Annotated in this window: 41 protein-coding genes and 1 tRNA gene; 15 read left to right on the forward strand and 27 right to left on the reverse strand. The window is 43.1% G+C overall.

What is annotated here, in order from left to right:
- Positions 1-131: 131 nt before the first annotated feature.
- Positions 132-395: a hypothetical protein gene (locus IM485_RS05965; protein WP_133164147.1), complete on the reverse strand. Its 264-nt coding sequence runs from the start codon at positions 393-395 to the stop codon at positions 132-134.
- A 32-nt stretch (positions 396-427) separates the two neighbouring features.
- On the opposite strand from IM485_RS05965, the gene IM485_RS05970 reads away from it, so the two are divergent.
- On the forward strand, positions 428-925 hold the full coding sequence (locus tag IM485_RS05970; protein ID WP_002785544.1) for an HNH endonuclease: 498 nt from the start codon (positions 428-430) through the stop codon (positions 923-925).
- Here the strand turns inward: IM485_RS05970 and IM485_RS05975 are convergent.
- From IM485_RS05975 to IM485_RS05985, 3 genes are all read right to left on the reverse strand, one after another.
- Positions 922-1,275 (reverse strand): hypothetical protein, encoded by a 354-nt coding sequence (locus IM485_RS05975; protein WP_104396929.1) that lies wholly within the window; start codon positions 1,273-1,275, stop codon positions 922-924. The genes IM485_RS05970 and IM485_RS05975 overlap by 4 nt on opposite strands.
- Positions 1,276-1,363: 88 nt before the next feature.
- Positions 1,364-2,476 carry a hydrogenase formation protein HypD gene (gene hypD / locus IM485_RS05980; protein ID WP_104396806.1) on the reverse strand — a complete coding sequence of 371 codons (1,113 nt, stop codon included), beginning with the start codon at positions 2,474-2,476 and terminating at the stop codon, positions 1,364-1,366.
- 230 nt (positions 2,477-2,706) lie between these two features.
- On the reverse strand, positions 2,707-2,970 hold the full coding sequence (locus IM485_RS05985) for a HypC/HybG/HupF family hydrogenase formation chaperone (RefSeq protein ID WP_104396807.1): 264 nt from the start codon (positions 2,968-2,970) through the stop codon (positions 2,707-2,709).
- Between the two features lie 369 nt (positions 2,971-3,339).
- On the opposite strand from IM485_RS05985, the gene IM485_RS05990 reads away from it, so the two are divergent.
- Together IM485_RS05990 and clpB are read left to right on the forward strand one after the other, a co-directional pair.
- Positions 3,340-5,241 (forward strand): thiamine pyrophosphate-binding protein, encoded by a 1,902-nt coding sequence (locus IM485_RS05990; RefSeq protein WP_104396808.1) that lies wholly within the window; start codon positions 3,340-3,342, stop codon positions 5,239-5,241.
- Positions 5,242-5,549: 308 nt separating this feature from the next.
- Entirely contained in the window at positions 5,550-8,168 is a 2,619-nt protein-coding gene (gene clpB, locus IM485_RS05995; RefSeq protein WP_104396809.1) for an ATP-dependent chaperone ClpB, read from the forward strand.
- A gap of 193 nt (positions 8,169-8,361) precedes the next feature.
- Here the strand turns inward: clpB and IM485_RS06000 are convergent, their stop codons facing one another.
- Together IM485_RS06000 and IM485_RS06005 are read right to left on the reverse strand one after the other, a co-directional pair.
- Entirely contained in the window at positions 8,362-8,838 is a 477-nt protein-coding gene (locus IM485_RS06000; RefSeq protein WP_238142009.1) for a response regulator transcription factor, read from the reverse strand.
- 307 nt (positions 8,839-9,145) lie between these two features.
- Positions 9,146-10,147: a DUF4438 domain-containing protein gene (locus tag IM485_RS06005; RefSeq protein WP_287741914.1), complete on the reverse strand. Its 1,002-nt coding sequence runs from the start codon at positions 10,145-10,147 to the stop codon at positions 9,146-9,148.
- A gap of 52 nt (positions 10,148-10,199) precedes the next feature.
- On the opposite strand from IM485_RS06005, the gene IM485_RS06010 reads away from it, so the two are divergent.
- Positions 10,200-10,832, forward strand: a complete 633-nt coding sequence (locus tag IM485_RS06010; RefSeq protein ID WP_104396930.1) for a Uma2 family endonuclease — start codon at positions 10,200-10,202, stop codon at positions 10,830-10,832.
- Between the two features lie 18 nt (positions 10,833-10,850).
- On the opposite strand, the gene IM485_RS06015 is transcribed toward IM485_RS06010, so the two are convergent.
- From IM485_RS06015 to IM485_RS06050, 8 genes are all read right to left on the reverse strand, one after another.
- Positions 10,851-11,714 (reverse strand): hypothetical protein, encoded by an 864-nt coding sequence (locus IM485_RS06015; RefSeq protein ID WP_104396811.1) that lies wholly within the window; start codon positions 11,712-11,714, stop codon positions 10,851-10,853.
- 24 nt (positions 11,715-11,738) lie between these two features.
- Complete coding sequence (locus IM485_RS06020; RefSeq protein ID WP_287741919.1) at positions 11,739-12,830, reverse strand: hypothetical protein; 1,092 nt, start codon at positions 12,828-12,830, stop codon at positions 11,739-11,741.
- A 42-nt stretch (positions 12,831-12,872) separates the two neighbouring features.
- The gene (locus IM485_RS06025) at positions 12,873-13,319 is read right to left on the reverse strand and encodes a hypothetical protein (protein WP_287741922.1); all 447 of its coding nucleotides are present in this window, start codon (positions 13,317-13,319) and stop codon (positions 12,873-12,875) included.
- Positions 13,320-13,367: 48 nt separating this feature from the next.
- The gene (locus tag IM485_RS06030) at positions 13,368-15,284 is read right to left on the reverse strand and encodes a hypothetical protein (protein ID WP_287741932.1); all 1,917 of its coding nucleotides are present in this window, start codon (positions 15,282-15,284) and stop codon (positions 13,368-13,370) included.
- Positions 15,285-15,363: 79 nt separating this feature from the next.
- Positions 15,364-16,647, reverse strand: coding sequence for a hypothetical protein (locus tag IM485_RS06035; protein ID WP_104396815.1), 1,284 nt, complete (start codon positions 16,645-16,647; stop codon positions 15,364-15,366).
- A gap of 24 nt (positions 16,648-16,671) precedes the next feature.
- Entirely contained in the window at positions 16,672-17,634 is a 963-nt protein-coding gene (locus IM485_RS06040; protein ID WP_104396816.1) for a hypothetical protein, read from the reverse strand.
- Between the two features lie 34 nt (positions 17,635-17,668).
- Complete coding sequence (locus IM485_RS06045; RefSeq protein WP_104396817.1) at positions 17,669-18,700, reverse strand: hypothetical protein; 1,032 nt, start codon at positions 18,698-18,700, stop codon at positions 17,669-17,671.
- An 807-nt stretch (positions 18,701-19,507) separates the two neighbouring features.
- Positions 19,508-19,590, reverse strand: a tRNA-Leu gene (locus tag IM485_RS06050).
- A gap of 73 nt (positions 19,591-19,663) precedes the next feature.
- Between IM485_RS06050 and lgt the strand changes: the two genes are divergently transcribed.
- Positions 19,664-20,515, forward strand: coding sequence for a prolipoprotein diacylglyceryl transferase (gene lgt, locus IM485_RS06055; protein WP_104396818.1), 852 nt, complete (start codon positions 19,664-19,666; stop codon positions 20,513-20,515).
- Between the two features lie 12 nt (positions 20,516-20,527).
- Positions 20,528-21,478, forward strand: coding sequence for a branched-chain amino acid ABC transporter permease (locus IM485_RS06060; protein ID WP_002757675.1), 951 nt, complete (start codon positions 20,528-20,530; stop codon positions 21,476-21,478).
- Positions 21,479-21,484: 6 nt separating this feature from the next.
- Here IM485_RS06060 and IM485_RS06065 read toward each other — a convergent pair whose 3' ends face one another.
- The 3 genes from IM485_RS06065 to IM485_RS06075 form a co-directional block, all read right to left on the reverse strand.
- Positions 21,485-22,483 (reverse strand): Gfo/Idh/MocA family protein, encoded by a 999-nt coding sequence (locus IM485_RS06065; protein ID WP_104396819.1) that lies wholly within the window; start codon positions 22,481-22,483, stop codon positions 21,485-21,487.
- Between the two features lie 263 nt (positions 22,484-22,746).
- A complete protein-coding gene (locus IM485_RS06070) occupies positions 22,747-23,022 on the reverse strand; it encodes a hypothetical protein (RefSeq protein ID WP_052276295.1) in 276 nt (91 codons plus the stop codon).
- Positions 23,023-23,401: 379 nt separating this feature from the next.
- Positions 23,402-23,959 (reverse strand): DciA family protein, encoded by a 558-nt coding sequence (locus IM485_RS06075; protein ID WP_104396820.1) that lies wholly within the window; start codon positions 23,957-23,959, stop codon positions 23,402-23,404.
- A gap of 78 nt (positions 23,960-24,037) precedes the next feature.
- Between IM485_RS06075 and IM485_RS06080 the strand changes: the two genes are divergently transcribed.
- The 8 genes from IM485_RS06080 (at position 24,038) to IM485_RS06115 (ending at position 30,666) form a co-directional block, all read left to right on the forward strand.
- Positions 24,038-24,928: a hypothetical protein gene (locus IM485_RS06080; RefSeq protein ID WP_287741938.1), complete on the forward strand. Its 891-nt coding sequence runs from the start codon at positions 24,038-24,040 to the stop codon at positions 24,926-24,928.
- Positions 24,929-24,950: 22 nt separating this feature from the next.
- Positions 24,951-25,607: a PspA/IM30 family protein gene (locus IM485_RS06085; RefSeq protein ID WP_287741940.1), complete on the forward strand. Its 657-nt coding sequence runs from the start codon at positions 24,951-24,953 to the stop codon at positions 25,605-25,607.
- A 270-nt stretch (positions 25,608-25,877) separates the two neighbouring features.
- Complete coding sequence (locus IM485_RS06090; RefSeq protein WP_287741943.1) at positions 25,878-26,654, forward strand: PspA/IM30 family protein; 777 nt, start codon at positions 25,878-25,880, stop codon at positions 26,652-26,654.
- A gap of 106 nt (positions 26,655-26,760) precedes the next feature.
- Positions 26,761-27,312 (forward strand): PspA/IM30 family protein, encoded by a 552-nt coding sequence (locus IM485_RS06095; protein ID WP_287741946.1) that lies wholly within the window; start codon positions 26,761-26,763, stop codon positions 27,310-27,312.
- 355 nt (positions 27,313-27,667) lie between these two features.
- A complete protein-coding gene (locus IM485_RS06100; RefSeq protein ID WP_287741948.1) occupies positions 27,668-28,816 on the forward strand; it encodes a Re/Si-specific NAD(P)(+) transhydrogenase subunit alpha in 1,149 nt (382 codons plus the stop codon).
- Entirely contained in the window at positions 28,794-28,967 is a 174-nt protein-coding gene (locus tag IM485_RS06105) for a hypothetical protein (protein ID WP_287741951.1), read from the forward strand. Before IM485_RS06100 ends, IM485_RS06105 begins: the two co-directional genes overlap by 23 nt.
- Positions 28,964-29,260, forward strand: coding sequence for an NAD(P) transhydrogenase subunit alpha part 2 (locus tag IM485_RS06110; protein ID WP_002733247.1), 297 nt, complete (start codon positions 28,964-28,966; stop codon positions 29,258-29,260). The genes IM485_RS06105 and IM485_RS06110 overlap by 4 nt, the downstream gene beginning before the upstream one ends.
- Positions 29,257-30,666, forward strand: a complete 1,410-nt coding sequence (locus tag IM485_RS06115) for an NAD(P)(+) transhydrogenase (Re/Si-specific) subunit beta (protein ID WP_002757688.1) — start codon at positions 29,257-29,259, stop codon at positions 30,664-30,666. Before IM485_RS06110 ends, IM485_RS06115 begins: the two co-directional genes overlap by 4 nt.
- A gap of 59 nt (positions 30,667-30,725) precedes the next feature.
- Here IM485_RS06115 and IM485_RS06120 read toward each other — a convergent pair whose 3' ends face one another.
- The 3 genes from IM485_RS06120 to IM485_RS06130 form a co-directional block, all read right to left on the reverse strand.
- Positions 30,726-30,965 carry a hypothetical protein gene (locus IM485_RS06120; RefSeq protein WP_046661150.1) on the reverse strand — a complete coding sequence of 80 codons (240 nt, stop codon included), beginning with the start codon at positions 30,963-30,965 and terminating at the stop codon, positions 30,726-30,728.
- A 361-nt stretch (positions 30,966-31,326) separates the two neighbouring features.
- The gene (locus tag IM485_RS06125; RefSeq protein ID WP_287741954.1) at positions 31,327-31,611 is read right to left on the reverse strand and encodes a hypothetical protein; all 285 of its coding nucleotides are present in this window, start codon (positions 31,609-31,611) and stop codon (positions 31,327-31,329) included.
- A 249-nt stretch (positions 31,612-31,860) separates the two neighbouring features.
- On the reverse strand, positions 31,861-32,361 hold the full coding sequence (locus tag IM485_RS06130; protein WP_002736902.1) for a bifunctional nuclease family protein: 501 nt from the start codon (positions 32,359-32,361) through the stop codon (positions 31,861-31,863).
- A gap of 392 nt (positions 32,362-32,753) precedes the next feature.
- Here IM485_RS06130 and rpsD point away from each other — a divergent pair, with 392 nt between their 5' ends.
- Complete coding sequence (rpsD, locus tag IM485_RS06135; RefSeq protein ID WP_002737433.1) at positions 32,754-33,362, forward strand: 30S ribosomal protein S4; 609 nt, start codon at positions 32,754-32,756, stop codon at positions 33,360-33,362.
- Positions 33,363-33,910: 548 nt separating this feature from the next.
- Here the strand turns inward: rpsD and IM485_RS06140 are convergent.
- The 7 genes from IM485_RS06140 to IM485_RS06170 all read right to left on the reverse strand — a co-directional run bounded on the left by IM485_RS06140 (position 33,911) and on the right by IM485_RS06170 (position 50,204).
- A complete protein-coding gene (locus tag IM485_RS06140) occupies positions 33,911-35,803 on the reverse strand; it encodes a hypothetical protein (protein WP_287741956.1) in 1,893 nt (630 codons plus the stop codon).
- 21 nt (positions 35,804-35,824) lie between these two features.
- Positions 35,825-40,306, reverse strand: a complete 4,482-nt coding sequence (locus tag IM485_RS06145; RefSeq protein ID WP_287741958.1) for a DUF6603 domain-containing protein — start codon at positions 40,304-40,306, stop codon at positions 35,825-35,827.
- Positions 40,307-40,359: 53 nt separating this feature from the next.
- Complete coding sequence (locus IM485_RS06150; protein ID WP_287741961.1) at positions 40,360-42,198, reverse strand: endonuclease/exonuclease/phosphatase family protein; 1,839 nt, start codon at positions 42,196-42,198, stop codon at positions 40,360-40,362.
- Positions 42,180-42,401 carry a hypothetical protein gene (locus IM485_RS06155; RefSeq protein WP_287741963.1) on the reverse strand — a complete coding sequence of 74 codons (222 nt, stop codon included), beginning with the start codon at positions 42,399-42,401 and terminating at the stop codon, positions 42,180-42,182. The genes IM485_RS06150 and IM485_RS06155 overlap by 19 nt, the downstream gene beginning before the upstream one ends.
- A 130-nt stretch (positions 42,402-42,531) precedes the next feature.
- A complete protein-coding gene (locus IM485_RS06160; RefSeq protein WP_287741966.1) occupies positions 42,532-43,179 on the reverse strand; it encodes a type I restriction endonuclease subunit R in 648 nt (215 codons plus the stop codon).
- A 91-nt stretch (positions 43,180-43,270) separates the two neighbouring features.
- Positions 43,271-46,138 carry a LamG-like jellyroll fold domain-containing protein gene (locus IM485_RS06165; RefSeq protein WP_287741968.1) on the reverse strand — a complete coding sequence of 956 codons (2,868 nt, stop codon included), beginning with the start codon at positions 46,136-46,138 and terminating at the stop codon, positions 43,271-43,273.
- A gap of 49 nt (positions 46,139-46,187) precedes the next feature.
- The gene (locus IM485_RS06170; protein WP_287741970.1) at positions 46,188-50,204 is read right to left on the reverse strand and encodes a hypothetical protein; all 4,017 of its coding nucleotides are present in this window, start codon (positions 50,202-50,204) and stop codon (positions 46,188-46,190) included.
- Positions 50,205-50,558 lie beyond the last annotated feature (354 nt).

Here is a 50,558-nt window from a genome sequence, read left to right on the forward strand (position 1 = left end):
TCCAGATCTCAACAAAATTGAAAAGTTCTGGGCTAGATTGAAAAACTATGTTAGTCAGATTATCAATGATAGTGAAAACCTTGTGGATGCTGTGAGTAAAGCCTTCAGGCATCTGTCCTAACTAACTCGTTCTATGCCATATATATATATAGCGGTTCTCGCATCTGTGCGGCACACTTAAACCTTTGCTGATTAAGCTGTTCAGGATCGGGAATGTACCTCGTGTGAATCAGAAACGCTATATATATATCATTAGTTTTGCTAATTATATTAAATCCGTTTTTAATAATATGATTAACTGCCAATCCTACCAGATCGGCGATCGCAATGAAAAAAGCTCCCCACTTCCCCAACAGTGAATAATAGGTTCCCATCTCAGGGATCTGTGTTACCATGCGGGGTAAATTCAAGCGATCTCCAGACACCTATGAGCAAGGTTCTCGTGTTGAATGCCTCCTACGAACCGCTAAATATCACCAGTTGGCGGCGCGCGATCGTTTTATTGTTGAAAGGAAAAGCTGAATCCCTAGAACATAACGGAAAAGTGGTTTGTCGTGACTTACCCCTACCCTCTGTTATCCGTCTTAGGCAATACGTCCGTGTTCCCTACAAGGAAATTCCTTTAACCCGTCGTAATATTCTCGAACGAGACCATCACACCTGTCAATACTGTCTCTACCGAGGTGAACAATTAACCATTGATCATGTGATTCCCCGTTCTCGCGGAGGGGGTGATACCTGGGAGAATTTAGTAGCGGCTTGTGTGCGTTGTAATGTGCATAAGGGCAATCGTACACCAAAAGAGGCCAATATGTCCCTACGCGCCCAGCCGCGTCGTCCCTACAGTAGTCTCCACTTTGAGCTATTAAAGCATACCAGGGGCAATCACAATCACGAATGGCGTAAATATGTCATCGGCATTTAGGGTGAGAAAGGCATGGTGAAACCAAGACCAAAATTGATTCCCATGCCATTATTATTAGTCTGGGTGCGAGGATTGGCAACTCCCGTGCCTAGATAAACCGAACAACCAGGACAGGGGGAATTGACTCGGTAGCGCACCGCCATGGGATCATTGGGATCGGTGATGGTTACTCCCTGATGGTTTAAATCTTTAATTAGATTGGTGACGGGTTTGAAAAAATCGGCGCTGGGGGGTTGACTTGGTTGCAGTTCTAGGGTTTGTTCTTGGGAAGCAAGAACGATTTCCGAAGCGATAATTAGCAGTAGAGAGGTGGTTAAGCCAAATAAACCCAGATTATTTTTGATCTTCATTTTTTTTATCACCGAGAAACTGTTAATTTTTTCTGGTAAGAATTCTAGCGTTTCCTCACTGGAAAAGAACCCAATCAGTAAAAAAAATTTACCGATTTCTACCATACTTATAATAAGCGGCACAAGCACCTTCACTAGAAACCATACAAGTACCGATGGGATGTTCGGGAGTACAAGCAGTCCCAAATACTTTACATTCCCAGGGTTTTAAGACACCTTTAAGAATTTGGCCACACTGACAAGCTTTGTGATCTTTAACACGCTGATTGGGTAGGGTAAATTTTTTCTCCGCATCAAAATTACTGTACTCATCCCGCAGTTTTAACCCTCCTTGGGCAATTTCTCCTAAACCTCGCCATTCAAACTGGTCTCGCAGTTCAAAAACTTGCTTGATTGCCGATAAAGCGACTCTATTTCCTTGATTTTGTACCACTCGATCATACTGATTTTCGATCTCACATCTCTGCTCATCTAATTGTTTTAATACCATCCAAATTGATTGGAGAATATCCAAGGGTTCAAACCCAGAAACTACCACAGGTTTATGATATTCTTGGGCAATAACTTGATAGGGTTCTGTGCCAATTACCATGCTAACATGACCGGGACCAACAAAACCGTCTAACTGTAAATCTGGGTTATCTAACAAAGCTTTCAGAGCGGGAATAATCACCACATGATTAGAAAATAAACTAAAATTAGTGATGCCATCTCTTTGCGCTTCTAAAACAGTTAAAGCGGTACTAGGAACGGTTGTTTCAAAACCTAAGGCTAAAAATATTACTTCTTTATCGAGATTTTCTCTGGCAATTTTTAAGGCATCGCGAGGAGAATAAACCATGCGAATATCATCACCTTTTGCTCGCGCTTGCAGCAGACTCAAATGGGAACCGGGGACACGCATAGTATCGCCAAAAGTTGTCAGAATTACGTTCGGTTGTTGTGCCAGAAAAATGGCATCATCTAAACGACCTCGCGGCATTACACAAACGGGACATCCGGGACCGTGAATTAATTCGATAGTTTCGGGAAGTATTGCCTCGATACCGTATTTAAAAATTGAGTGGGTATGACCCCCACAAACCTCCATAATTTTAGTGACTTTTTCCCGCTTTTCAGAGATTCTTATCGATAATTGTTCAATTTGTTGAATTAATCCTGCCGCTTTAACGGGATCACGAAATTCATCAACGTATTTCATTGTTTATCTCCTTTAATTATAATTTTTAGCTGTCGGTAGTCAGTAATAATTGCCGTGATTTATAGCATTTCCTAAGCTAGTGAGGTACACCTATTTTTCTTCCCTTTTGCCTTTTGCCTCTTGCCTTTTGCCTAAAACCCATAACTTTTGTACATCAGGAGACTACAAAACGCTATATATTTCCTAAGATAGACAACAAAATCAATTTATGTGTGAATACTGTAAGAACATTAATTATGATTAAATTCTGACTCTAATTCCAATAATTGTGTTAATAAATTTAAGGTTTCTTGCGCCTCATCTTCATCGATTCGATTCATGGCAAAACCCACATGAACTAATACCCAATCCCCTACACAAGTATTAGCGGGATGGTCTTCATCAACAATACAAGCGATATTTACTTCTCTTTTTACCCCCCCCACATCGACGAGAGCGAGATTATGATTTTCATCAATAATTGCCGTAATTTGTCCCGGTATGCCTAAACACATAGTTTTTACCTTAAAAAATCTAGTTTTTGCTAATTATGCGCTGATTTTTGGGCTAGAGGTTGCAGTAATATCAACCGAGAATCAGGTCATACTTCATCCCTCTGAGAAACGCTATACAGTCAAAGGTTATCCTTTTTACTTGGTCTTAGCTGCCATTCTGGACTATTGCCCTCAAGAACAGCTTTTTTTCTCCTATCTTTTTTAAGATTTCTCCCGTCCTGGACCGTGGACGCTATCCCAGCAGGGGTAAAACTTTTGTATTAGGGACTACACCAATGATAAGAAATTATTCAATCAATCGATCGGGTGACATTCTAGGCTATGATTTCCCTGACTATAGTTATTTCTCTACATTAAGGAAAATCTACGATGACAACCTTTCCCATCGATTTGAGCGCCTATAAACCCATCAGTCTCGACCCCAGTAACCCCACCCTCACCGACGACCAAAGAAGCGCCCTAAAAGCCAATATCCAACTCTGTCGCGATGCTATCATCTTTTTTACTGCCACGGGTGCGGCCCGGGGTGTGGGTGGACACACCGGCGGCCCCTACGATACCGTCCCAGAAGTGGTGATTCTCGATGCTCTTTTCCGCAGTCAACCTAGTCAATTTGTACCAATTTTCTTCGATGAAGCGGGACACCGCGTCGGTACTCAATATCTCATGTCTGCGTTAGAAGGTTCTTTACCCCCAGAACAATTAATGCACTACCGCGAGGCCAATTCTAAACTTCCCGGACACCCGGAATTAGGATTAACCCCCGGCGTCAAATTTAGTTCTGGCCGTTTAGGACATATGTGGCCCTACGTTAACGGTGTCGCTTTAGCTAACCCCGGAAAAACCGTTTTTTGTTTAGGTTCCGATGGTTCTCAACAGGAAGGCAATGACGCAGAAGCTGCCCGTTTAGCCGTAGCTCAACACATCAATGTTAAGCTAATTATTGATGATAATGATGTGACAATTGCTGGTAATCCTTCCAAATATTTACCCGGTTATGATGTGGCTAAAACTCTCGCCGGCCATGGCGTAAAAGTGTTAGTGGGAGATGGGGAAGATATCGATAGTTTGTATCGCAATATCTGTGAAGCAATTAATACTCCCGGCCCGATTGCGATTATTAATAAACGTCCCATGTGTCCCGGTATTGAAGGTTTAGAAGGTTCTAACCACGGTCATGATGTGATTTCTGTCCCCTTGGCTTTGAAATATTTAGAGGCAAAAGGACACAGTGCCGCCGTGGAATATCTCAACAGTATTAAGAAGCCTTCTAATGACTATAAATTCCTCGGTTCTGGGGATAAATGGGGTTCTAACCGCAACGTTTTCGGCGAAGCAGTAGTCAGTCTTTTAGGCAAAATGAGCGAAGAAGAACGCAAAGCTAATGTATTAGTAGTGGATAGCGATTTAGAAGGTTCCTGCGGTCTGAAAATTATCCACGATAAACATCCCGAAGTGTTTATTCCTTCCGGTATTATGGAACGGGGCAATCTTTCGGCAGCTGCTGGTTTTGGGATGGAAAAAGGTAAACAGGGAATTTTCGCCACCTTTGCCGCTTTTCTAGAAATGTGTATTTCTGAAATCACCATGGCGCGTTTGAATTATTCTAATCTTTTATGTCATTTTTCCCATTCTGGTATCGATGACATGGCGGATAATACCTGTCACTTTGGTTTGAATAATTTCTTTGCCGATAATGGACTGGATGACGGTTACGAAACCCGTCTTTATTTCCCAGCCGATGCGGCACAAATGACCGCTTGTGTCGAGGCAACTTTCCATCAACCCGGTTTACGTTTTATCTTCTCGACTCGTTCTAAAACTCCCAATATTCTTGATACTAACGGTAATAATTTCTTTGGCGATGGTTACACCTTTGTCCCCGGAAAAGATGAAGTAATTCGGGAAGGCACTGCTGGTTATATCATCAGCTTTGGAGATGGTTTATACCGCGCTTTAGATGCAGTGGAACGTCTAAAACAAGAAGGTATTGACGTGGGTTTAATTAATAAACCGACTCTCAATGTAGTGGATGAAGAAATTATCGCTAAAGTTGGTAATTCTCCCTTTGTTTTAGTGGTAGAAGCATTTAACCGTCGCACGGGTTTAGGTAGCCGTTATGGTTCTTGGTTACTCGAACGCGGTTTAACTCCTAAATACGCCTATATCGGTACTCACCATGAAGGTTGTGGCGGTTTATGGGAACAATTCCCCCACCAAGGTATTGACCCAGTTGGTATCATTAGTAAAGTTAAATCTTTAATCGCTTAGAGAGTATTTTAGGGGGGAATTAATCAGTCATCAGTTATCAGTAATCAGTTATCAGTGAGCAGTCATCAGTTATCAGTCATCAGTGAACATCTTTAATAATTAAGATTTTAGCTTGGTTGAGAATCCGAGCATTTGTACTAAAATTTCCCAGACGCAGTTTAAATCCCTGACAGCTTATAAACTTTAGCCGCTTAAATCGCACCATTGAGGGGAAATCCCCCTGAACTAGGTACGGTAAGCCCCTAGGAGCCGACAAACCGGTCAATCTAGAATAATCTCTAGGGTATAAAAGTAATCTCTTATAGAAAATGCAGCCAACCAATCCACAACAATTTACGGAAAAAGCTTGGGAGGCAATCGTCAAAACGCCGGACATTGCCAAACAGAACAGCCAGCAACAAATCGAAAGCGAACATCTAATGAAAGCCCTTCTTGAACAGGAGGGATTAGCGGGCAGTGTCTTTAGTAAAGCGAATATTAGTCTAGCCCGTTTGCGGGATCGAACCGATGACTTTATCCGTCGTCAACCGAAAATCTCTAACCCTGGCGACTCGATTTATTTAGGTCGTAGTTTAGATAGTTTACTCGATCGAGCGGAAAATTATCGTCGAGAATTTGGAGATGACTTTATCTCGATCGAGCATTTAATTTTAGGTTACGCTAAAGATGAGCGCTTCGGTAAAAATATTTTTCAAGAATTCGGACTTACCGAAAACAAACTCAAAGAAATTATTCAACAAGTCAGAGGTAGTCAAAAAGTGACCGATCAGAATCCAGAAGGCAAATACGAGGCCCTAGAAAAATACGGACGGGATCTCACCCAATTGGCACGGGAAGGTAAATTAGATCCCGTAATTGGACGGGATGACGAAATCCGTCGCACCATTCAGATTCTCTCTCGCAGAACTAAAAATAACCCAGTTTTAATCGGGGAACCGGGAGTAGGAAAAACTGCCATTGTCGAAGGATTAGCCCAGCGGATTATTAACCGTGATGTGCCAGAATCTCTGTTAGATCGGACTCTCATTTCTCTCGATTTGGGTGGCTTAATTGCGGGAGCAAAATATCGCGGAGAGTTTGAGGAAAGATTAAAAGCTGTCCTCAAAGAAGTCACCGATTCCCAAGGCAATATCATCATGTTTATTGATGAAATTCATACCGTTGTCGGTGCGGGAGCCACTCAAGGGGCAATGGATGCGGGCAATTTATTAAAACCAATGTTAGCCCGGGGTGAATTGCGTTGTATCGGAGCGACTACCCTCGATGAATACCGCAAATATATCGAAAAAGATGCGGCGTTAGAAAGACGCTTCCAAGAGGTTTTAGTGGATGAACCAAATGTGGTCGATACTATTTCGATTCTTCGCGGTCTTAAAGAACGTTATGAGGTGCATCATGGGGTGAAAATTGCCGATAATGCTTTAGTAGCGGCGGCACTGCTTTCTAATCGTTATATTAGCGATCGCTTTTTGCCCGATAAGGCCATTGATTTAGTTGATGAAGCGGCGGCCAAATTGAAGATGGAAATCACCTCTAAACCGGAAGAACTCGATGAAATTGATCGCAAAATTCTCCAGTTAGAAATGGAAAGACTTTCCCTACAACGGGAGTACGATCCAGCTTCGCGAGAACGGTTAGAAAAGTTAGAAAAAGAACTGGCTAACCTCAAGGAAGAACAATCGGGATTAAATGCCCAATGGCAAGGGGAAAAAGAGATTATCGATAAAGTTCGTGGGGTTAAAGAAGCGATCGAACAAGTTAATCTGGAAATTCAACAGGCCGAACGAGATTATGATTATAATCGCGCCGCCGAATTAAAGTTCGGAAAATTAACCGATCTGCAGCGGCAAATGTCCGCCCTAGAAACTCAATTGGCCGACAAACAAACCACCGGCAAAAGTTTATTAAGAGAAGAAGTTCTCGAATCGGATATCGCCGAAATTATCTCGAAATGGACGGGAATTCCTCTCAACAAATTAATCGAATCGGAAAAAGAAAAACTCCTCAATCTGGAAGACGAATTACACGAAAGTGTCATCGGTCAAGAGGAAGCGGTGACAGCCGTGGCCGAAGCGATTCAACGTTCCCGCGCCGGTTTATCGGATCCCAACCGTCCCACGGCCAGCTTTATTTTCCTCGGTCCGACGGGGGTTGGTAAGACAGAATTGGCGAAAGCTTTAGCACGCAATCTCTTTGACACGGAAGAGGCTCTAGTTCGCATCGATATGTCGGAATACATGGAAAAACACAGCGTTTCCCGTCTCATGGGTGCGCCTCCGGGATACGTCGGCTACGATGAAGGAGGACAATTAACCGAGGCAATCCGGCGTCGTCCCTACTCTGTCATCCTCTTTGATGAGATTGAAAAAGCCCATCCCGACGTTTTTAACGTTATGTTACAAATCCTTGACGATGGGCGCTTAACCGACTCTCAAGGTCATCTGGTTGATTTCAAAAATACCATCATTATTATGACCAGTAATATCGGTTCTCAATACATTTTAGACGTGGCTGGTGATGAGTCTCGTTACGAAGAAATGCAGGCACGAGTGATGGAAGCAATGCGGAATAGTTTCCGTCCCGAATTCCTCAATCGTATCGATGAAACGATTATTTTCCATAGTTTACAAAAAGCGCAACTGCGCTCGATTGTCAAACTACAGTTAGCCAATCTCAGCGACCGCTTGATCGAACAAAAATTAGCCCTGAAATTTGCCGATATTGCCCTCGATTATCTAGCAGAAATTGGTTATGATCCAGTGTACGGTGCGCGACCCCTAAAACGGGCAGTACAAAGATATGTGGAAACTCCGATCGCTAAGGCAATTCTGCGCGGTGAATTCAAAGGGGGAGACACGATTTTTGTCGATGTGGCCGATGAAAGATTGACCTTTAAACGGTTAGCTTCTCCGGTAGTAACTGCTTAATTAGCAAGGGTGGGCAATGCTCACCCTTTGATTATTTCGGGTTTACCGAAAAAGTTTTTCGTGCAGTCAGGAGTCGGTCGCCGGTCGTCAATACCACATTCGGTTATACTTCATCTTGATCGGAAAGGCTGTATCAGTTATCAGTTCACTGATCACTGAAAAAAAGCTTCCCACTCTCCTATAAACTAGCTAATCAAATAGTTGCTAATTCCTGAACATCGAAATCTGATTGCAACAGTTGAATGAGAGAGGCACAACGATAGACCATAGCGGCACGACTATCTACCCCTAATTTGGCAAAAATTCGCCGTAAATAGGTAGCAACAGTCCATTCACTAATATGTAAGCGATGGGCTATCTGTTTGTTAGCTTGTCCCAGGGCCACTAGGGTGGCGATTTGTAGTTCTCTTTCCGAGAGAAGTTGGGCGATTTCTTGGGCGGCAGATTTAATTTGACTGGATACATCGAGAATAATAAAACATTGACCGTTGACTTCAAATTGATCCACCTCAACAAAAGATTTTTTTAATTCTTTTAAATAATTTTTTTTCTGATCTTCCTTTAGATGGATGATACAGTAGTGATGATCGTGCTTATAAATTTCTGAAACTACTTGATAGGACACATCGGTGAACAAAGAGCCAAGGTTTTGCTGATGCTGGTTATTCATTGTTTTTTCTTTCCTAACTTGTTTTCTGGCTAAATAAAAGCTGAGTCCATCTGAAAAATAGGAAACAATCAATAAAAGTAGGAGCAAGATAGTCCTGTTAAGATTGATTACATTAATATATTCCTGCCAATAATTGGGCTAATCTTAACATTTAATTTGCGAATATAGATTAGGGAAAAAATCGAAGTTTTAATCAAGACAAAGCTTGATTTGCTATAACCGATTATTGTAAAAGTTTACAGAAAAAAATTGCCAATAAATTAGAAAAACTTAACAATAATTGAGTTTCTAGCTCAACCATAAAAAATTAAGTACGACCAACATAAACTTCCCTAGATCGAGGAGTAATTCCGGAAGGATTGACCAGAGGAGAATAGACTTGGGCGGGAGGTAGCGATCGCAAATTAAACAGAGCGGCAAAATTAGCCCCGCCATCGTAGAGAGGTTGTAAACGTTGGCAGGAACCCGTTAATAAAGGCGTAACCCCAGGGCCATGACCACTGACCGTACTATCGCCATGGACGATAATTCCGAAAGTAATCCGACCTTGACGGTAACTCGGACCGTGACGGGTATCCGCCGAGCCAATGGCTACCAAATCGCCAAATCGAAGAGTATCGAGACGATAGCGGCGGCGGAGTTGGGGATCGAATAGCTGGATATCGTAATCACCACGCCAGACCGTATTTTTGCCCAATCCTGAACCCATAGCGGCAGCAGGGATAAAATGAGTCACGGGGACTTGTAAACCGCGAGCAGTGGGAATTAAACCCCAACGCCGCAGGAAATCGGGAGAACAGTTAAATAAACTTAGATCAGGATAGTCTAATAATTTTAACCCCAAGCCATAACTATAGATTTGTACTCGATCGCCGATCCGCAAGCAACGCAAAACCGCAGGGGGAAAATCTACCAAAACGTGGTCTACCCCCCCGTGTTTCCCCGTAACTAGACCCCATTTACCCGTAGCCGGTCCACTAATGACAAGGGCGCGATTGCCCACACAAGCATAGGTAATCAGGGCCAGATTTGGACCGCGACGACCGCCGATAATTTCCCGATTATTATTATGGAGAGCCACCCCCGGTTCAATGTGATCCCCCATTAAACCGACACAGCGATCGCCAACCCGTTGATTGAGGACAATTCCCCCAGTGGCCGGAAGGATTCGGGGTATGCCATCATGACCAATACGATAGGGATTAGCTTGACCGACTGGATGGGCAATTTGACCAGCAACGGCTACCATTACTAAGTCTGGTCGGTTAATCAGGAGAGAATTGGCGGTATCTGGTCGTGAATTATTCATATATCAGTTATAGGTATTCTAAAATGGAAGCATGGGATTTTTGCTTGAATCTATGACTGCAACACTGCTCGCACCACCAGCTGAAATAATTCACCTGTCAGGGATTAGCTGGAAAACCTACGAAACGCTGCTGGAAGAAATGAGCGATCGCCGTCTGCGGCTGACCTACAATCGTGGCAATTTAGAAATCATGGCTCCTTCGACCGGACACGAATTTAGTAAAACCCTCATCGGTCGCTTTGTCGAAACCCTAGCGGAAGAATCAGCAGTCCCAATTTATCCCCTCGGTTCTACTACCTTTAAACGCCCTCAATTAAGCGGTGCAGAACCGGATGAATGTTTTTACATTGATAATATTGAGGCGGTTCGGGGGAAAAAGCGACTGGACTTAAATGAAGACCCTGCACCAGATTTAGTCATAGAAATTGATGTCACCAGCAGTTCTCAAAATCGCCTTCAGGTTTATGCAGATTTAGGCGTGGCAGAGGTTTGGGTTTATAATGGGGAGTCTCTGGTCATCCAACAATTACAAAATGGCACTTATATCACCTCCCCAACCAGTCAGTTTTTTCCTAATTTACCCATCTTAGAAATTGCTATATTTTTACAACAAGCTGGCCAGACAGATTACCTAGAGTTAGTAAAAGCATTTCGGAATTGGGTCAGAAGTCAGCTGGAAAAATAAAAGGAAGGTTTTTCAACGTTAAATCTCATACCAAAATCCCCTTGCTCCCTGCCAAAAATCAAATTTTTCCCCCCTAGTTTCTGACCAGTCTTCTAATTCCAATTCGCTCGCAGAAATATCTTCACACCAACTGGGAGGAGGAGCGATCCTGATTGCTTCCGGAACCACTAAATGCAGAACCACTGGGTGGAACCCCATCCAGAGCAATTTGGAGACTCCAGACTGGATGAATAACTGGCGTAATTGTTCCCGTTCCAAAGCAGCGATCGCATCTTGTTGGTCAATTTCCTGACAGTTGATGCCCCAACTCTCTAGGGTGGAACAGATCACTGGGGGTAAGTTGCGGGCCCGATCTTCTGGGGAACGATGGGTTAGGATAAAGGCCGACCCCAGGGCAGCACTCAAAGCGATCGCATCTCGGAAAGCATAGCCGAGCAGATCGGTGTGAATTTGTCTATCTAAACTGCGAGCTAACCATTCCCAACGACTGACTAAACTGCTGTCGGTTTCTTTGGGCAAAAGGGATTCACCAAGCCCATCGCCGATCCAAAATAGATAATGATTACCTAAATCCGTCTCTAGTCGCAGTCTTTCCCATTCCCGCAAAGTGCGACGGGTTTGGGCAGAAAGTTCCGGGGTGAGAAGGGATGGGCCATTGCCCTTCTCTGGGGACGCTTCTAGCCAAGGCCGCCAGCGATCAAAAACATCGCTATTATCAATTAGATGCCAAAATTCTCGCGCTATCCATAATTCGAGAAATCGTCCTAATTGTTTGACTAAGAGCAGACCATAATCAGATAAGGCCAGGTTGGGATCGAGGACACAAGACCAACGGCGTTGATTGAGGTTAATGGAGAAATCGGGCAAAAGAGTGGCACTCATCGGGACACCTCTAAAATAATAGCGTTACACCCCAGCAGACCCCGAACCGATAACACTGCGCAGCGCCGGAGTTACCCCCTGAAAGGCCCGGCCTTCGGGGGTCATGCGATAGGCAGCTAACCAAGCTTCCGAATGGGGACCCATGGGTCTGAGTTCCGATTGGAATAAAATCGGGTCAAGGGCGGTTTTAAAGTCGTTATCGGCGACAAATTGCAGAATCCGACGACCGCTTTCCGCCATTTTTGCCCGTTGGGAAGGTTCGGCAATACCCCCCAGATAGCGATTGGAGACGATTTCGATCACATCCCATTTGGTATTGGCATCGAAGGCTTTTTTGATATCGGGTGCATCCAAAAGGTTGAGAACCGTATTGAGATAATGTCCAGTTTCCATCGTCAGGGCCAAAATGTTACCGTAGGTGGAGCGATCGAGAGCATAGCGCAGATCTAAGCCGATGCGTTGAACTGTGCCAATACTGCCAAAGGGTCGCTGTTCAATGAGAGTGCCACCGCGAATTACTTCCCCGATCAATAAATCTCGGAAATATTGGGCTACAGCCACCATAAACCCGACTAATTGCCGATGAAAATTGCGGTTAACGATCGCCCCCGAAGCTGGTTGAGCATTACCGTAGTTAAAGGCGCGACGATAGGCCATCATCCGGTCGCGGATCGTATAGCGCAAGGGTTTCCATTTGTCAAGTAAATATAGACCTCGCGCCCCCGGTCCCCGTTGAATCCGCATCCGTCCCTCTCTAAACAGACGCTGCAGCACTTGGATGACTTGAAAAACTTTCATCCGTTCGTGTTGGTAAATATAGTACAGTTCGGCGGCGGCGTGCAGTTGACTAGGAACGACGGAATCATCGAAATCGGGCTGGATATAGGGATAGGAAACGTTCTCGAAGGGAACCGGTCCTTTGGGTCCAAATCCGATTAAATCGAGGAAACTATCGGGACTGCCAGAACCGTCGGCAGCCCCCTTGAGTAGTTCACCGAAACGGTCTTCCAGTTGCTGTTCGTACTGTTTGCGCTCTTCCGGGGGCATTGCTCCTAATTGATCTCTCAAAAAGGTCGCCCACAAGCGTTGAATGGTTTCTGTGGTGTTGTAGGTCATGGTTAGATTCCTTTATTTAATGGCCTCTTCTCTATCTAGCTGTTATGGGCGAGGAGGGAGAGCTTGAGCTTGCCGACACTGATTTAAAGTTTCTCGATGTTTAACTTGGTCGGTGTCTGGAGGCAATTTTTTATACAAAATGCCAGGTTTACTTTCAGCAAAAGCCAAGTCATATAACTTTTCTACGGTAAGGAGACCTTCTTCTTTCAAGTTGAGAAGAACCTCATTAACTAAAGCATTTCTCTTGATAAAATCGCCAGAAATAACCGATTCCTCTAGTCTTTTAACTCTTGTTTCTATACCCACTAATTGATTCTCTATTTCTCCTACCGATCTCCTTATTGTTGCAACCAATTCTTCCCGGATTTTAGCTATTTCTTCCGAACAACTATCCTCACCTTCGTCACCACAGGGAAGACAGTCAATTATTGCCACCAAATGCTCATTAAGTTCAGCTAGTTGGGTCGCTATTGTTGTCACCTCTTTCATACTTGAACCTCTTTGATTACTGCCAAAATTGCTCGCTATTATCATCATCTATTGCTCTATGTCATTGGGTCTGTCACCAGTATCAACAGTCAAACTATCGGCAATAGTTTCGAGATACTCACTAATATCCGCAGAAGCATCTGCCTCGGCTCGCAAACTCAATTCGTATTGAGGTGGTGTATTAAACAGAGTCGAGGTATTGATGCGGAGGCTGAGATTGCTATCGTTACCTGGCTCTAGAGATAAAGCTCGATTTAAAGCTTGTTGAATGAGCCTAGCCATAATATTAAATATGCTCCCATTACTATTACCATTGCCAAAAGTTAGACAAGCGGGAGCCATAGTTTGGACCAGATCGAGCCAATGACTTTCCATGTCTCCCTGAATGCGTAATTCCTGCTCGACTAGCTTTCTGATATTTTTCTCATTTGAAGGAATAGCAGGTAACTCATCATTAGGAATTCGAGATAAGACAGTACCATACAGAAGGTTGCGAATATTGGTGAGTGTTGTCCGGATACGGCTGACCAGATTATCTGTGGAGTCTGGGGGAAGACAAGCATCATTATCATCGTTATCATCGTGATTAATCACCACATCAATCAGATAACTATAAGCTAAAGATCGATATTCTGGTTCGCGATTTTCTGCGGTTCCCAAAGCATAAAAATCGATCGCCCGGTCCACATCATAGAGAATTTTATCGAAAATAATCTGACACTTTAAGCGCTCGCTAGTACAACCACACTGTAACCAGCAATCCAACAATTCTGCCAGTCGATTGCGCTGAAAAGCCAATTCTACCAATTGATTTTCACTGGTTTCTTCATTAGCAGAGGAGCCGTACAATCCATAGAATAAAATCGGTGGTCGTGCTAAACGTAAGAGGCGAAAACCGCCAGAGCCTTCAAATCCATCGATAAATAACTGAAGTGCCTGTAAAAAAGCATCGAGGGGAGGAGAAGCAGGATTAACCGCCATGACTTCTTGCAAATTCTTGCCAATCAAGACTAATCGACGTAAACGTTGCACATCTAACTGAGCTGTCGCACCCAAATGACGCAACCCTTCCACATTACCCTGACTAGCACGATGAATCAGGGAATCCATCACCCGGGAGAGTTCATTTTCCACCAAGAGGGAGCGAAGATCATTCTGTCCCTGATTATCGAGAAAAGAGTATAATTGCCGATAAGCATCAACACCCCTGGGCCACTCATTGGCAGCGTAGGCGATTTGGGTTGAACCAATAAAGTTACGCAAGGCATAAATCACTGAATCTCGTCGTCCCTGCAATTCACTGTAGGGAACTTGCAAGAGGTAACGACTTCGGTTAAAACCGACATTAGCTAAAGCTTCACCCATCATCACCAAGAGGACGGAAGTAACTTCATCGAGACTCTGGGCTAAATTGCGGTAATTGATATTAACCACCGGGGAACTCAAAGCCCCAACCAAACGGGAGAGACGGGCGTATTCCCCTAAATTACGACGAATTCCGAAGGTTTTATCTCGATAGTGGGAGTCCAGAGCAAAACGAGCCGAATTAAAGCCCTCTTGCATGGCAGAACGGATCGCCATAGCCCAGCCCGCCAATTCCGAGGCTAGATCTTTGAGAATTGCATTAGTTGTTAATTCTTGTAAATCACGGTTGACATCATCGATCGCTTGCTGCATTTCTGCATCGGAGGATGTGGGGGCTTGCTGCAGGGGCATCGGTGCACTAGAAGTCAAAAGAAAGGGAACTCCCTCCGCCTCCTTGTTGATGGCTAATGCTCTAGGATTGTTTTTATAACGGTTCAGTAATGCCTCTGCTATTTGTTTGGCATCATTGGGATCGCTGACTTTTAATTCTCGCCGCAGAAGATTATCCAACGCCATACGAGAACTACTGTTCGGCATTAGGCCATTATTTTTGGCCATGGCACTACTATAATTAAACGGATTGCCAGATGAAGTGTTCATAATTTATCAGGCCAAGGAAAAAAGGTATTGGGGTTGTTTAGGTTATCGGTTATCATTTATCCCCTATATTCCTAAGTTTTCAGAGCAAAGCGGCTTGTATTTCTTTAAAACTGGATAAAGTTGGGGGAATAGGGGAGGTAAGATGGTTAATAACCCGATTGGCTAACTGACGGGCGGGAATTTGACCAGTAGCGAGGGCATAACTAGCGGCGCTGACCAGAAATCGCGGCGGTAAATCGGGGGGAACCTCTCCGTGGACTAATTGTCTAGCACCGGCTTGAATCGCCCTTTCATCATCTCCAGAAAAAGGAATAATATCCGCTAAGGCCTGTTGGGCGAGATTGCGACGGGTTTGATAGGCAATTTCATCCACCAGATGGGGAATCAATAATTCCGAGGTGGTTAACAGACGTGCCGGCAGACGGTGAAAACGATTAGGGTTATAGATTTGCTGCCAGACGCGCCGCAGGCGATCGCCTTCTTGATCAAATCCCATCCGTCGCAACATTTCCGCTAAGATCAAAATTCTCAGATATGCCGTCGGGTGCGCTCCTCCGGGACGATAGGTAAGGGTACGGGGAGCGGGATGAGCCAGAAAAAGTGCCATTCCCCAGGCCGCAGCTGGACCTGCTAATAAAATCGCCGCTAAATCGGCAAAAACTTCCTTATGCCAGCGTCCGTAGATGCGAGTAATACTGGGGTCGCCACTGGTGCCGAGAATCCGACGGATCACTGCTTGACGATTTTCCTGCCAGATACCCAGATCCGCTTGCAGATTGTGGGCTACTTCGTGGATAAAGACCGGTTGCCAAGGATTATCTCGATCCCAAGGAATCCGGATAATCGGGAAGGGATTAGGTTCTCCCAAAAGACGAGTCAGCAAAACTCCACGACGCATGGTAGCAGGCGAGAAACCGTGTTCCATATAACACAAGGGTTTGAGCATCGGTGCGCGAAATAATCCCGGGGAGGACTCGCGAACAGCCCGATAACAATCGATCGCGATCAGATCATGGGCGGCGAGAGCGGCGGCAAAAGAGGAACCCCTTTGACTAAAAATTTCAAAAAATAGCCCAAAACTACGGCGAGCGCGGTCAATTTCCCGTTCTACCAGTGCTATATCGATTAAAACTCGCTCTACCGGTGATTCGTTCCACGTCGCTTGTAGATGCTGAAGACGACGCTGAATTTGCTGATCGATCTTAGCCAGACGTTGATTAGCTGCCCGAAAATGGTCGGGAGAGGGAGCGTAGGGTAAATCTTGGGGGCGAATCCCCACGGAAGCATAATTTACCCTGACTAGACGACGCGCTCGCGCCGTTAGATCTAAAATTTTATTGTGTAGAAAAGCTCTCGTTCCCATACTGCCCCCATTGCGGTTGGTTGCCTAACTGCCTTGAATGCGAATAGTTACCGGTCCGCGCAGACGATAGCTATGGCTACGGCCACAGGTGGGGCAAGGTCGTCCCCCGGACATCGATTGCCGGCCGGGGCGATGCGGACTCGGGCCAGATGTGGTCGTGAGCGGACGGGCTAAACGGCGCACGGTGCTGGGACTTTGGGCGACTCGGGCGGCGGCACGACCCACGGCAGGGGCCACGGACCGGGCGGGTAAACCTCTTTGGGCAACGGTACGACTAACCCCTCGGACAATGCGAGGCACGGCTCTAGCGGCGGCCGGCCCTTGACGATGGGCGAGGGTGCGTGTAGCTTGGCTAACACTACTGACCAATTGCCGGCGAGTTTGCCGGGGTAGTCGCGAGATATTGGGCATCGCGGTCCGCAGGGCAACGGCGGAAACAAAGGGAGCGGCCGCATCGATCGCATCTTCGGTCTCGGCCAAGTCAAATAAGTCCTCCAAAGCCTCAAACTCATCGGCCTCATCAGCCAAAAGTCTTCCGGCCACGTTGGCAATACGTCCGATTAATTGCGCTTGCGGTAGGGGAATCATACTGGCGATCGGTGCGACCACGCGGGCCACGGAACCAATTCCCCGGCCTACCCCTCTAGCAACTTGTCCGACTCTGCGTCCCACGCTGCGAGCGATGCGTCCCAAGCGTCGGAAAAACTCGTCCGTGTCCTCCTCCGCCAAGGCATCGGCCAGGGCATCCTCCAGGGCATCGAAATCGGAATCGTAGCCCTGTTCTCCCCAGTCTTCCATCTCGTCAAATCCCTGACCACTGCGGATTAAACCACCGATAAAGGCATCATCATCGGCTTCGGCCAGATCGTATTCCCCGAATTCATCCCCGGCATCGTAGCTATTGTAATGGTTGCCCCGTTGGGCAGGGCCTTCCACTTGATCGTAAAACAAGTCATCCATGACATCGGTTTCAAAGGCTTGGTACATGATTTTTCTCTCCTAATTGCAAGGGCAGAAATAGCTATAGGCGCGTGATCATAATTTCCACGGGTCCCTGTAGTCTTAGGCGCTGGGGCAGACCACCGCGACCAGGACCGGGGCGAACAGAAGTTCTTCTCATCCCCGGGGCGGGACGGGATAACTGCCCCACTAAACGGGGTTGCGCCGCCACTCTCGCCCCGGTTTGTCGGATAGCTTGCGGTAAGCGACTGGGGGATAAACGACGACGAGCGGCGGTTTGTCCGACACTCTGAGCTATTCTCGGCAAAGCTCGCAGGGCAGCTGGTCCCTGACGGCGCACTAGATTTCGAGCCACTTGGGTGGTACTGTGAACGATCTGACGACGGAGAGGACTACTAAGGGCGGCACGGCGCAGCACCGGTCTAACCATAGTGCGGGCTGCTATGCCAGCTAGTACGGGTAAAGCCTCATCTAGCTCCTCATCGGCAAATAAATCAGCTAAGTCTTCTAGGGCATCCAATTCATCAAAGCCCTGGGCGGCATACTGTTGCAGCAGTGGTGCTATTTGTCCCAAAATGCTGGCCAAGGGATTGGCAGCCCGTCCGGCACGTCCCGCCACTCGCTGCACTTGGCCCGCCACTCGCTGCACCTGTCCAGCTACTCGTCCGGCAGTTTGGGCTGCCCGTCCCACCCCCCGGGCTACCCGGCCGGCAGTGGTGGCTCCCCGACGGGCTGCCCCCGCCACCCGGCTAATTCCTCCTAATAATTGTCGGAAAAATTCGTCGCTGTCTTCTGCGTCTAGGGCATCGGCAACGGCCTCTTCTAGGGCATCCCAATCATTGGCTCCGCTATCGATGAAGTAATCATCGCCGAAATCTTCCCCTAATTCTGCCTCGTATTCATCTCCTCCCAGAAAGCCCTCTCCTCCCAGATCTTCCAATCCTAATTGTTCTTCGCCAAAACTATCTTCGGCCTCAAATCCTTCAAAACCTTCGCCTTCCATCCCGTCCCAAGCATCGAAGGCTCCCTCATCGCCAAAGGAGGAATTAGCGGCTAAGTCCTCCATAACATCACTTTCAAAAGGCTGATCCATATAAGTACCTTCCTGAGCGCAAGTAGTCGCTAAAATGTCGATAAAATTAAGAACAATTTCGACAGAATTAGGTCTGACCTAACCTTGTCTGTCTTCTCGTATTTCACTTGGTTTGAGATCAAGAGCTAGGGCGGGATTTTGCTAAGGAATATTCGGCTATCTAGCTCTCTATTACTGTTTAGGATAGATTGTTCCTCTCGCTCTTACCAGTCACACGATCTAGGTCACTTATTTGGTGTAACTCATTTAAGGGACGTTATACCAATTTCAATAGTCGTGACTGACATCTGCAAGCCCAATTCTTCTCTCAGAGCGTAATTGCGCCTTAGAATAGACCTCTTGCAAAAATCAAAAATTGTTGTGAGGGTTAGGAGTCAGTAGTCAGGAGAATTAAGAATAAATAATAATCAATTAAATGCTCTATTTAGTGATTTTATGCAATTTTATGCCTATTTTTCTCATTTTTGAACCATCAAAAATTAATTATGCAAGAGGTTTAATGACCAACTAAGTCTGTCATTACTTGTGCAAAATGATATTAGACTTCCTGTAAAAAATTTAAAAACCTCTGGTTGAGTCAGCATTTCCGAGTCAGCCGTCAAAAGGAAAAAATACAAACCAAAGAGTTTTTGAACTGAAAGAAACCTTATTGGTGGGACAAAATGCCTGAATTTGCTAACCAGAGAAATGTCCTCTTTCCTGAGTCGGAGGCTCAAAAATGGAAATCAACAAGTTTCCCTTTTGGGTCGTCGCTCGTCAACGCCAAATCAGGTTACACTTCATCGACCCGAAGGTTAATAAGGTTAATGCGGATGGAGGGACTCGAACCCACACATCGAAAAGATACTAGAACCTAAATCTAGCGCGTCTACCAATTCCGCCACATCCGCAAATATGTCAGCTTATTCCATCATAGCATAAGATACTATAGGAAAGATAAAATTTTTTATTCTTAATAATTTTATGCTCTTAGGTTTTGTCTTTCAGTCTCCTGGCCCCGTCCTCTGGGAGATCGGACCGATTTCGGTGCGCTGGTATGGATTTCTAATTGCTATGGCGGTATTATTGGGTGTCACCCTCTCCCAGTACCTCGCCCAAAAAAGAGCGATCAACCCCGATTTAATCGCCGATTTGGCCATTTGGTTAGTAGTGGGGGCTATACCTGCAGCCCGTCTGTACTATGTTCTCTTTCAGTGGCAAGAATACGCGCGAAATCCTGCTGATATTATCGCCATTTGGAAGGGAGGTATCGCTATTCACGGGGCAATTATCGGGGGTTTGCTGGCGTCCCTAATCTTTGCCCGCATTAATCGGGTTTCTCTTTGGCAATTACTCGATCTGGTGGCCCCTTCAGTTATTCTCGGTCAAGCGATCGGACGTTGGGGTAACTTTTTTAATTCGGAAGCTTTTGGCAGTCCGACTAATTTACCTTGGAAGTTGTTTATTCCTCCCGCTAGTCGTCCTTTAAAATATATCACCGTCGATTATTTTCACCCCACCTTTCTCTACGAATCTCTCTGGAATCTGGCAGTTTTTGCCCTACTCATCTATCTATTTTTCTGGGGTTTAAAACACCCTAGTAAATTAAAAATTGGCACCCTTACCCTAGTCTATTTTATCGCCTACAGTCTAGGTAGATTCTGGATCGAGGGGCTACGCACCGATAGTTTAATGTTTGGGCCTCTAAAAATGGCGCAAATAATTAGTTTAGGAGCGATCGCTATCGGTCTTTTCGGTTTATTCTGGTTATATAAACTGCAGCGTCCTTTACCGGATGTGGTGGCGACCGTCAGTTATAATCAAAAGTTACCCTAGCTAACCCTGACAATGGATCTAGTAACGATTTTTCAACAGGTTTTAAACGGTTTATCGATCGGTAGTGTCTATGCTATTTTTGCCCTCGGTTACACTTTGATTTTTTCCATTTTAGGGATTATCAATTTTGCCCATGGCGCAATTTTTACCCTCGGTGCCTATTTTACCTACGCTCTAGCGGGGGGAGTTTTCGGTTTTAATGGTTTATTAGCTAATGCCAAATTACCCTTTTCCTTACCCTTTTTTTTAGCACTTTTGTTAGGCTGTATCCTTTCCGGTTTCACCTCGGTTCTTCTGGAAAGATTGGCCTTTAAACCCCTCCGGGTACGGGGTTCCGATTCTCTCTTAACTCTGGTTTCTAGCCTAGGGGCAGCCGTGGTGATTGTCAATGTCATTCAATACTTATTCGGGGCAGAAATTTATACTTTTCCCGATGGTATTTATGGCAATCTTCCCCCCGCAATTAATTTCGGTACAGCCGATCGCCCCGTGGCAATTCGCACAATTCAGATTATTATTTTTCTGGTTTCAGCAGTGATGGTAGCTTTACTGACTTATTGGGTTAATTTCACCAAAATGGGCAAAGCTTTACAAGCGGTAGCTGAAGATGTCACCACTGCCAGTTTGTTGGGGATCAATCCCGAAAAATTTATCGTGATTACCTTTTTTATTAGTGGTGCCTTGGCAGGTTTAGCAGGAACTTTAGTCGGTTCTAGTGTTAGTATCGCTGGCCCCTATTTCGGTATTGCTTTCGGATTAAAAGGTTTAGGAGTGATTGTTTTAGGGGGATTGGGAAGTATTCCCGGAGCGGTTATCGGTGGTTTATTATTGGGTATTGCCGAAGCTTTTGTTCCCGCAGAATATTCCGGTTATCGAGAGGCGATCGCTTTTGCTATTCTCTTCATTATGTTGTTAGTTCGTCCCCAGGGTTTACTAGGCAGAAAGTTAATTCAAAAAGTCTAATTCGGTTTAATTAGCCCCGAGAAAAACTGTTTTTCCCGACAAAGAAGATTGATAGGCAGCATAGGCTACTTCTAGGGCATAAAGACTGGCTTGAGGAGTAACATAAAGAGGAACCCGATCGAACAGATAATCTAGCACCATAGCGGTATCTTTGGCAAAAAGACCGCGACGGGTTTCCACTTCTAAAGCTTGGCTACCTTCACTATTAATTAACTGCCCTTTTTCCCCTTCAAAAATTAAGCTGCCCCCCTCCCCATGAATAGTGAAAGTTCGCTCATTTTGCCAAAAAACTTCGCCTTTGCCGTAGGTAACTTCAGCAATTAAGCCATTTTTAAATAATAACTGCGCCTCACACAAACAGGCTAGAAAATAATCGGATTCTGGAGCATTCCAATAACGACAATGACAGGATACGGACTCCACTTCCCCAAATAAATTAGTAAAGCGATGGATACGAGAAAGGGCAGCGATCAAAGGAAAACCGAATAAATCCCGATGAAATGTCCAGCGCCGGAGTGCTGGTCTGCCGGGGACGATCGTGGTATAACGGGCTAGGTGGATATTGCCGAGGCTGGCTAAATACTGCTGTTGGGTTTGATGCAGTCCCCCCAAAAGTTCAATATGTTCGACGTGCAGTAATTTGTTCTCGGTTTCGGCTAGGGTGATTAATTCTGCTGCCGCTGCCGGGTGAAAAGCCAGAGGATACTCGACGATAACGTGCTTACCAGATTTTAAGGCAGTACGGGCGATCGAGGCATGGGCCTGATTAACGTTGGCAATGACAATCAGATCGAGATCGGGATGGCTGGCCAGGCTTACTGCCGAATCTAGGGCAGAAATTTGGTACTTTTGCGAGAAATTAGCGATCGATTCGGGACTATTACCACTAAAATACAGAAGCTGGGCGCGATCGTCGGCTTGCAAGCTTTCAGCACGACGTTGAGCGGCGAACCCTGTGCCAACTATACCAATTTTTAAGGGACGATGAGAAGTCATCAGGGGCATTCTGGCGACATTAATTATCGGGAAGTGGGGTGTGGGGTGTGGGGTGTGGGGAGGTAGGGGAATTTCAACTAATACCCCAAAACCCTAAAACCCCAACTCTCAACTCCTCAATACTTTCTACAGCAATTCTGCTTTTCCCAGCTTTATCTTAGCAATCAACTCATCTATTATCTCAAAAATAGCACCCGAAAAGATGTGGGAGGGTGAATTCATATTTTTAATGGGCAACGCCAATTTTTTGCTCCTGTTTAGGCCCAGAGCTTCTAAACCGCGATCGGTTGTCGGGGAGCATGACGACTAGGGGAGACCACCACGGGAGTGGGCGACACTGCACAGGTTAATTCTAGAGACTGTTCTAAACTAACCACCCGATTGAGTTGTTGCCATTCAGTGCCAAAAGGAGGCATCGCTAGAGCGCAGGCTTTCCAATGAGCTTCGACGGGAACATCTAGTTGTTGACAAGTGCCACCGCGCCGACCTTGGGTTTGATAGTATCGGCAGTATCGACAGGAAGAAGTAAGAAAGTTTGCGGCTTGCATGGTTTGGCTTTAAAAGGAAGATGATTATAAAGAACTCAAGGGATGACTCTCTTTTCGCTCTGTGTAATATTGTCCTACCCTGTGCCAAGGGTATTTTCCTGACTAGCATAGCTAGGACTGATACGCCATATAGTTTTTAGTGATCCCCAAAAAAAATTTTGTTTTTAGAATCTTTTAATAGTTACTTTGCAAAAAGCAGCACTGTCTCAAAACAGAAGAGTTCAACTCAGTTGTGGACGAGGTTATCGGCTCTGGTATCGGCGATAACAAAGCGGGGATCAAGCCTTAGCCGAATAGAATTGATGAATACAGGTTCAATTAAGACAGAAAAGATCGGCCAATTGATTCCCGACTCAAAACCACTCTTTCCACAAGACTATTAAGAAATTGAATCTTTTGCCCCGCCCGACTGGGCAAAACAAAAAGCACAACATTGCCAACGCTCAAGCTCTCCGGAGGGACTGGGAGACTGACAACGAGGACAAATCGGCCAGGACCGGGTTCTATGACGTATTTTCTGGCTCCAACTCTCTAAACCGTCCGGTTGCTGGGGATTTTCTGGCGGTTTTTCCGGGGTGACATAACTAGGATGATCTCTCAGGGATTTAGGTGCGATCGCTTCTGGAGGAATTAACTGACTATCCTGCTGCCAACGGGCGGCAGAAAAGCGGATATCGCTCAGGGGAGTCTCTAACTCACTATTAAGCCGTTTTAATAAGCCATAGCGTTGTAAAGACAATTCCTGGGCTAAAGCGGCGCTACTGGTAGCCACCGATAAAACCCCGCGATTGAGGGAAAAAGGCCGGGTTTGCTCCAGCAGACGGGGATTAATAATTTTCGGCCATAATTGCAGCACTTGATCATACTGGCGATATTCTTCCCAACCCGCCCGTTGAGTGATAACCGCCAAAATCTTGTCAAGAGAATGTAAAGACATAGGGAAAATCTGGGGAATACCACGTTAGACTAGGACGAAAAAACCCGCTAACTTTTCAGCATAACCTTTAATACCCTCATGAAATCCGATCGATCCCCATCCTCCCAAGATTTGCCTCTCTCGATCGTCCATCAACCCAGTTCAGCCATCGATCCCGCTCAGGAACCAGAATACCTAGAAGCTGCTGTCATTAACGTCTATCCCCCAGCTAAAGATATCTTTTTTACCCCTTGGGGTATCCGGGCAATGGTGATCTTTTTAATTGCTAATAGTCTCCTCACTCTCAATCAATGGTTAACCAGCACCACCCCCACCCCGAGGAAAGCTGAGAATTCCCCCCGGGAGCCGCACCAAAATAACTCCCGCCACCTTGATCGATTGATAGCGATCGCTCGTCCAGTAGAGAAAACGCCTCAAACCAGTCTGATCGCTAATATTCCCGCTCCTCCCGTTAAAACTAGACCGATCGCTAACATTCCCGCCCCACCGGTGGTTCAGCCTCCCCCCACCGCTATCAATCCGACTAACGCCCTCTTACCGCCAAATCCGCCACCGTCCCTGATGCCGGCCCATCAATTACCCGTCAGTAAGATCGAGCAATCTTTACCCGTCGCCCCCCCGGATCCCGCTACCCCGCCCGTATCTTCCCTAGTTTCGGCACCACCGCCACCACCGCCCCAAGTCACCCCCGCCCCTTCGACTGCGATCATTAACGAACGAATGTTAGAGGAATTGCGCCAAAGGGAAGAATCACCCGCTAATTTACCCTTTTTTCAACGGGAAAAAGCCCGTCGTCTGGCCGATCAAAACCGACAGGATGCGGCGGAGTTAATGAAACAGTTACCGCCAGAATTACAAGTAGCCCCTTCTCCCAGTAGTCTGGCACCTTCAGAAACAGCCGATCCCCCCCAGTCCCCCGTCCCTAGTTCTATCATTATTGATAGGAGCGGCACTTCGGTAAACTACTAGGGTTGGTATCGGGAGGACGGCAATGGGTTTGTTAGATCGCATGGGCCAAGCAATTCGCGCCCAAGTCAATAGTCTGATTCAGGAAAATCAAGATCCAGAAAAACTGCTGGAAAAGGCGATCTTGGAGATGGAAGGGGAATTGATCCAAATGCGACAAGCCCTGGCGGCAGCTGTCGCTACCCAGAAACGCACCGAGCGCCAACGACAACAACAGGAAAAAGCGGCTCAAACTTGGCACGAACGCGCCCAATTAGCCCTACATCACGGTAACGAGGAACTCGCCCGCCAAGCTCTCAGCCAATGGCAAACCTATCAAAGTCAGATCGCCCCCCTACAAACCTCCCTGCAACAACAGACGGCTATTATACAAAAATTAAAGAAAGAACTCTTGACAATTGAACGCAAATATGCTGAGATGAAAGCACAGAAAAGCCTTTATGTGGCCAGATTGCGATCAGCGAGTGCCAGTCAAAAAGCTCAAGAAATTATGGGCAGTTTGAACAGCGGTCAGATGGGGACTATTTTTGAGAAATTAGAAGCAAAAGTCCTAGAAGCCGAATCCCAAGCCGATTTAATCGGGTATAAAGACCCCTTAGAGCGACAATTCCAAGATTTAGAGGGACAAAAACAAATTGAAGCGGAATTACTCAAGTTAAAACAAGAAAACTTGGATGGGTAATGTGGGAAGTGGGGTGTAGGGTGTGGGGTGTGGGGTGTGGGGTGTAGGGTGTGGGGTGTGGGGTGTGGGGTGTAGGGTGTGGGGTGTGGGGAGAAAAAAGCTGTCTCCTGTCTCCTGACTCTTGACTCCTGACTGTTGACTCCTAACTCCTATCTCCTATCCCCTATCCTAGCTCTCGTGGTTTATATTGGATAATAAGCCGTTAGGCAAGATAGGAAGTTTTAAGAACAGTTAACTGATTTAGTACACACCGAGAGGAACAAGAGCGTCATGGGTTTATTCGATCGCCTTAGCCGAGTTGTCCGAGCTAACCTCAATGATATGGTGAGCAAGGCTGAAGATCCAGAAAAAATGCTGGAGCAAGCTGTCAGTGATATGCAAGAGGATCTAGTACAGGTACGTCAAGCGGTCGCTAGGGCGATCGCTGAACAACGACAAACGGAACAAAAATACAGCAAAGACCAGTCAGAAGCCAATAAATGGGAACAAAGAGCCAAATTAGCCCTTTCTAAAGGGGATGAAAATCTCGCCAGGGAAGCTCTTAAACGCAAGAAAGATTTAACAGAAACCGCCGCCATTCTCAAAAATCAACTGGATCAGCAAACAGTACAGGTAGATAGTCTGAGAAAAAACTTGATTGCGCTCGAAAGTAAGATTTCTGAGGCAAAAACCAAGAAAAATATGTTAGTAGCTCGCTCCAGAGCCGCAAAAGCTAACGAAGAACTCCAAAAAACCCTCGGCAGTATCAATACCAGTAGTTCCATGTCCGCTTTTGAGCGCATGGAAGCAAAAGTTATCGAGTCGGAAGCCCGTGGTCAAGCGATCGGTGAAATCGGTGGTGTCGGCATCGAACAGGAATTCGCTAGACTAGAATCGGGTAGCGATGTGGATGATGAATTAGCAATGCTGAAAGCACAAATGTCTGGCGGAGCACTACCCCCCAGCACAACTTCTAGTCAACCCACTTTACCCCAAGCAACCACCGTCAGGGATTCGGCAGTGGATGCAGAATTAGAGGAATTGCGATCGAAGTTAAAAGAACTGTAAAACTTTGAGAGCGTCGAGACGTACTATCTACGGTACGTCTCTATTTATTAATTTTGTTGTTGAGATAGGGAATATTAATTGCTAGTCATAATTAACCATCACTATTATGCGGGATGATTTATCTAATTTACGTTCCTCAATTATCGAAGTAATTGCCTTACAAAAAAGAGCCGAACAACAGTACAACCAAGCACAAGCTGAAGTTTTAAAATGGGAAGAAAGAGTTAAACTCGCTCTAGATAAAGGTGATGAGTCTCTGGCACGAGAAGCTAATATAAAGAAAAGACATCACATTAATACCGCAAATATTATTAAAAATCAACTGGAAAAACTGAATATCCAAGTTGATAAACTGAAAGAAAAATTGCCAATTTTAGAAAGAAAGATTAACGAAAAAAGTATCGGCAGTATAGATACTATTTACCCTTCAGCTTTTGAGCGCATGGAAGCAAAATTTATGCAGTCAGAAGCCAGTAGTCAAGCTGACGGTGAATTGGTTGACATCGATTCACTAGAAGCGAGTAGCGATGTGGATGATGAATTAGCACTGCTAAAAGCACAAATGTTACTGGGTAAAACTGCCTATCCACCTACCGTCAGGGATTCAGCAGTAGATGCAGAATTAGAGCAATTGCGATCGAAGTTAAAAGAACTGTAAAACTTTGAGATTGTCGAGACGTATTGCAGCCCTTCTCATCAATATGAAGTATAGCCTAATCTGGTATCTAAGACCGAAGACTAGCTAATGTTAACCGTTTTGGCGTTTCCCAGAACGAAAACTTTGTACCTCATCATTATAAAAAAATTCCCAAACAATGCCGCTCAAAACCCTTTAATTCTGAAGATAATCCTAAGATTCAGCCCGAAAAAGAGCCAGAAAGGTGAGGATAGCTAGGATGGAAGTGAAAAGCAATTTTGACTCGAAATTATCCCAGGGGATCGATCGCATTTAACGAAACCCTTACCCCAACAGCATAAGACAAGAGAAGGACTTATTAAGGAGAAACCCAGCCATGAAAATCGGCGTAATCAAAGAAAGTGACCAAGGCGAGGCGCGGGTGGCGCTAGTGCCGGATACCGTCGCCCGTTTAGTCAAGGCGGGATTTGAGGTAATTGTCCAAAATGGGGCGGGAATTAGTGCCAACTTTGCCGATAGTGCCTATAGTGCCGTGGGAGCCGCCCTGAGCGAAAATGGCGAATATATCTATGAAACTGCCGATATTATTCTCAAAGTCGTCCCTCCTAGCGATAGCGAGATCGATCGCCTGAAAGGTGGCGGTATCCTCATCGGCTTTCTCGATCCCCTGCGTCAACCCCGGCGCATTGCCAAATTAGCCGAGCGCGGGATCACCGCTTTGAGCATGGAATTAATTCCCCGCAGTAGTCGCGCCCAGAGTATGGATGCCCTCTCCTCTCAGGCTAACCTCGCCGGTTACAAAGCGGTACTCCTCGCCGCCGTTGAGCTGCCGAAAATGTTCCCGATGATGACTACCGCCGCCGGTACGATCGCCCCCGCCAAAGTGCTGGTATTGGGGGCAGGAGTTGCCGGATTGCAAGCTTGCGCTACCGCCCGCCGTTTGGGGGCAGTGGTGGAGGCTTTTGATATTCGTCCGCAAGTCAAAGAAGAAGTGCAGAGTGTCGGGGCGAAATTTATTGAAATGCCCCTAGAAGAAGATACCGTCGCCGATAACGGTTACGCCAAAGAGGTTTCTCTTAGCACACAGGAGCGCATTTGTCAAGCCTTAGCCGAACCAATTAAGCGGGCTGATGTGGTGATTACCACGGCCCAAGTACCGGGGAAACAGGCCCCGCTGCTAGTCACCAAAGAAATGATCGCGACCATGAAAGCGGGGTCGGTAATCGTTGATTTAGCGGCGGAACAGGGCGGAAATTGCGCCTACACCCAACCGGGACGAGAAATCATCGAAAATGGTGTAAAAATCGTCGGAGCCGTTAATCTTCCTGCCACAGTGGCCACCAATGCTAGCCAGATGTACGCCAAAAACCTGCAAATGCTGCTACAACTTCTAGTCAGCAAAGACGGCAGTTTAAACCTCGATTTTGCCGATGACATCATTGATAGTGCCTGTGTCACCCACGCCGGCGAAATCCGCAACCAACGGATTAAATCCGCCCTCAGTGAACAGTTATCCGCTTTTTAGCTATCAGGAGGCAGGAGGCAGGAGTCAAAAGGCAAAAGGCAGAAGGCGCAGCTTTGTTCTCCCCACACCCCACACCCCACACCCCACACCCCACACCCCACACCCCACACCCCACACCCCACACCCTATCCCCTATTTCTTTAACCAATGACTGCCCAACTTTTAACCGCTTTAGTGGTATTTGTCCTCGCTTCCTTTGTCGGTTTCGAGGTGATCAATAAAGTCCCTCCCACTCTCCATACACCCCTGATGTCGGGAGCGAATGCAATTTCAGGTATTGCCGTTGTCGGTGCGCTCCTCATCGCCGGAGGCACGGATTGGCACGAATTAACCGTAATTTTAGGGTTAATTGCCGTTATTTTGGCGATGGTTAACGTGGTCGGTGGTTTTGTCGTTACCGATCGAATGCTGCAAATGTTCAAGAAAAAAGAGGCTAAATCATGAATAATGCCCTTATCACAGGGATCGAGTTGTCCTATCTACTCGCCGCCATTTTATTTATCATCGGTCTTAAACAATTATCTTCCCCCGCTACCGCCCGTCAAGGCAATTTTCTGGCTGCCATCGGGATGCTAATCGCCATTATTGCCACCTTAATCAATCAAGAAATCCTCAGCTATGGTTTAATCGCCGTGGCGTTGGTGATTGGCTCAATTATCGGCTTGGTTTCGGCGCAAAAAGTCCCGATGACAGCTATGCCCCAAATGGTGGGGATTTTTAACGGTTTAGGCGGTGCTGCCAGCGCTTTAATTGCCATTGGCGAATACTGGCGTTTACTGCAAAGTGGTGAAAATATTGCCTTTGACTCGATACTGATCGCTATTTTGGGTATATTGATCGGCGGTGTCACTTTTACCGGTAGTGTCCTCGCTTTTGCCAAATTACAGGAATTAATCAGTGGCGCGCCCGTAACTTTTCCTTTCCAACAACCCTTTAACATTCTCTTGCTACTCACCTTTTTAGGGGGTAGTGTCTATCTCTTTTTTGATCCCACCTCGATCGATGTTTTCCTGACCTTGGTGGCACTTTCCCTAATTTTCGGGGCTTTATTCGTGCTTCCCATCGGCGGCGGCGATATGCCCGTGGTTATCTCCCTCTTAAACTCTTTTTCGGGACTTGCCGCCAGCGTAGTCGGTTTTATCCTGATGAATAGTATGTTGATCATCGCCGGTGCTTTGGTGGGTGCGTCGGGGATTATCCTGACTCAGATCATGTGTAAAGCCATGAATCGATCGCTGGCTAGTGTACTATTTGGGGCATTTGGTACAGGTGCTAGTGCCGGAGGCGAAGCGAGCGCCACTTCTAGCCTTGATAAATCGGTTCATGCTATTGATTCAGAAGAAGGGGCAATGATGCTCGGTTATGCGCGTTCTGTGGTGATTGTACCCGGTTACGGCATGGCGGTGGCCCAAGCACAACACGCAGTGCGAGAATTGGCTGAACAGTTGGAAAAAAATGGCGTTGAGGTTAAATATGCTATTCACCCCGTGGCGGGAAGAATGCCTGGCCACATGAATGTATTATTGGCCGAAGCTAATGTTCCCTATCCGCAACTCTACGACATGGATGATATTAATCCTGAGTTTGAGCGCGTCGATGTGGCGTTAATTATTGGGGCGAATGATGTGGTTAACCCCGCTGCCCGTCACGATAAAGCTAGTCCGATTTATGGAATGCCGATTCTCGACGTGGATAAGGCACAGCACACGATCGTGATTAAGCGCAGTATGCGATCGGGTTTTGCTGGGGTGGAAAACGAATTATTCTACAATCCCAAAACCTTTATGCTCTTTGGTAGCGCTCAAGATGTGGTAGCACAATTAGTATCACAAGTCAAGGATTTGTCATAATTCTTGACAAATAGGACGGGGTTTTCACCCCGTCTTTTTTTTATCTGATTTTTCAGAGTTTAAAGATAATCCAGAACTAATTCCCCTTTGCTCACTTTTTCGGTAATTAAAGTTCTGACTAACTCTAATTCTTCCAGGGTCACTTTACCATCAGACCTCATAGCTAGGGCGATTCTTTCCCTTTCCCCTTGAGTGATCACGCCATCAACACTAGCCTGTTCGATAATAGCTCGCAACTTTTCTAGTTCCTGATGTTCTTCTGCGGTTAATTCTACTTGATTAGGACGAGATATTTCCATAAAAATTTCTCCTTGAGTGATCAATACAAACTTGATAATTTTTTTCTAAGTAGTAGAAGGCATGGCAGTTATCCCCAGTCAGGATCAGGAATTACGGACGATGCCTAATCAGTTTACACTTCATATTTGCTCGGAAACCCTCTCAACAAATACGTTTGTATTAAGAAACATTAATAAAGCTGAGAGCCTTGACTATTGCCTCTGGTCTATTCCCTTGCCTCACGGTTAACTTTAATTTTGTTCGACCACTTAGAGTTGGCGAATACATTATAGCAGTTATCTTAATGGTGAGAGAAACCCTGTAGTATAACTTTGTGTCTTTGTACTTGAGAAAAAAAAGCTGTCTTGTCCGCTCCAGAAACTAGGTTAATTTAATCAATTCTAGCCCCAAGGCTCGCAATTTTGCCTCTAGCATTTGCCCTCGTTGTTCAGCAGTTTCTGCCCGTTTTTGCACTTGCTTGAGTTTCTTTCCTAACTCTACAAAAGTCAAAAATACCTCGCCATCTGGTTGACAAATCTGACAATCTTCTGCGGATAAAAGAGGACTAAACCAATTATCCATCACCTCGATAATTTCTAGGTTAGACTTCCTAGCTTGCCAATCGCTAAGATGATTGCGAACGGGATCGTAAAGATAGTATCCCACGACTCCGTATTTCTCATATAGCGGTGTGCAGTCGTATGAGGTACAGTGTCACGAGCTATAAACCATGCTAGGCAAAGCTTGGTCTGTATCTCACTCAAGCGCTTACCGCTATAGACATCTAACTTTTTGATCATTTCTTTCCAAGATACGGTTCCGAATGGGAGGGGATGGGGGCGACTCTATTCTCGACCCCTAATAATTTCCCTGTTACTATCATTTTTATTTAGCCGACGGCTGACCGCTTCAAGATCACTGATCACTAAAATCACCGCGACGTTGGATCAGATCTGAGGGGCTAAGATTGGAGACGAAATTGCGGAAAGCTTGACGTTCCTCTTCATCTGCGTCACGATCAACAGGAATAGAAGCAGAAGCGATCACTTCTTCCATTACCCAGATGGGACTGTTGGTACGCAGGGCAATAGCGATCGCATCACTGGGACGACAATCGATTTCTTTTTTGACTTCGCCGCGCTGGAGACAGAGAACAGCATAAAAAGTATTGTCTTGGAGAGAATGGATGATAATCTTTTCTAAATCCATGTCCCAAGCTTTAAAAATATTAGCGATCAAATCGTGGGTAAGAGGACGAGGGGGTCTTTGTTGTTCGAGGACGGTGATAATAGCCTTAGCCTGATCTTGTCCGATGTAGATAGGTAGGGCGCGACGCTCGGAACCATCCTTCAGCAGTACAATGGGACTGCGAGTGATAGCGTCTAGGGCAATTCCAGCGACTTTCATTTCGATCATGACTAATGGCTTCTCCAAGATAGAGATTCAGCTAGGGAAGGAGTGGGAAAGCAACCTGAATAATATAGTGCTTCGTTACACTCACAGTATGCCCTAAGATGGCAGGGATTAGCCTTATCTTTAATGAAAAAAATACATCAGCTGCCGTCAGGCTTGAATCAGTGATCAGTAATCAGTATTCTCCGAGTCGGGAGTCAGTATTCAGGAGATTGCTTTTATTTATTCTCCCCACACCCCACACCCGTTCGGACCTCGGCGTGAGCTCGGTCGAACGCTGAGCTCACGGCCGAAGCCTACACCCCACACCCTACACCCCACTTCCCCACTAAATTACTTAATTTGTGCTACGATAATAGTTTTGGGATAAATTTAAATAGGAGCAGACTGTTTGTATGTCTCGTTATAGAGGACCGCGCTTGCGCGTTGTGCGTCGTTTAGGGGAATTACCCGGCTTAACCCGTAAAAATGCCCGTCGTGCCTATGCACCGGGGCAACATGGCCAGGCCCGCAAAAAACGTTCAGAATATGCCATTCGTCTAGAAGAAAAACAAAAACTGCGTTTTAACTACGGTGTCAGCGAAAAACAATTAGTTCGCTATGTCCGCAAAGCTCGCCGGGCTACTGGTTCCACTGGTCAAGTGCTGCTGCAACTCTTAGAAATGCGTCTGGATAATACCGTTTTCCGTCTCGGTATGGCCGGGACAATTCCGGGGGCGCGACAATTAGTCAATCACGGTCACGTCACCGTTAACGGTAGAGTTGTGGATATTGCCAGTTATCAGTGCCGTCCGGGTGATGTGATTGGAGTTAGAAATCAAGAGCGTTCCCAGGATCTCGTCAAAAGAAATATGGAATACCCCGGTTTAGCCAACCTGCCGAGTCATTTGGAATTTGACAAAAACACCCTTGTGGGCAAAGTGAATGGCGTTGTGGAAAGAGAATGGATTGCCCTCTCGATTAATGAACTGTTAGTAGTGGAATACTACTCTCGGAAAGTCTAGGAAAAAAGCCTTTTCCAGATACCTTGAGGACGCAATTGGCAGCGTCCTTATTTTATTGGTTAAATTTAGTGTTTTTGAATGTATATAGGGTTTGCTGAATAATGGTAAAACCCTTTTAAAATAAAGCTTTTGACCTGTTAAAGTCCGATGTTAGTGCAAGAAAATAGGATTGGGACGTTCAAAAACCTTGCATTATCCTTCTTGTAGTACATTGCTTGGTACAAAAAACAAGGGCAACAAAGCCTGAAACGACCGGCTCCTGACGACCGGCTACTGACTCCTACCCCCAGGAAAAACTTTTTCAGCAGACCCTATATAGGGTCTGCTGAATATCAGTGTAACCCTTGCTAGAAAACGGTTTTGGCACTTTTTTAGCCCAAAAAGTGCCAGAAACAAACGTGGAGAAATCGCTCCGAGGGACTCAAAACCCTGGCACTTTCCAGAGGCGAACCCAAAGGGTTGCGCTTTAGCTGATCAAATAAATCCAGTTTGTCTATCACAAGTTATCGTTCCGCCAATAATAATCAACATTTGGAGATAATATCTTTTTAAGAACCAATAAATCTCACTTTTTCTACCCCTTCAATCATCTCTAAAGCCAATTGTGCAGAGGTAAATGAGCTACTATTGTCCACTTGTTCTTTAATCCTGTCAGTAAGTGAATTGATATCTATAACTCTTTTTTCTATAACTCTTTTTTCTGAATCTTTCCAAGGAATATTAACAACCTTTTTGTCAATTGACTGACCTTCTAGGTTTTTCAATTTTTTGTAAAACTTTTTAGTCTTATCATCCCAGTCTAGTCCGAAATGTAAGGTTTCTGGTTTTTGGTGAATATCTACTGTTTTGATTTCTCCCTTAAATAAACAAATTAAAACATTAGCAGAAAGACGTTCCATCCGTAGTAATTCAATCTTCTTGTCTTCATCAACAGGTTGATCATTATTAACAACTTCATTATAACCATCAACGAGTAAACCTGGCCAACCTGACACCACATCTGAACGGAGTAAGAAACCAGTTACTATGGGGTAATTGTTAACAGCAAGATTTGTTTTATTTTCTTGATCATGTTTATGATCTGATGTAGTTACTCGACCAATACTAAATGCTCCATCTAATAAGCATTCTATCCAAAGGGAATCAAGATAGAAGAAACGAATTGATTCTACAGGTAACATAAGTTCATCGGGAACGAGATAATTAAAGGGTACACCTTTAAGAAGACTTAAATCTTCAAACCAATTATAAATACTCTCAGGAAGTTCTGTATTAGGTTGATTATAAACAGGTAAATGAGTTGCTATATTTTGTAAGTTTTGTCTATGAGCGCGTTTCCAATTATAGAGACTAACGGATAAATTTTTACTCTGTAAAGCGAGTAATCTTCCTAATTCCCAAGCGGCAGAGTATGAAAGATCAAACATACCATTATCAGGATTATATATGATTAATTCATCTGCGGTACGAATGGGTAAGGTGATGTTATTGTTAGGGTTGTTTCCCGTAATTAAAGGACTATGATACCAAGAGAAGGTTTTCCCTCCTTGTCGTAAAAAATGGGGTAAGGGAATATAACCCATAGATAGATATTTTTCCGCTTCAGTATTATTAACTTGAGGCAATCTTAGGGTACTAGGTTCTCGGTTAAGATGGGTCAAAAGTCCTTTAAAACTTTGCTTTTCATCAATACAAGAAAAACTCCAACTTTTTAGACTAACTAAACGAATCTTATCATTATCTCCTGCTCCCTGAAAATCAAAACCGTTATTATTATAACGTCCTTCTAAAGAAACCAGATGGACGATACTTCTGCCACTTTTTTGAGGAAGTCTATTACAAATAATAACGGCTAATTCATCGCCGATTAACTTATCTTGCTCATCTGTTCCTTGACGAACATGAGCAAGATAAGTTAAGTCTTCTTTAGTGGGTAAAATTTTTTCTAATAACTCTTTTTTGACATCAATAATTATTACTTTATCGTCTTCATGTTGTCCACTTTCTAGGGTAAAATTGGGAAATTTAGCGGGATAAATATTAATATCTTTTAAGGTTTTTAGGGTAATAATTTGAGTTTCTGGTGCTTCCGTTTCTTCAAATAATAATACAGTTAACCAAGGAATATTATTATTGTTAGAAATAGCCTGACGTTCCCAAGGTAAAATACTACGGTTTAAGATAATATGGGGTAAAACGTTAGAATGTTCTCCTAAGCTACCATCAGGGGGAAATACAGCGTGGATGTCTGTAGGTTTTAAGTCAAATCTTTCTGCACCTACAGAAAATTTTCTAGTAATCCGAAAGGAGTTATTTGCTGTAATTTTTTCCTCTTTTATTTCTTGTGTAATAGTAATCTCATAATCACCATCTTTTAAAGCTGGTTGATGATACTGAATAAATTCAATTTTAGTGGGTTCATTTGTGGTAGTTTCTGGCATTTTTGACTCCTTTAATAATAATTAATTAACTAAAACTCCAATTTTAGGTGAACCTAATAAATTGTTGGCAATTGTTGCACTGAGATCAATTTCTTCACTGTTTAAATTGAATGCTTTTAGTAAATTTTCTCTGGTGTTGTTGACTGCATTATCTACAATAGTGCTACTAATGTCTTTAGTAGTTTCCTCATGAAAAGTGCCAATTGTCTGCCAATGACAAGCATTATTAATTTGAGTAGTGCTAAATTGTAATTCACGGCGATTAATGGCTTGAGTTGCTCCTGGTTCTGGTTGTTTTTTAGGTTTAATTTCTAATCCAGATAGGGTATTTTCAATAAATTGATTACCATTCAAACTAGGGGTTAAAGATTCGCCCCAAAGTGCGATGGGAACTTTTTTAAATAGGGGAATACAAGTAAAATCTTTGTCAAATTCTTCTGAACTTAGAGACTTGCCATCTCTAGTTATACTAATCGTTAAATCTGAGGTTAATTGCTCCGATTTGACTTCCATTGGACTGATGCCAAATTGGGTATTACTTTCCGCGATTTGGATTTGATCGTCTTGAAGAGTTATATCTTTAGTATAGACAGCTTTCTTAGCAGGAATGACTGAATTAGTGACTAAGCAGAAATCTTTAGGATTAATGATCCCTAAATCTGTTTTATCATCTTGATTAACTTTTCTGACTAAACCCTCTTGAACAGTAATACTACAAATAGCATCAGCAGCAGGGAGAAAAGAGGTTTTAAACTCATTCCAGTCAATGGCTTTGGGTGCTTGCGAGGCACTGCTACCAAAGCTCACATCAAAAGAGATAATCCAAAGATGAATATGGGCAATACCTGTAAATTCGGGTCCCCAGATGTGTAAATCTGCCCCTAATTGAACAGTAATATGATGGGTTCCAAAAAAGTGAAAAGTATAGGACACTCCCATATCAACATAGATAGAAATATCGTAGTGATAGGGTTTCCAAGACATGAGAAAATCTGCCCCGGCGTTGAACCAAGCACTCAGAGGACCACTATTCCAAGTAGCTTGGAGGTGTCCCCCGGCCATGATAGCGGAAGGAGTCAAGGCAAAATAAGCATCTGCTTTGAGGTAAAGTTCACTGCTAACTTGCCAATTAAGCCCAAGGCGAGGTACTTTCGGGTAATGGTCTGGGACTTTAAAGAGGGGATGATAACCCCCTAAAGTGAGGACAAAATCCCCCTCATGGACGTTAGGGGCAAACCAACCATAAAAGGCAAAACCTCCGGTGAGATGACAAGCTTGGGAAAGGATATAAGAGTTAGGAGTAAGTTGGGCAATAACGCCGATAAATCCTTCGGCGGGCAGAAAACTGGCTTTGAGGGCTAGTTGTACTTGGGCAACCGGGGAGACTCCTGGGCCTGGATTGGGGGGGGCGATGAGGGTGGCTAAACCAAGGAGATTAAGTTCAAAACGATTACCAAAGGCGACGGTAAGCAGGAGAAAAGAATCAATCAGTTTAAAAGAGGTGAATTTAATGCCGATGGCGAGGAATATTTGCCCAGTTTCGGGGGGGATATAGTCTCGGAGTTTGGTTAGTTCTCCTGTGAGTCGGGCGGCTTGGTCTGAGTTAGAACCCTCAGCCGGAGGAGGGTTAACCGCTTCGGCGACGAGGGGGAAGGTGGCAACTTGGTCAATGGTGGGGACTTTGAGGGCGCGGTTATAGCCAAAGCCGGCGGCTAACCCGGTGACGAAGAAGAAGGAGGGTCCACCGATGGGGTAGTCGAGGAGGGCGTAGATAAAGAGGGAGGGATGTCCTTCAAAATAAGCATAGGACCCAATGGCGGAAAGTTTGAGGGCTTTGCCTTTGACGTTAAATTTGATAACGGCGGCACCGTCGTATTCGTCTATGCCGTTTCGGGTAGTTCTGAGGAATGCGCCTCCTATTTCTAGGGTGTCGCTGCCTTTGTAGTCGATGCCGATGCCTTTAAGGTCAAATTTGGGGTCAAATTGATTGAGGGGGGAGTTAACGCCAAGTCCATCGAGGGAGAGGGAAAGTCCAGTTAGGTTAAGACTAGCATCTAATAAAACCCAGATTTTTGAGTCTTGGTATTTCAGACCAATTCTTTGAAAGTGGACGGGACCCAAGCTTTTTTGCAGTGTAAACCATTTGGTACTATCACTAATTGGGGTGGGAGTAGAGGAAGGGGTGACGACTGGGGGAGAAAGGTTATTATCCCGTGGGGGGGTTGTTCCTTCTATTTGACCCGTCTGTTTATTGATGGTGATGGGGAGTTCTAATTGTTGGATTTCGCTTCCGAATTGAAGCGAGGGGATAAGGTCGAGACGTTGGTTAATATCGGTGGTGGGTAGTTTAATGCCTCCGTCGGTGTATAAAGTGTTTAAGGTTTGTAGTTCTGGGGCTGTAAAATTCGCTTTAGTTACTAAGACTTGTAGGGAAATTTTCAGGGTTTCATTGGGAGGAAATTCCCGTCCAACTAAGGGCAGGTTAGAGAGGTTAATGCCACCACCAATATTTAAACCAAAGAGAAAGTTAGTTAAGCTTTGTTGTTTAGCATACACAAATAGGGCATCTTTGAGGCTTATTTCTAGCCCTTCGGGAATTTCATCTTTGAGTTGGGGGTCAAGATAACCAATTAAGTCCTTAATTTTGACCGTTTTTTCATCGTGGTAAGCGGCGAGGAAATTAGTAGAGGTTTTATCCGCATCGAAAATGAGAGCAAATTTTAAGCTACCAATGGTGATATGTCCATCAAAGTGTTTTTTATAAGAGCCGTCTTGTTGTTGGGTAATATTAATATTGACTGTAATATCTACTTCTTGATTATTAATGGGAAATTTGGACTCGCAGGTAAAGGTAAAATCTTTAGTTTTTGTATTAAATGAGAGTCCGAAATTTTCAATAATTAAGTCTGATACAGATGAAGGTAGGGTTGTATCAGTACCGAATAAATTAGTAATATCATTTATTAGGTTTCTAATCGGAATTTTTTGTCCATATCCTGTACTTCCTTGAAAATACCAACCATTGTCATTTTGATAATTAGCGAGGAGAAATAATTCAACTCCTGCGTTAATTAGGGTAAGTGTACTACTGAGTCTAACATCCGAAAAAGATTGATTTTGGTATTCAATCCAGAAAGCAATATTATTAATAACTAATCCCTGAATAATAGTTAAATGTCCTGATGCTGCCGCTTGAAATGAATAGGATTCTTCCCCTTTTTTAACATTAGCATAAACTTCAAGGTCATAAATTTTGAGTTCATCATCCCCTGGTAAAGTAATTCCTCTTGCTAAAGTATTAATGACCTCATTAACATCAATCTCGCTACCTTGTTCTAATTGTGCTTGTAATATCTTCTCTGGCAATAAAATGGATGTTTCTAAAAAAATTGAACCTATTTTCAATTCTGCAAACAGATAAATACCAATATTTTCTTTTTGAGGTTTTGTAGGGTTGTTTATTGTAAAAACTGCACCCACTTTTTCTAACTCAAGTGTCTTGGGAATAATCGTCCAATCAAGAGAAAAACTGATACCAAATTGTATATTAACTAGCTGTTGAGTAACAGGATTTAAAACAGCACTGACGCTATCTAGAGAAAATGTTGCATTGCCAAGTGATATTTCTATATCAAGTAAGTTGCTTGGATCGTTATTATCAGTAAATCCTGATAAATCATTGAGATTGTTTATGACAGGTTTTGGTTTCGCTAAATCTAAGTAAAATGATAGTAAATATTGTTCTTTCCCGTAAAGTGGCATGATTACAGGAATTGTTAATTTACAGGTTTTAAATTCGGTAACTAATTCTACTTGAGTTAAAAATAGATAGGATGGAGTATTATTAGGAATGGAATATACAAAAGATTTTAGCCTAACAGCTATATCAAGGGTAAAAATCCCAAAGGATAAAGGCGTTAAAATCTTTGCTGTCAGATTTAAGATGGGAAGTTGTTTATTATCAACAGTTTGAAAATTAATGTTGCCACTTAATTTTACTTCTCCTGTTGTCATCCAAGCAATTCTTTCCAATGGTCCTATTGCTTGTAAATCAGCATCAAAATCAACAGAATCAACCTCTTGAGATTGAATAGTAAAGACACAGTTTTTAATGATAACTTGATTAATCGGTAAAGTGGGTTGATTTGCCAGTTCACTGAAGCTATCAGCAAAATGATAACTTTCTGGCATTTTTGTCTCTATAGTGAATTCAACAACATCGTTATGAATAAAAAAGGTAATTTTTGCCTCTATAGTTGAGGTGTTTTTATACAGAAAGAAATTTTGCGTATCTAAACTGAGTTGATAAATTACCTGTTCATTTTCAATAGTCGCTGTATCACCATTAACAAGTTGCAATGACCCCGTTATATTTCCCAAAAAATAGGTATTAATTACTGAATTAATCTTGGGAGAATTGAGGTCGTTGTTTTGAGATGATAAAGCAATAATGTTATTGCTGATATACCGATCTATTTGAGTTTTGACATCTGAACTATTCATGTGCTTATGTTGTTTTATTTTGTATCTTTTGCTATGCACCCTTAAAGCTTTTTTTAAACAGTTCGTCTCCTTTTTGGAGAAGGAGGAGGATCTCCTGGGTTGGGGTGTGCAGGAGGAGGTGCAGGAGGAGGTGCAGGAGGAGGTGCAGGAGGTACTAAATTCATTTCAAAAATAACGGGTAAATGGTCACTGACAAATACCCTTAAAAACTCTGCTGCACGTCTTGCTGGGGTTACGATTTGTGGAAGAGGTTGCTGTCCAGCAAAAGGGCCATTACCTGCGGGAGGACTGAACATCTGAGGAAAACTTCCTTGCCCAATATCAAAAAATAACGTAGTGTTGTTTAATACATTATTAATTCCAGGATGTGGTGGCAAAGGAAAATTTCCTTGGTGGAAAATAGGAAGTAATCTGAACATTTGAATTATTGCAGGAGGAATCTGAAAATTGGCTAAACCTAAACCACCACCTGTAACTGCTTGCAATAAATCATAGATATCGCCGAAAGCATGATGAGGTGCTTCGGCTGCTGTAAAACCACGATAAAATATGTTGTCAATAGCCGACCTGCGATAATGCTCAGTATTATTGGACAATACAGGATTTCCAGCACCTATTATAGGATGTTTTAATTGTACAGTTGATTTATTTTGTGGATTGTTTGCAGGAGTCAGGAGAGCAGGAGGAGGAGGAAAGGCTGGTGGAGCAAGAGGAGGATTATTATTAACTCTTATATTTTGATTAGGTGGAGCTACCGTGGCATCATTACAGCCAGCACCGTTATTGTTAAAATCATCAGTATAAGCGGTGTAATGGAGTGCATTACCATTAAGTCGTGCGTTAAAATCGCCACCAACTATTGAGCGAGTATTGTGTATATATTGATTGGTATTGTAATCGTATGCTTCATATAGTGATCTTGAGGTTGCACAATGATACATTGCTTGCACAGGATCAGATAAAGGTGCGTGATATATCGTAATAGGGATAAGGTCATTCCCAAAGTTATTTACTTTAATAGTGCAGAAAGCTGGTCTTCTGCTACCATTCCATAATATTGCCCTATCCGCACCGGGAAAAGTCAATAAATCCCAATCATTGATACCACCAGGATTATAGTTTTGAGTTCTACCAGAAAGAACTAAACTAAGGATATGTTGCGGTACAATTACAGAGTTAACAGCAGGTAAAATCAAATTATCTGTTAATGTATAGCCACCGGGAACAACAATTGGATTGACTCCATTTATGAGTTGATTTAGTTGAATTCCAGTTGGACCTATTTGAGTATTTTGTGGTATTATATCCCCCTGATTCAATAGCATTGGTAATGGTGCGCCTCCTGGGGGAGGCACTGTACCAAGAGGAATTGAATAGTGAGAACCTAGATTTATTGCAAAATTATTAAGAATTCCATTAGATTGAGTATTAATAATATGTCCATTGGGCAAATTTTCCATTGGTCGAGCCTGTCCTTGTGGTGTGGTTGTTAGTGGGTCAATAGGAGCAGCCGACTGCATGATAAATTTGCTAATATTTAGCCTCCAAAAAACAGCATAACCTTCTCTACGACCTTGATTTGTAAAGTTAACATTGTTCGGATTATAATTTGCTCCAAAACCATTAAAAACAAGAGAACCCGGTATCCAATCGTAATACCAGTGTGTAGCAGGAGCTAAGTTGTGCAATGCTTGTTGTAATAAGGCTAAGGGATTTACTCCTTGATTTTGAACAGCATTTTGTTTTAACTCCATCAAACAAAGGATATCAGCATCCACATTTTGAACAACCTGAGCTATAAAATTACAAAGGGGAACATAATTTCCTCTTCGTCCGTCGTGAGCATCTCCAAAATTTTCAACATTCCAATAGATTATTTTGATGTTTGGCATAATGATTCTCGATAATGATACTGCTCTATTTTATTTGGTGAAATTTCTCTAATTAAATCTTCAGCTTGTTGAAAAATTTTACAACCAAAAGCCCTAATTATGGCTGAGGGTTTTGGAAAGCGATCACCGTAATGTCTTTTTAGCTCTTGTTTCAGTCGAGCAAGAATGGTTTTTAGGGGGTCATTGACAATCGTTAATGTCATGGTTAATCATTCTTTTAGGGTAGGGGTTGAATTAGGGGGGAGCTGCCGAGGGAAGCTCCCTTCGATACGCTTTCCGCATTTTAACAGAGGACTAGAATAAAGAGCGATTATTTCAAGATATTTTAATTTCTTAACCCGTCCTGTTTATGATCATAATTTTAGCAATTTGTTTGAGAATTTGCAATATATCCTCTAACTGATTTCTCCGGGGTAAAAGCAGGGAAAAAATGTTAGAAAAGTCATATTGAGGAACGCCTTGAGTCAGCATTTTGATAAACATAAATTCATCACCGTTACCTATCAAACCATAGACCGGTATTTGAGGGTTAGGATTTGCCATCATGTAAGTCATTATTTGCGGTAAAGCAACAGGAAAAGCAATAGTAGATTTGGATTCAATGATTAACACCCACAGTTGTGGAGCAATAATTAAAGTATCAATTCTCCCCCGTAAGATTTCCTCCTCTTCTTCTATTTCTAGTTCAACACTTGCTTCCGTGGTGACATAGAAAGGTTCATCATATAAACCCGCTAATGTCAGTAAAGGAGAAATGAGTAATTGATTGATAACTCCTTCGGTGAGAGAAACTCGTTTTCTATGACGTAAAAACCGTCTTTTAATTTGCTCTAGGGTTTCTTTTTCTTGATCCGTTAGTTCAGGTAAGTCCTGTTGCCATTCCTGAAAGAATAGCTCATTATCTGTAGGAGATAATTTAAACTTTTGTTCAAGAGCTTCTAGGGTGGTGATAGTTTTAGAAATAGGGTAAGTCTGTATCATAAGAAATTCCTCAGAGAATTGGGAGTGGGATGGGAGGCGATCGCTTTTAATTTTCCATCATTTTTTAGCTAATTTGGAGCAAAATAAAAGGCTATAGCTTCATAATATAGGCTAACGCATAATAGGGTGGGATGTTGTTATGTGCTTGTCCAGCACCACTTTGATTGATAGCCAAGTTATGAGTATGTTCCCCCTTTCCCCCAGTCGGTGCTGAATTAGGAGTCCATTGTGCCACAGGGTCTCCGTATGTATAGGCGTAGCTGTTTGCATTAGCCCAATTATTTGCATTGTTATAAACATTTGCTTGTATCATTCTCTCCTGCCCCCAACCTTCTCCACCACCACCACTATCCGTTGGGATGATATGCCGGTGCTGACTACTTTCTGCTGTTCCAGTATGTCTGTGAGGAGGCATTTGTGCTTCGGTTAGGGTTACAGTAGCCTGACCCCCAGTAGTCTTAACTCCATAGTTAGATCCTGCACCTACTATAAACCGATCTCGCAAATCGGGTGTACCATTCTGGCCATCACATAAAGCCCAACCAACAGGAATTTGATTGACATCCCCAGCCCACATTATAATCATTCCCCTTAAAACGACTGAAGTATTACCATAATTCAACAGTTCATAGTAAGTTGTTTTCAGATGAGCATTAAGTCCTTTATGGGGTTGACAGACTTCCATTGCTCCCGCTCGTCCTTTGACAAATAAGAGAACATAGGGAGAACGCTCAGGAAATTCACCTTTTTCTGCCTCAAAAGCCCTGAAAGCCTTAATGGAGGTCAATAAAGTTTCTGCAGCTCCACCTCTAGGAGCATTCCTTATAGCATCCCAACTAGCTACTGCAACAACATCACCATTAGCAACATTGTTTTGATCATTAATCCAATTTGCCCAATCATTCCAATAACTTTTATCGGCAAAAATATCATGAGAAGTGCCTTTTTTATAACTACCATCAGGACGAAGAATAACTGTATTTAATCCCCTGTTATTAGTCATAGTAATTGCAACATTAGCAATTTTTAAAAACGTATTATTTCCTTCGGGAGAGTCAAAAGCAGAACCTCTTAAATAAATCTCATAATTTTCATAAATCAGAGGATTTCCACCTCGGTAAATTGTGCCGCTAACATTGAGATCGCCTCCCTGTACGTTTAATTTGAATTTCCCTGGGTCGCTGATACCAATCCCTACATTACCTTCCTTATATAAAATGGGCATTTTCTCTATGGTGCAAATAAAAGTTCCATCCCAATAACCCGGAATATTTTCATAGCGTATATAAAGATTGGTCTGACCGGAAGGAAGAGAAGAAATGATATTGTTAATTGTTAATTCAATACCCTGTTCCTGTCGTAACTCAACGTTTTCTTCATTTTGATTAGTTATTGTCCAAGTTGGCGATTCTCCTTGAGTCTCTTTAACAATTTTCCACTCCTCTATATGTCTTGCCCTCAGTCGAAAATCTTTTCCTTGAATCCCTATTCCTTGTACTTGACTTGTGGTTCCCAAAGCCCAATCTTTATTCTGCCCTTCTTCTTGAACATCAAAAGAGATAATAAACTTAGAGGCATTATCCCCCTTACTATCTGGAATCAAAGGAATAGATTTATCTTTTAATACATTAACAATTTGCAAAGTTAACTTATTGGTCGTTGTGCCATCATTCAAAATCCGATTAGAGCCTACAAAACTGACATGAAGCGGAATATTCTTCTTCCCTCGATGATCGATAACGCTGAGCTTTTTTTCCCGGTAATAATGAGTTAAAGTCTCTCCTTGATAAGTAAACTCTGGACATAAAAACTCAACTCTGGTTGTTCTTGCCCCTCCCGCTGCTGAAGCACTGACGTTTGGCAGGGTTAAAGTAACGACCTCATTAGCTGATAAGGTAGTATTAGTTGTTAAGAAATAGAGAGAAACTATCCCATCTGCTTGAGTAACAGGAGAACTCATACTCCAATTACTTTGGGTTTTTAAAGCCAATTGCTGTAAAGATTTAGGCGATAGAGTATCAGGTCTAAATCTTAATTCAAAATGATAATTATTTTGAGTGACTGCTCCACTTTTTGCTGGTAAATTAATCTCTTTTTCTGTATCATTTTGAATTTCAAAAACCAGTTCTTCTCCCTTAGTATCATTTTCAATAAAGATAACTGACTTTTGATCCTCTCCTTCATATAAATTAAAATCAAGAGGATAGGCAAGATTAAAAGCGGCGATCACCGTTAAATCATCATTCATATCCTGTTTAATTTCTTCTGGAGATAATGCCTTTTTATAGATGCGAAGATGAGCAATTGTTCCCGCAAAATAGTTAGCATAAGCTTCATTGCTTCCTCCTCTACGTGCTAGATAAAGAGGTGAATCATTTTGTGTTTGAGATTGGGTTGTATCATCCGTACTATTTTCTTCACGTCCATCTAAATAAAGCCGCAACTTGCTCCCTTCTTTCACAAAAGCAATGTGATAGAATTGCTCACTATTAAGTTTAGTTGTGGTGGTGATAGAGGGATTATTAGAACCATCATATCTTGCTGCATGGATTGTTTGGCTATCACGCATATATCTGATGACATAGGGATAACCTCTACTACCATTCCATTTTTCAATAATATCGTTGTCACCATTGGTTTTAAATGGTTGTTCTTTGGCTATTTTTATCCAACTGGCAACGGTAAAATCTTGATTAGTTGCAAAGTTAATGTCCTCTGAATTAGGAATTTCTATATAGTCTTGTCTTCCATCAAAAATGAAACAACTGCCAAAATGTTCATCACTCACAACTTGGGGACTACCATGAACACTATATTGGCTCTCAGTAGAAGCCGAAATATTCTCACTTAAAGCTGAAACATTCTCGCTTAAAAAAGCACTACGAACTCTTTGATTGTCTGCATCGGGGATAATGGTATCTAGTTTTAGATGTAGAACTAAGTCATTAGTGTTACTCATAATTAATACTCCTTGATTTAAAAAATTAACGGGTGAATTTTGAATAAACTTAGGGATTAGGACTATTAGGGTTGGGTGGCTCTTTTTTGGTGCTTAACTTTAACCATCCTTCTCGAATTTCTTGCTTGCCAGAGAAGATGGCATTAACATTAGTTTGACCTATTTTATCGGCAGTTGACCATTGTTCCTTTTCTTTCTCCAACCATGACCACTGATAACCAACTTCATCAGGTAAAGCTAAATTAATTTTACCATAATCTGTCAAGATAGGAGCAGAGAAGAAAGTAATTTCTATTTTCTCTAACGCTTGTTGATATTGATCCAGGGGAATATCAATTGATTTCGTCGGTAAAATTCCAGTAGTTGCGTGAACTTTTCCTCTGGGATCGATGAGCATAGTCAATAAAGTGGGTGGATCTTTTAGATTAAGATCAATATGCCAAGGATTGTTACCATTATGAAATTTAATAGCCGGATGATTAATTCCCTCTAAATCACTTTGAGGGGCATAAAATACATCCTTGAGACTTCCATTATCCCCTTCCAACCAATAACCTAATAAACCATCATTTAACTGTTTATATTCCCCTAAACGAATTGGAAACTTGACCTTTTCAAAGCCATCCGTTTCTCGGAAATTACGTCTTAAATCTTGCCAAAATACCCCCCAATCTTGGTTAATAGCTGGAAGTCCCTCTAATTCCAAATTTAAAGAAGCTCTGACTACGGCAATAGGTCGTCCCATTAACAGTGCTAAACCTTGATTTTGCGCTGAGTTTTCGGGATCAATGTTTTCTAAACCACTATCTAAAGCCGAAATAAAATCAGACAAAAAATCTGCTCCTTGCTTAAAATCTGATCCTTGCTTAATAATATAGTTAATCACTTTTTGTAAATGATCATCAATTTTATCAACGGTGATAACCGTATTTTCTCCCGGCGCAGCTTGCCATTGCGCTAATTGATTAATCGAACCCAACGCCTTACCCTGATTATCATAGATAGCGAGACTATTATCTAAATTATTAGGCAATATCCAGCCACAAATAGGAGTAGTAGCTGGATGACTATTCATTTCCTGTTCCCCTTCAATTGCAGATAACCAACGGAAATTAATGCGCGCCGGTTGTACCAAACGAGGAGGTAAAGATATCAGATAGGGACTGCCCGGAGTCGTCATCTGTTCAGGAGTGATAATATTTCTAATATCTAAATCTTTCACCTGTCCAAAAGTATCCACCAACCGTAACCGCAAAATCTTCATTACCCCTGAGCGAATTGGGTTAAAATCATTTAAAGGTTCTGGCGCACTACGGATACTTTGTTGTACCATTTCTTTTATTTCATCTGTAAAAGGCTGATAATCATTAAATCCTAAAGGATCAGCAATAGGTAACTGTAAGGTCTGTTTGTGCATCAATAAAGCCTCGTTAAACCCTCCTAAAGCTTGAGATAGACAATTTAGGCTTAAAAGATTTTGATAAGCTCTAATGGCAGTATAAATGGGGTCTTTAGCTTTTTGATCCGAGAGTAGATTAGTGAAAATTAAATTAGGATTACTAGGATCATAACAGGGTTTTTGCTCATACCAAGCTTGAATGGCTTGAATCTTTTCTTGTTGGTCTAAGTTGGTCAAAGAATTTGGTTTGTCCTTATACCAATCTTGGATTCTTTTTTGGTAAGCTTCTTCTTGTTCAGACAGGTTTAGTTCGTAATATTCTTTAGCCTCATCAGGTAATTGTTTCTTTAAATAAACTTCTATTTTTTCCTTAAGCTTAATTCCGGCATGGGGTGTTAAAATACTCCGACCACTATAAACATTAGCAGCTTTAAGAACAGCCCCCTTTCCGTACTGTAAAGAAAGCTCTGGCTCGTTTTCTTTCAAGGTATAATTATCCGTAATAAACTCAGCATCATATTGATGATTATAGGTGCCATGATTACAGCCATTTTGGAGGGGAAAAACTTCTACCTCCCACTCTAGTAAAAACGGATGCCAAGGTTGTTCTTCCCAAGTGCTAAAGCCAATATATTCCCCTGTTTTATTGTTTTCTATCTGATCAATTTTACCGAGAATAGACGAAAATCCATTCAGAAAAATGTCCTCTTCCTGTTGTAAAATCTCACATTCTAACAGTCCATCATCCCTCAATCTTCCATCTTGTCCATGGCGAATGGTGGGTTTTACCCCTTCCCCCGCCATCAAGACAACTGGTTCTGTTGGTTGCCAATAACGGGAACTGGCAATAGGTTTCAGGGTGTAAGGTGGTGGAGCTTTTAAAATTAGCTGAGGGAAAGAAACTTCTAAAAGCAGACGATTGCAACGGACTAATTCTTCTTCGTTTTTAGTAAAAATTAAATTTAAGGCATCTATAATTTTTCCTTGGTTTTTCCCTGCAATTTTACTGGACAAATCGGGGATTAACTGCTCAATTCTTTTAATTGGCTCTGTTTCGTTTTTAGTAAAAATTAAATTTAAGGCATCTATAATTTTTCCTTGGTTTTTCCCTGCAATTTTACTGGTCAAATCGGGGATTAACTGCTTAATTCTTTTAATTGGCTCTGTTGTTCCCTGTTCTAACTGATTAATCAATTTTTCCCAGTCTAAAATATCACTAACTTTTAATTTACACTGGGTAATATTTACTTGAGTGATTGCCTGTTGTAATTGAGTTAAAGATTCATTCAATAACTTTTCATAATTCTCTAGATTATTCAGTTTTGCCTTTAAAGGTTCAATTCCCTTCTCCTCAATATAATATTTAACTTCATCAATATCAGGATACTGAGCGGTGCTACCTTGGGGGGGATAAACACTTAACATATACTTATACCAATCAGAAAAGAGTTGCCGACGCATTGACTCAATTTCATCGAAAGTACAGTCATATTTCTGTTGAGATAGATTAAGCTGATTCAGTTTAGGAGCTATATTATCGGGTAAAGTAACTTCGCTCTGAGCTTGAGCATCTTCAGCATTTGCTGTTGTAGCGTTTGTGCTTCCTAAAGTAATTGTCCATATTGTGCCAGATGAGACCGCATTAAACCCTTTTTCATGGCGTGCTTCCTCAAACTTAGCTGTTAGATCTAACTGCCGATGTTCTAGACTAGAAGATAGGGTTAAAGCTTCTAATTGATCTTCAATAATAGATTGAGAATTGTTGTCAATTTTTTGACCTAAATAAGCAGATAATGCCTCCGTTCCCGTATTTCCTACAGCCACTTCTACCGAAATTTCTTTCTCTGTATTGGTTGGAGAAGCAAACTTTAAGCGGGCATAGCAGAGCATTCTTTGAGGTATTTGTTTATTGCTTTTAACGGCAACCGCCCATTTTAATTCCTCTTGTATGGCTTTGATTAATTCCTGTGTAGTTAATTGAGATTTTGATTTGATGAATTGATTGAAATAATCCTTTTCTAAGTGACTATACCACCCAATCACATCATACTGTAACCCATCAGTATTTTCAGGAGAATAATCATCATAAAATCCAAAAACACTGTGACAATTGGGATAAAAAGCCGCAAAAGTCGGTTCACCATAACCTACCGCCGTCAATAAGGGTAAGTATTCAGCCTTGGGATCATTTTCTAACCAAGCTTCTATAGGCAGTTTGCGACCTAAATAGCGAAATGGTTGATGATTACCATTTTTTATCTCAATGGGATAAGCAATACTACCTAACTGCTCCCCTTCTCCTTCCCGATAAAGATAATCACTCTCCACCACCCATTGACGTTTTTCGCCATTAAGATTGCGTGTTACTAACCAGCGATTAGGAACTGATGGGAAAACTGTCTTTTTATCGCTATCTTGAATACCTTTTGTTAAAGCATCGGGTAACGCCCAATGTAAATGGATTCCCCCTTTCAGGTAGAGATTTTGATTTTGAAAGGGTTGGGAAACAATCTCCTCGCTGATATGAGCAATATTCGGATTTACGTCTCTTTTTCTATTAAAATAAGGAATTATGCTCAAATCTGCCATCGCCTCTACAACTAGGCGCTCTCTTTTCAGATAGAGAGCATCCAAATGAACAGGAATCATTAAAATACTATTGACCATGTTCTAATTAAGATTACAAGCATTTATTGTTGCCCCGATTCTAACAGGTTTAGTTTTCTAATGTTAAAATCTTTAGTTTTTATGCACAAATCAGATGGAAGCATCTCATTTATGCAAGTGAGTAATTATACTTGTCCCTAAAACTGTTTTCTAGCAAGGCTTTCAAAATAGCTTGACATAAGTAGGTAGGTGTTAAAAGTTGTCAGATCCCCCCCTATCCCTTATAGGGATCTTTCTTAACAATTTTTTCAGTAAGCACTCCAACCCTTATCCTGACTTGATTTCAGTTTTTTCTTTGTCAGTAAGGGTGTCAACAAGGAATATTACAGATTGTTAACCGAGTCTTGAAAGCCA

It is taken from the genome of Microcystis sp. M169S2, assembly GCF_020245865.1.
GTDB lineage: Bacteria > Cyanobacteriota > Cyanobacteriia > Cyanobacteriales > Microcystaceae > Microcystis > Microcystis ichthyoblabe_A.

What these genes read in the sequence shown, in the direction of transcription:
- IM485_RS06020 (WP_287741919.1), bottom strand. Translation starts at nt 12,830, where the DNA reads ATGACCTACAACACCACAGAAACCATTCAACGCTTGTGGGCGACCTTT.
- IM485_RS05985 (WP_104396807.1), bottom strand. Translation starts at nt 2,970, where the DNA reads ATGTGTTTAGGCATACCGGGACAAATTACGGCAATTATTGATGAAAAT.
- IM485_RS05970 (WP_002785544.1), top strand. Translation starts at nt 428, where the DNA reads ATGAGCAAGGTTCTCGTGTTGAATGCCTCCTACGAACCGCTAAATATC.
- IM485_RS06095 (WP_287741946.1), top strand. Translation starts at nt 26,761, where the DNA reads ATGCGGGATGATTTATCTAATTTACGTTCCTCAATTATCGAAGTAATT.
- IM485_RS06000 (WP_238142009.1), bottom strand. Translation starts at nt 8,838, where the DNA reads ATGAATAACCAGCATCAGCAAAACCTTGGCTCTTTGTTCACCGATGTG.
- IM485_RS06030 (WP_287741932.1), bottom strand. Translation starts at nt 15,284, where the DNA reads ATGAACACTTCATCTGGCAATCCGTTTAATTATAGTAGTGCCATGGCC.
- IM485_RS06075 (WP_104396820.1), bottom strand. Translation starts at nt 23,959, where the DNA reads ATGTCTTTACATTCTCTTGACAAGATTTTGGCGGTTATCACTCAACGG.
- IM485_RS06150 (WP_287741961.1), bottom strand. Translation starts at nt 42,198, where the DNA reads ATGCCAAACATCAAAATAATCTATTGGAATGTTGAAAATTTTGGAGAT.
- IM485_RS06090 (WP_287741943.1), top strand. Translation starts at nt 25,878, where the DNA reads ATGGGTTTATTCGATCGCCTTAGCCGAGTTGTCCGAGCTAACCTCAAT.
- clpB (WP_104396809.1), top strand. Translation starts at nt 5,550, where the DNA reads ATGCAGCCAACCAATCCACAACAATTTACGGAAAAAGCTTGGGAGGCA.
- IM485_RS06060 (WP_002757675.1), top strand. Translation starts at nt 20,528, where the DNA reads ATGGATCTAGTAACGATTTTTCAACAGGTTTTAAACGGTTTATCGATC.
- IM485_RS06160 (WP_287741966.1), bottom strand. Translation starts at nt 43,179, where the DNA reads ATGATACAGACTTACCCTATTTCTAAAACTATCACCACCCTAGAAGCT.
- IM485_RS05965 (WP_133164147.1), bottom strand. Translation starts at nt 395, where the DNA reads ATGGTAACACAGATCCCTGAGATGGGAACCTATTATTCACTGTTGGGG.
- IM485_RS06005 (WP_287741914.1), bottom strand. Translation starts at nt 10,147, where the DNA reads ATGAATAATTCACGACCAGATACCGCCAATTCTCTCCTGATTAACCGA.
- IM485_RS06035 (WP_104396815.1), bottom strand. Translation starts at nt 16,647, where the DNA reads ATGGGAACGAGAGCTTTTCTACACAATAAAATTTTAGATCTAACGGCG.
- IM485_RS06155 (WP_287741963.1), bottom strand. Translation starts at nt 42,401, where the DNA reads ATGACATTAACGATTGTCAATGACCCCCTAAAAACCATTCTTGCTCGA.
- IM485_RS06170 (WP_287741970.1), bottom strand. Translation starts at nt 50,204, where the DNA reads ATGGTCAATAGTATTTTAATGATTCCTGTTCATTTGGATGCTCTCTAT.
- IM485_RS06140 (WP_287741956.1), bottom strand. Translation starts at nt 35,803, where the DNA reads ATGCCAGAAACTACCACAAATGAACCCACTAAAATTGAATTTATTCAG.
- IM485_RS06010 (WP_104396930.1), top strand. Translation starts at nt 10,200, where the DNA reads ATGACTGCAACACTGCTCGCACCACCAGCTGAAATAATTCACCTGTCA.
- IM485_RS06120 (WP_046661150.1), bottom strand. Translation starts at nt 30,965, where the DNA reads ATGGAAATATCTCGTCCTAATCAAGTAGAATTAACCGCAGAAGAACAT.
- IM485_RS06015 (WP_104396811.1), bottom strand. Translation starts at nt 11,714, where the DNA reads ATGAGTGCCACTCTTTTGCCCGATTTCTCCATTAACCTCAATCAACGC.
- IM485_RS06080 (WP_287741938.1), top strand. Translation starts at nt 24,038, where the DNA reads ATGAAATCCGATCGATCCCCATCCTCCCAAGATTTGCCTCTCTCGATC.
- IM485_RS06025 (WP_287741922.1), bottom strand. Translation starts at nt 13,319, where the DNA reads ATGAAAGAGGTGACAACAATAGCGACCCAACTAGCTGAACTTAATGAG.
- IM485_RS06100 (WP_287741948.1), top strand. Translation starts at nt 27,668, where the DNA reads ATGAAAATCGGCGTAATCAAAGAAAGTGACCAAGGCGAGGCGCGGGTG.
- IM485_RS06110 (WP_002733247.1), top strand. Translation starts at nt 28,964, where the DNA reads ATGACTGCCCAACTTTTAACCGCTTTAGTGGTATTTGTCCTCGCTTCC.
- IM485_RS06045 (WP_104396817.1), bottom strand. Translation starts at nt 18,700, where the DNA reads ATGGATCAGCCTTTTGAAAGTGATGTTATGGAGGACTTAGCCGCTAAT.
- IM485_RS06145 (WP_287741958.1), bottom strand. Translation starts at nt 40,306, where the DNA reads ATGAATAGTTCAGATGTCAAAACTCAAATAGATCGGTATATCAGCAAT.
- IM485_RS06070 (WP_052276295.1), bottom strand. Translation starts at nt 23,022, where the DNA reads ATGCAAGCCGCAAACTTTCTTACTTCTTCCTGTCGATACTGCCGATAC.
- IM485_RS05990 (WP_104396808.1), top strand. Translation starts at nt 3,340, where the DNA reads ATGACAACCTTTCCCATCGATTTGAGCGCCTATAAACCCATCAGTCTC.
- IM485_RS06130 (WP_002736902.1), bottom strand. Translation starts at nt 32,361, where the DNA reads ATGATCGAAATGAAAGTCGCTGGAATTGCCCTAGACGCTATCACTCGC.
- IM485_RS05975 (WP_104396929.1), bottom strand. Translation starts at nt 1,275, where the DNA reads ATGAAGATCAAAAATAATCTGGGTTTATTTGGCTTAACCACCTCTCTA.
- rpsD (WP_002737433.1), top strand. Translation starts at nt 32,754, where the DNA reads ATGTCTCGTTATAGAGGACCGCGCTTGCGCGTTGTGCGTCGTTTAGGG.
- hypD (WP_104396806.1), bottom strand. Translation starts at nt 2,476, where the DNA reads ATGAAATACGTTGATGAATTTCGTGATCCCGTTAAAGCGGCAGGATTA.
- IM485_RS06165 (WP_287741968.1), bottom strand. Translation starts at nt 46,138, where the DNA reads ATGAGTAACACTAATGACTTAGTTCTACATCTAAAACTAGATACCATT.
- IM485_RS06115 (WP_002757688.1), top strand. Translation starts at nt 29,257, where the DNA reads ATGAATAATGCCCTTATCACAGGGATCGAGTTGTCCTATCTACTCGCC.
- IM485_RS06085 (WP_287741940.1), top strand. Translation starts at nt 24,951, where the DNA reads ATGGGTTTGTTAGATCGCATGGGCCAAGCAATTCGCGCCCAAGTCAAT.
- IM485_RS06065 (WP_104396819.1), bottom strand. Translation starts at nt 22,483, where the DNA reads ATGCCCCTGATGACTTCTCATCGTCCCTTAAAAATTGGTATAGTTGGC.
- lgt (WP_104396818.1), top strand. Translation starts at nt 19,664, where the DNA reads ATGCTCTTAGGTTTTGTCTTTCAGTCTCCTGGCCCCGTCCTCTGGGAG.
- IM485_RS06040 (WP_104396816.1), bottom strand. Translation starts at nt 17,634, where the DNA reads ATGTACCAAGCCTTTGAAACCGATGTCATGGATGACTTGTTTTACGAT.